The sequence below is a fragment of the Stenotrophomonas sp. YJH_SMC_8 genome, from assembly GCF_059371315.1.
The window spans coordinates 169,931-224,779 of sequence record NZ_JCAFUL010000003.1 but is presented as its reverse complement, the minus strand read 5'-3'; the positions used below and the strand labels follow the sequence as shown (position 1 = coordinate 224,779).

Annotated in this window: 56 protein-coding genes (2 of these 56 only partly in view); 26 read left to right on the top strand and 30 right to left on the bottom strand. The window is 67.1% G+C overall.

Annotated features, from left to right (window positions below):
• The 4 genes from AC5P88_RS04850 to AC5P88_RS04835 all read right to left on the bottom strand — a co-directional run.
• Window positions 1-2,266, bottom strand: partial view of a M1 family aminopeptidase gene (locus AC5P88_RS04850; protein WP_495224462.1) — the 5' portion only. It extends 1,319 nt beyond the left edge of the window; 2,266 of the gene's 3,585 nt are visible here — the first part of the coding sequence; it begins with the start codon at window positions 2,264-2,266; its stop codon lies off the left edge, out of view.
• A 12-nt stretch (window positions 2,267-2,278) separates the two neighbouring features.
• Window positions 2,279-3,181, bottom strand: coding sequence for an ABC transporter ATP-binding protein (locus AC5P88_RS04845; RefSeq protein ID WP_106549285.1), 903 nt, complete (start codon window positions 3,179-3,181; stop codon window positions 2,279-2,281).
• A gap of 144 nt (window positions 3,182-3,325) precedes the next feature.
• The gene (locus AC5P88_RS04840) at window positions 3,326-3,784 is read right to left on the bottom strand and encodes a GNAT family N-acetyltransferase (RefSeq protein ID WP_106549286.1); all 459 of its coding nucleotides are present in this window, start codon (window positions 3,782-3,784) and stop codon (window positions 3,326-3,328) included.
• 207 nt (window positions 3,785-3,991) lie between these two features.
• Complete coding sequence (locus tag AC5P88_RS04835) at window positions 3,992-5,020, bottom strand: LacI family DNA-binding transcriptional regulator (RefSeq protein ID WP_286075237.1); 1,029 nt, start codon at window positions 5,018-5,020, stop codon at window positions 3,992-3,994.
• Between the two features lie 293 nt (window positions 5,021-5,313).
• Here AC5P88_RS04835 and AC5P88_RS04830 point away from each other — a divergent pair, with 293 nt between their 5' ends.
• The 5 genes from AC5P88_RS04830 (at window position 5,314) to AC5P88_RS04810 (ending at window position 10,009) form a co-directional block, all read left to right on the top strand.
• Entirely contained in the window at window positions 5,314-5,856 is a 543-nt protein-coding gene (locus tag AC5P88_RS04830; protein ID WP_279914260.1) for a single-stranded DNA-binding protein, read from the top strand.
• A gap of 201 nt (window positions 5,857-6,057) precedes the next feature.
• Entirely contained in the window at window positions 6,058-6,963 is a 906-nt protein-coding gene (locus AC5P88_RS04825) for a hydroxypyruvate isomerase family protein (RefSeq protein ID WP_495224461.1), read from the top strand.
• Window positions 6,964-6,990: 27 nt separating this feature from the next.
• The gene (locus AC5P88_RS04820; protein ID WP_106549289.1) at window positions 6,991-8,676 is read left to right on the top strand and encodes a GMC oxidoreductase; all 1,686 of its coding nucleotides are present in this window, start codon (window positions 6,991-6,993) and stop codon (window positions 8,674-8,676) included.
• Window positions 8,676-9,251 carry a gluconate 2-dehydrogenase subunit 3 family protein gene (locus AC5P88_RS04815; protein ID WP_106549290.1) on the top strand — a complete coding sequence of 192 codons (576 nt, stop codon included), beginning with the start codon at window positions 8,676-8,678 and terminating at the stop codon, window positions 9,249-9,251. Before AC5P88_RS04820 ends, AC5P88_RS04815 begins: the two co-directional genes overlap by 1 nt.
• Window positions 9,252-9,265: 14 nt before the next feature.
• Window positions 9,266-10,009, top strand: coding sequence for a 3-keto-disaccharide hydrolase (locus tag AC5P88_RS04810; protein WP_428993028.1), 744 nt, complete (start codon window positions 9,266-9,268; stop codon window positions 10,007-10,009).
• 10 nt (window positions 10,010-10,019) lie between these two features.
• On the opposite strand, the gene AC5P88_RS04805 is transcribed toward AC5P88_RS04810, so the two are convergent.
• From AC5P88_RS04805 to AC5P88_RS04785, 5 genes are read right to left on the bottom strand one after another with little or no spacing between them, the layout of a single operon-like run.
• Entirely contained in the window at window positions 10,020-10,307 is a 288-nt protein-coding gene (locus tag AC5P88_RS04805; RefSeq protein ID WP_106549292.1) for a c-type cytochrome, read from the bottom strand.
• A 27-nt stretch (window positions 10,308-10,334) separates the two neighbouring features.
• Window positions 10,335-11,201 (bottom strand): sugar phosphate isomerase/epimerase family protein, encoded by an 867-nt coding sequence (locus tag AC5P88_RS04800; RefSeq protein WP_495224460.1) that lies wholly within the window; start codon window positions 11,199-11,201, stop codon window positions 10,335-10,337.
• A gap of 19 nt (window positions 11,202-11,220) precedes the next feature.
• On the bottom strand, window positions 11,221-12,345 hold the full coding sequence (locus AC5P88_RS04795) for a Gfo/Idh/MocA family protein (protein ID WP_495224459.1): 1,125 nt from the start codon (window positions 12,343-12,345) through the stop codon (window positions 11,221-11,223).
• The gene (locus AC5P88_RS04790) at window positions 12,346-13,584 is read right to left on the bottom strand and encodes a nucleoside permease (protein ID WP_495224458.1); all 1,239 of its coding nucleotides are present in this window, start codon (window positions 13,582-13,584) and stop codon (window positions 12,346-12,348) included.
• Between the two features lie 27 nt (window positions 13,585-13,611).
• Window positions 13,612-14,664: a sugar phosphate isomerase/epimerase family protein gene (locus AC5P88_RS04785; RefSeq protein ID WP_286075251.1), complete on the bottom strand. Its 1,053-nt coding sequence runs from the start codon at window positions 14,662-14,664 to the stop codon at window positions 13,612-13,614.
• A 95-nt stretch (window positions 14,665-14,759) separates the two neighbouring features.
• Between AC5P88_RS04785 and AC5P88_RS04780 the strand changes: the two genes are divergently transcribed.
• From AC5P88_RS04780 to AC5P88_RS04750, 7 genes are all read left to right on the top strand, one after another.
• Entirely contained in the window at window positions 14,760-15,767 is a 1,008-nt protein-coding gene (locus tag AC5P88_RS04780) for a LacI family DNA-binding transcriptional regulator (RefSeq protein ID WP_106549297.1), read from the top strand.
• A 119-nt stretch (window positions 15,768-15,886) separates the two neighbouring features.
• The gene (locus AC5P88_RS04775) at window positions 15,887-16,939 is read left to right on the top strand and encodes a sensor domain-containing diguanylate cyclase (RefSeq protein WP_111112745.1); all 1,053 of its coding nucleotides are present in this window, start codon (window positions 15,887-15,889) and stop codon (window positions 16,937-16,939) included.
• Between the two features lie 49 nt (window positions 16,940-16,988).
• A complete protein-coding gene (locus AC5P88_RS04770; protein ID WP_146146957.1) occupies window positions 16,989-17,333 on the top strand; it encodes a hypothetical protein in 345 nt (114 codons plus the stop codon).
• Window positions 17,334-17,464: 131 nt separating this feature from the next.
• Entirely contained in the window at window positions 17,465-18,490 is a 1,026-nt protein-coding gene (locus AC5P88_RS04765; protein ID WP_106549300.1) for an AI-2E family transporter, read from the top strand.
• Window positions 18,491-18,652: 162 nt separating this feature from the next.
• Window positions 18,653-20,395 (top strand): GGDEF domain-containing protein, encoded by a 1,743-nt coding sequence (locus tag AC5P88_RS04760; RefSeq protein ID WP_495224457.1) that lies wholly within the window; start codon window positions 18,653-18,655, stop codon window positions 20,393-20,395.
• A gap of 71 nt (window positions 20,396-20,466) precedes the next feature.
• Window positions 20,467-20,907, top strand: a complete 441-nt coding sequence (locus tag AC5P88_RS04755) for a hypothetical protein (RefSeq protein WP_495224456.1) — start codon at window positions 20,467-20,469, stop codon at window positions 20,905-20,907.
• A 14-nt stretch (window positions 20,908-20,921) separates the two neighbouring features.
• Window positions 20,922-21,425 (top strand): GNAT family N-acetyltransferase, encoded by a 504-nt coding sequence (locus tag AC5P88_RS04750; protein WP_495224455.1) that lies wholly within the window; start codon window positions 20,922-20,924, stop codon window positions 21,423-21,425.
• 22 nt (window positions 21,426-21,447) lie between these two features.
• On the opposite strand, the gene AC5P88_RS04745 is transcribed toward AC5P88_RS04750, so the two are convergent.
• Window positions 21,448-22,839 (bottom strand): DUF2867 domain-containing protein, encoded by a 1,392-nt coding sequence (locus tag AC5P88_RS04745; protein ID WP_495224454.1) that lies wholly within the window; start codon window positions 22,837-22,839, stop codon window positions 21,448-21,450.
• Between the two features lie 25 nt (window positions 22,840-22,864).
• On the bottom strand, window positions 22,865-23,176 hold the full coding sequence (locus AC5P88_RS04740; RefSeq protein ID WP_004147836.1) for a metalloregulator ArsR/SmtB family transcription factor: 312 nt from the start codon (window positions 23,174-23,176) through the stop codon (window positions 22,865-22,867).
• A gap of 129 nt (window positions 23,177-23,305) precedes the next feature.
• Between AC5P88_RS04740 and AC5P88_RS04735 the strand changes: the two genes are divergently transcribed.
• The 6 genes from AC5P88_RS04735 (at window position 23,306) to AC5P88_RS04710 (ending at window position 28,085) form a co-directional block, all read left to right on the top strand.
• Entirely contained in the window at window positions 23,306-23,887 is a 582-nt protein-coding gene (locus tag AC5P88_RS04735) for an NMCC_0638 family (lipo)protein (protein WP_495224453.1), read from the top strand.
• Window positions 23,888-24,071: 184 nt separating this feature from the next.
• Window positions 24,072-24,539, top strand: a complete 468-nt coding sequence (locus AC5P88_RS04730) for a DUF2975 domain-containing protein (RefSeq protein ID WP_495224540.1) — start codon at window positions 24,072-24,074, stop codon at window positions 24,537-24,539.
• The gene (locus tag AC5P88_RS04725; RefSeq protein WP_005408494.1) at window positions 24,539-24,763 is read left to right on the top strand and encodes a helix-turn-helix domain-containing protein; all 225 of its coding nucleotides are present in this window, start codon (window positions 24,539-24,541) and stop codon (window positions 24,761-24,763) included. The genes AC5P88_RS04730 and AC5P88_RS04725 overlap by 1 nt, the downstream gene beginning before the upstream one ends.
• 43 nt (window positions 24,764-24,806) lie before the next feature.
• Window positions 24,807-26,348, top strand: coding sequence for a TerC family protein (locus AC5P88_RS04720; RefSeq protein ID WP_495224452.1), 1,542 nt, complete (start codon window positions 24,807-24,809; stop codon window positions 26,346-26,348).
• 134 nt (window positions 26,349-26,482) lie between these two features.
• Window positions 26,483-27,619: a metallophosphoesterase gene (locus tag AC5P88_RS04715; RefSeq protein WP_495224451.1), complete on the top strand. Its 1,137-nt coding sequence runs from the start codon at window positions 26,483-26,485 to the stop codon at window positions 27,617-27,619.
• 178 nt (window positions 27,620-27,797) lie between these two features.
• Window positions 27,798-28,085 carry a hypothetical protein gene (locus tag AC5P88_RS04710; protein ID WP_495224450.1) on the top strand — a complete coding sequence of 96 codons (288 nt, stop codon included), beginning with the start codon at window positions 27,798-27,800 and terminating at the stop codon, window positions 28,083-28,085.
• A 61-nt stretch (window positions 28,086-28,146) separates the two neighbouring features.
• Here the strand turns inward: AC5P88_RS04710 and AC5P88_RS04705 are convergent, their stop codons facing one another.
• From AC5P88_RS04705 to AC5P88_RS04685, 5 genes are all read right to left on the bottom strand, one after another.
• On the bottom strand, window positions 28,147-28,785 hold the full coding sequence (locus tag AC5P88_RS04705) for a ferric reductase-like transmembrane domain-containing protein (protein WP_495224449.1): 639 nt from the start codon (window positions 28,783-28,785) through the stop codon (window positions 28,147-28,149).
• Between the two features lie 85 nt (window positions 28,786-28,870).
• Complete coding sequence (locus AC5P88_RS04700; RefSeq protein WP_495224448.1) at window positions 28,871-29,605, bottom strand: HvfC family RiPP maturation protein; 735 nt, start codon at window positions 29,603-29,605, stop codon at window positions 28,871-28,873.
• Window positions 29,598-30,443, bottom strand: coding sequence for an HvfB family MNIO-type RiPP peptide maturase (locus AC5P88_RS04695; protein WP_111204028.1), 846 nt, complete (start codon window positions 30,441-30,443; stop codon window positions 29,598-29,600). The genes AC5P88_RS04700 and AC5P88_RS04695 overlap by 8 nt, the downstream gene beginning before the upstream one ends.
• A 57-nt stretch (window positions 30,444-30,500) precedes the next feature.
• Window positions 30,501-30,977 (bottom strand): HvfA family oxazolone/thioamide-modified RiPP metallophore, encoded by a 477-nt coding sequence (locus tag AC5P88_RS04690; RefSeq protein WP_286075267.1) that lies wholly within the window; start codon window positions 30,975-30,977, stop codon window positions 30,501-30,503.
• A 100-nt stretch (window positions 30,978-31,077) separates the two neighbouring features.
• Window positions 31,078-31,722, bottom strand: coding sequence for an HvfX family Cu-binding RiPP maturation protein (locus tag AC5P88_RS04685; RefSeq protein ID WP_286075268.1), 645 nt, complete (start codon window positions 31,720-31,722; stop codon window positions 31,078-31,080).
• 368 nt (window positions 31,723-32,090) lie between these two features.
• On the opposite strand from AC5P88_RS04685, the gene AC5P88_RS04680 reads away from it, so the two are divergent.
• The 6 genes from AC5P88_RS04680 (at window position 32,091) to AC5P88_RS04655 (ending at window position 38,022) form a co-directional block, all read left to right on the top strand.
• Entirely contained in the window at window positions 32,091-32,885 is a 795-nt protein-coding gene (locus tag AC5P88_RS04680) for an alpha/beta fold hydrolase (protein ID WP_495224447.1), read from the top strand.
• A gap of 3 nt (window positions 32,886-32,888) precedes the next feature.
• Window positions 32,889-33,434, top strand: a complete 546-nt coding sequence (locus AC5P88_RS04675) for a redoxin family protein (protein WP_111204032.1) — start codon at window positions 32,889-32,891, stop codon at window positions 33,432-33,434.
• Window positions 33,435-33,491: 57 nt separating this feature from the next.
• Window positions 33,492-34,232: a response regulator gene (locus AC5P88_RS04670; protein ID WP_107230172.1), complete on the top strand. Its 741-nt coding sequence runs from the start codon at window positions 33,492-33,494 to the stop codon at window positions 34,230-34,232.
• The gene (locus tag AC5P88_RS04665; protein WP_495224446.1) at window positions 34,229-35,542 is read left to right on the top strand and encodes a sensor histidine kinase; all 1,314 of its coding nucleotides are present in this window, start codon (window positions 34,229-34,231) and stop codon (window positions 35,540-35,542) included. The genes AC5P88_RS04670 and AC5P88_RS04665 overlap by 4 nt, the downstream gene beginning before the upstream one ends.
• Before the next feature lie 128 nt (window positions 35,543-35,670).
• Window positions 35,671-36,684 (top strand): hypothetical protein, encoded by a 1,014-nt coding sequence (locus tag AC5P88_RS04660; protein WP_495224445.1) that lies wholly within the window; start codon window positions 35,671-35,673, stop codon window positions 36,682-36,684.
• Between the two features lie 78 nt (window positions 36,685-36,762).
• The gene (locus AC5P88_RS04655) at window positions 36,763-38,022 is read left to right on the top strand and encodes an MFS transporter (protein WP_495224444.1); all 1,260 of its coding nucleotides are present in this window, start codon (window positions 36,763-36,765) and stop codon (window positions 38,020-38,022) included.
• Window positions 38,023-38,026: 4 nt separating this feature from the next.
• On the opposite strand, the gene AC5P88_RS04650 is transcribed toward AC5P88_RS04655, so the two are convergent.
• Window positions 38,027-38,974: a nucleoside hydrolase gene (locus AC5P88_RS04650; protein ID WP_106549312.1), complete on the bottom strand. Its 948-nt coding sequence runs from the start codon at window positions 38,972-38,974 to the stop codon at window positions 38,027-38,029.
• Window positions 38,975-39,126: 152 nt separating this feature from the next.
• Here AC5P88_RS04650 and AC5P88_RS04645 point away from each other — a divergent pair, with 152 nt between their 5' ends.
• A complete protein-coding gene (locus AC5P88_RS04645; RefSeq protein WP_495224443.1) occupies window positions 39,127-39,447 on the top strand; it encodes a hypothetical protein in 321 nt (106 codons plus the stop codon).
• A gap of 97 nt (window positions 39,448-39,544) precedes the next feature.
• On the opposite strand, the gene AC5P88_RS04640 is transcribed toward AC5P88_RS04645, so the two are convergent.
• The 13 genes from AC5P88_RS04640 to AC5P88_RS04580 form a co-directional block, all read right to left on the bottom strand.
• Entirely contained in the window at window positions 39,545-40,264 is a 720-nt protein-coding gene (locus AC5P88_RS04640; protein ID WP_495224442.1) for a GntR family transcriptional regulator, read from the bottom strand.
• Between the two features lie 490 nt (window positions 40,265-40,754).
• Window positions 40,755-42,122 carry an SLC13 family permease gene (locus tag AC5P88_RS04635; protein WP_106549399.1) on the bottom strand — a complete coding sequence of 456 codons (1,368 nt, stop codon included), beginning with the start codon at window positions 42,120-42,122 and terminating at the stop codon, window positions 40,755-40,757.
• A 104-nt stretch (window positions 42,123-42,226) separates the two neighbouring features.
• Window positions 42,227-43,147, bottom strand: coding sequence for a malonate decarboxylase subunit epsilon (gene mdcH / locus AC5P88_RS04630; protein ID WP_495224441.1), 921 nt, complete (start codon window positions 43,145-43,147; stop codon window positions 42,227-42,229).
• Window positions 43,144-44,001 (bottom strand): triphosphoribosyl-dephospho-CoA synthase MdcB, encoded by an 858-nt coding sequence (gene mdcB, locus AC5P88_RS04625; protein WP_495224440.1) that lies wholly within the window; start codon window positions 43,999-44,001, stop codon window positions 43,144-43,146. The genes mdcH and mdcB overlap by 4 nt, the downstream gene beginning before the upstream one ends.
• Window positions 43,998-44,639: a malonate decarboxylase holo-[acyl-carrier-protein] synthase gene (gene mdcG / locus AC5P88_RS04620; RefSeq protein ID WP_495224439.1), complete on the bottom strand. Its 642-nt coding sequence runs from the start codon at window positions 44,637-44,639 to the stop codon at window positions 43,998-44,000. The genes mdcB and mdcG overlap by 4 nt, the downstream gene beginning before the upstream one ends.
• Complete coding sequence (gene mdcE, locus AC5P88_RS04615; protein WP_495224437.1) at window positions 44,632-45,342, bottom strand: biotin-independent malonate decarboxylase subunit gamma; 711 nt, start codon at window positions 45,340-45,342, stop codon at window positions 44,632-44,634. Before mdcE ends, mdcG begins: the two co-directional genes overlap by 8 nt.
• Window positions 45,339-46,247, bottom strand: coding sequence for a biotin-independent malonate decarboxylase subunit beta (locus AC5P88_RS04610; RefSeq protein WP_495224436.1), 909 nt, complete (start codon window positions 46,245-46,247; stop codon window positions 45,339-45,341). The genes mdcE and AC5P88_RS04610 overlap by 4 nt, the downstream gene beginning before the upstream one ends.
• A complete protein-coding gene (mdcC, locus tag AC5P88_RS04605; RefSeq protein WP_495224435.1) occupies window positions 46,244-46,564 on the bottom strand; it encodes a malonate decarboxylase acyl carrier protein in 321 nt (106 codons plus the stop codon). The genes AC5P88_RS04610 and mdcC overlap by 4 nt, the downstream gene beginning before the upstream one ends.
• Before the next feature lie 10 nt (window positions 46,565-46,574).
• Entirely contained in the window at window positions 46,575-48,218 is a 1,644-nt protein-coding gene (gene mdcA, locus AC5P88_RS04600) for a malonate decarboxylase subunit alpha (protein ID WP_495224434.1), read from the bottom strand.
• A gap of 193 nt (window positions 48,219-48,411) precedes the next feature.
• Window positions 48,412-50,604, bottom strand: a complete 2,193-nt coding sequence (locus AC5P88_RS04595) for a TonB-dependent siderophore receptor (RefSeq protein WP_495224433.1) — start codon at window positions 50,602-50,604, stop codon at window positions 48,412-48,414.
• A gap of 355 nt (window positions 50,605-50,959) precedes the next feature.
• Window positions 50,960-52,660, bottom strand: coding sequence for a malate dehydrogenase (quinone) (mqo, locus tag AC5P88_RS04590; RefSeq protein ID WP_495224432.1), 1,701 nt, complete (start codon window positions 52,658-52,660; stop codon window positions 50,960-50,962).
• A gap of 229 nt (window positions 52,661-52,889) precedes the next feature.
• Window positions 52,890-53,336 (bottom strand): GNAT family N-acetyltransferase, encoded by a 447-nt coding sequence (locus AC5P88_RS04585; protein ID WP_495224431.1) that lies wholly within the window; start codon window positions 53,334-53,336, stop codon window positions 52,890-52,892.
• A 169-nt stretch (window positions 53,337-53,505) separates the two neighbouring features.
• Window positions 53,506-54,411: a LysR family transcriptional regulator ArgP gene (locus AC5P88_RS04580; protein WP_049416399.1), complete on the bottom strand. Its 906-nt coding sequence runs from the start codon at window positions 54,409-54,411 to the stop codon at window positions 53,506-53,508.
• A gap of 138 nt (window positions 54,412-54,549) precedes the next feature.
• Between AC5P88_RS04580 and AC5P88_RS04575 the strand changes: the two genes are divergently transcribed.
• Window positions 54,550-54,849, top strand: partial view of a LysE/ArgO family amino acid transporter gene (locus tag AC5P88_RS04575; RefSeq protein WP_005408523.1) — the 5' portion only. 336 nt of this gene lie beyond the right edge of the window; only the first 300 of its 636 coding nucleotides appear in the window; the start codon lies at window positions 54,550-54,552; its stop codon lies beyond the right edge, outside the window.

The window sequence follows — 54,849 nt, the reverse complement described above, 5'->3', positions numbered from 1 at the left end:
GCCGCTCGTTGCGGTCGGTGATCTCCGCGCCTTCGTTGTAACCGAACGACGGCAGCACGCGGCTGTTGAAGAACGTGCCGTTGTCCACGATGTTGCTCGGCGCCTGGCCGGCGGTGATGCCGTTGGGCTTCTGCACTACCCGGAAATGCACGCTGCGGCTTTCGCCCGGTTGCAGCGGCGTGTCCAGCCGGTAGATGCGGTAGCCGAGATCCTTGTCGTGGAAGGTCAGCTTCTGTCCGCCAAGATCGGCCGCCACCAGCTGCTTGTCATCACCCATCGAGACATGCAGTTCCGGGATCGGCTGCGCGTGCAGGTTGCGGATCGTCCAGTTCGCATCGATCACCATCGACTGCGATTCGGGGAACAGGTCCACGCGGTTGTCCACCGCCACGATGCGCGGCTGCGGCAGGTTGCGATACTTCGACAGCTCACGCTCGTAGCGGGCCTGCAGGTCCAGCTGTTGATCCGGAGAAAGGAACTCGTTGCGGATGTTGGTGCTCCAGTACAGCCAGCCGCCGACGCCGACAAAGGCCAGGGCGGCCACTGCGGCAAAGGCACCGGTCGGCCCACGCAGGCGGCGGCCGGCCAGGGCGAGGCGCTGGCGCAGCCCCTGGCTGACACCGCGCACCCAGAAGGCGGAGGCCACGCACATCAACGCAAGCAGGAACAACGCCCAATAGCCCTGGAACGCCAGCTGTCCGGTGAGGAAGTGGCCGTAGCCGTTCATGTCCGAATAGGGAGCGATCGGCCAGCTGCCGAAGTTGTAGATGTTCTGCGTGTAGTCGAGCATGCCCAGCACGCCCTGGCCGATCATCACCACGATCAGCAGCGCGTAACCGACGAACTTGTTGTTGGTCAGCACCTGCAGTACCAGCGCCATGCCGCCCATCAGCACGTACACCACCGAATCCAGCGCCAGGCTGCGCAGGTACAGCAACGGCTCCAGGTGCGTGTAGCCCTTGGCCAGCTGCACGCTCATCGCTGCCAGCGCGCCGGCAGCCTGGAAACAGGCGATCACCGCCACCAGCGCGGTGAACTTGGCCAGCAGCGGCACCCAGTTCGGCACCGGCATGGCGTCGGTCACTTCATTGATGCGCGCGCCACGCTCCTTCCAGACCAGTTCGCCGGCGAAGAACAGCACGATGATGATCAGCAGCCAGCTGAAGGCGCCCTGCAGGCCCATGATCATCTGCGAGGTGACCGGCCAGATCGAGGTGCCGTACAGCGTCTGCCGGAACAGGGCGCTGGGCAGGAAGTTGGCCAGCCCCAGCACCAGCAGCACGATGAACGGGACGCTGCGCAGTACGCCGCCGGTGTCGAAACGCACCTGGCGAAGGAATTGCTGCCACGCCGTGCTGCCAGTGAACGCCGGTACCACGTGCGGCAGGGCTGCGCGGGCAGGGCGTACGGTCACCGCATCGGCGGCCGCCAGCGTCGGCTTGCGGCCCCAGCGCCGGCGGCCGCTGCCGCTGCGTTCGGTGCGGAACAGCGCGAACGTGGCAGCGAACAGCACCGCGGCCACGCCCAGCCACAGGGCGCGGTTGGCAAGCAGGTAGCCGGTCAGCGCCGGAATGCCGCTGTTGCGTTCGGCGGTGGACCAGTAGCGGATGGTGCGGCTCAGCGCACGCATGCCAAGCGGCTCACTCAGTACCGCGATCCAGGTGTTGTCGATGTCGCGCAGCAGGGCCGCGCTGGCACCGAACAGCACCAGGTAGGCAACCAGGCCGATGTAGACCCACAGGATCGAGCGGGTCACCGCGGCCAGCAGCGACAGCAACGCGGTGGTGAACAGCAGGTTGGGAATGACGATGACTGCAAAGGTCCATGCATAGCCCTGCCAACTGATCGGGCCCATGCGTTCGGGATCGACCCAGGGCATGAACGGCGCCAGCCACAGGCCGAACGCGATGAGCACGTAGACCAGCAGTCCGGACGCCAGTGCCGCAGCGATGCGCCCGGCCAGGTAATCGCGGCGCTTCACCGGGCTGGCGAAGATCAGCTCGGCGGTGCCCAGCTCAAAGTCACGCAGGAGTGCATTGCTGACGAACAGCGCGGTGACCAGCATGCCGAGCAGGGTGAAGATGCCCAGCATCTGCGCGATCACCGTCGGCGCATTGCTGTGCACGTTGCCGGTACCGCCACCGATCTGCACGGCGTCGCTGGAGGCCGCGGCGAAGGCGAGCAGGGCGAACAGCCCGGCCAGCAGCCACAGCAGCGGGGAACGCAGCTGCTCGCGCAGCTCGAAGCGGAAGAAGTTGAGGATCATGGCGTGCTCCGCTCAGGCTGCCGCGCGGCTACGGGCCTGCAGGCGCAGGCGCTGGAAGTACACGTCCTCAAGGTCGGGAGCCACGGCCGCGAAGCCATCGCCGGGGTCGTTGGCGCTGTGCACGTGGATCACCGGGCGGCCTCCCACCAGGCGGGTCGACAGCACCACGTAACGGGCTTCATGGTCGGCCAGTTCAGAAGGATCGACCTGCTTGCGCCAGACCTGCTGCTGCAGCGCGTCGATGGCGTCGGCCGGGCGCCCGGTCAGCAGTACCTGGCCTTTGTTCATGATCGCCATGGTCGGGCACAGGTCGGTCACGTCCTCGACGATGTGGGTGGACAGGATCACCGCCACGTTCTCGCCGATGGCCGCCAACAGGTTGAGGAAGCGGTTGCGTTCCTCAGGGTCGAGGCCGGCGGTGGGCTCATCGACGATCACCAGCCGCGGGTCGCCGAGCAGCGCCTGGGCAATGCCGAAGCGCTGGCGCATGCCTCCCGAGAAGGTGCCCAGCTTGCGCTTGCGCGCGTCCCACAGGTTCACCTGCTGCAGCAGGCCATCGACCACTTCGCGGCGCTGCGCGCGTTGGGTCAGGCCCTTCAGCACCGCGAAATGCTCAAGCAGGTCCAGCGCACTGACCTTGGGGTAGACGCCAAAATCCTGCGGCAGGTAGCCCAGCCGGCGGCGCACCGCATCCTTGTCGCGCAGTACGTCGATCGGAGTTTCGCCGGGGATGGTGAGCACGGCCGAGCCGCTGTCGGCTTCCTGCAGGGTGGCCAGGGTGCGCATCAACGAGGATTTGCCCGCGCCGTTCGGCCCGAGCAGGCCGAACATGCCGCGCGGGATATCCAGGCTGACGTTGTTGAGGGCATGCACGCCGTTGGCGTACGTCTTGGACAGCGAATCGATCTTCAGCATGCGACGTACACCTTTCCATGGGCGAATCTGCGCGTTATCCGCGCATCGGCCTCCTTGCGCATCCGCCGTTGGTCATGGGGGGAGGCGCCTGCGGTTGTGCGTTGGGAGGGGCGGTGGAGGCCACCGCCCGCTCCCGCAGCTGCGTCAGTCGTTGTTGACCGGCAGCTGCCAGCACACCACTGGGCCGTCTTCAGCGTCGATGCGCCGACCGGTGACCATGAAGCCGTTGCGGCGCAGTACCGCCTGCGAGCGTGCATTGCCCACAGCCGTTTCAGCGGTGAGACAGCACACGCGCGCATCGTGCCGCGCCCAGGCCACCAGTTCGGCCAGTGCCCGGCCCGCCAGGCCCCGTCCCTGATGTGCCGGGGCGATGCCATAGCCGATATCCAGCACGCCCTGCTCCGGCGGGCGGGTCAGTGAGAACAGGCCAACTGGCTGGCCGGCATCCACGACCTGCCAGGCCGCGGGCGCGAACAGCGTTTCGATGCGCTCGGCCAGGTCGGCCAGCATCGTCAGTACGGGCAGCGGAGCGATGGCATCGTCCGCGGAGCAGGGGCGTGACAACAGGGCGCGCAGATCAAGTGCGGAAACAGGTGAAAGCATGGGAACCTCGACAGGTGGAAGTGCCCGAAGCGGGCATGACCGGTACGAGGAGGGGCGCGGGCGTCAATCGTGACGCAGCATGCCGTTCGCCGCCGTTACCGGTGCGGGAAGTGGATGCTGACGGAGGACAAAGGCCTTCTCCCGAAGAGGGCGTGCGGTGCCGGGGCGCGCCCGGCGGTGGGATGCAGCATAGCCGAGGCAGCGGCCTCAGCGTAGTGACGATTCGCGCACCACCAGCTTCACCGGGATGCTCTGGCTGTCCACCGGCTGTCGGCCGATCAGCGCCAGCAGGCGCTCCACCAGCAGTTGCCCGGCCTGCTTGGTGTCCTGCTGCACAGTGGTCAGCGCAGGGGAAACGGAGGCTGCCAGCGGGATGTCGTCAAAGCCGGTGACCGCCACGTCCTGGGGCACCCGCAGGCCGGCTTCGCGCAGGGCGCGGATCGCGCCGATGGCGATCAGGTCGCTGGCCGCACAGATCGCATCGATCGGCTCGCCACGCGCCAGCAGCAGCTGGCAGGCCTCCTGGCCGGAGGCCTCGGTGGTGATCGCATCGTGCTGCAGTGCCGGTTCCGCAGCCAGGCCATGTTCCTGCAAGGCCGCGACGTGGCCGCGGTAGCGCTCCTGGAATTCGGGATAGTGGCTGGACGCATGGCCGAGGAAGGCGATGCGGCGGCAGCCCTGCTGCAGCAGGTGGGTGGTGATGTCGTGCCCACCCTGGAAGTTGTCGCTGCCGATCGACACGCCCGGCTGGCCGGGCAGGGCCGCGCCCCAGCGCACGAAATGCGTGCCCTGTTCGACCAGCCGCTGCAGGCGGTCGCGTGATTCGTGGTAGTCGCCGTAACCGAGCAGGATGATGCCGTCGGCCTTGTTGCTGTCCTCGTAATCGGCCTGCCAGTCGGTTGACAGCTGCTGGAACGAGACCAGCAGGTCCTGCCCGTGCAGGGCGCAGGCACGGGTGATCGAGCCCAGCATCGAATGGAAGAACGGGTTGATCAGCGAATCGTCGTTGGTCGGGTCTTCGAAGAACAGCAGGGCCAAGGTGCCGGCGTTGCGCAGGCGCAGGCTGGAGGCATTCTTGTCGACCTTGTAGTTCAGCTCGCGGGCGATGCGCAGGATGCGCTCGCGGGTCTCGGCATTGACCATCGGGCTGCCGCGCAGGGCCCGCGACACGGTTGGCTGGGAGACCCCGGCCAGGTGGGCGATGTCCAGGGAGGTGGCTTTGCCTTTGATGGTCATGTGCGGGTGGAAGGGGCCAGGTGGAAGGTGCCCGGGCATGATGCCATGGGCAGACGCGAATGCCCCCGCAGGGGTTCGTCGGGGGGAAGGTAAGTCATTGCCGGACAAGGAAATCAGCCTGATCCTTCGATGCGGTCGGGATCTCCTGACCGGGCGGATGGCGGCGGCAATGGTAAGATGCGTCGTTCTCGCATTCCCCCAAATTTCACCAGGGGCGGCCCAGCGTACTGCACCCCTGCCCGGGGCTGTGCTATCACTGGCGGTCTGCCCCTGGACAACGGACGAAGGTACCTATGGCGCGCGGCATCAACAAAGTCATCCTGGTCGGCAATCTCGGCAACGACCCGGACGTGAAGTACACCCAGAGCGGCATGGCGATCACCCGCATCAGCCTGGCCACCACCAGCGTCCGCAAGGACAAGGATGGCAACCAGCAGGAGCGCACCGAATGGCACCGCGTGGTGTTCTTCGGCAAGCTCGGCGAGATCGCCGGCGAATACCTGCGCAAGGGCAGCTCGGTCTACGTTGAAGGCAGCCTGCGTTACGACAAGTACACCGGCCAGGACGGCGTGGAGAAGTACTCCACCGATATCGTCGCCGACGAAATGCAGATGCTGGGCGGCCGCGGTGAAGGCGGTGGTGGTGGCGGTGGCGGCAACTACGGCGGCGATCGCCCGCAGCGCCAGCAGGCCCCGCGCCAGGAATACGGTGGCGGTGGCGGCGGCCAGCGTGGCGGCCAGGGCGGTGGTTATGGCAACCAGGGCGGCAACCAGCGCCCGCAGCCGCAGCAGGCGCCGCCGATGGACGACTTCGCTGACGACGATATTCCATTCTGATCGAACGTTCGTTCGCAGCAGAAAAGAAAGCCCCGCTCATGCGGGGCTTTTCTTTTCCCGCGATTCCTCCTGAGTTGTGCCCCGCAGCATCGATTTTCGTGCACCGCGACTTGCAAACAGACAATTTCCTCCCCTATGGTGCAATCGATTGCATTGCTGTGAATCGTTGCGTTTGATACCGGTTGGGAGGCCGGAAGGTGGATGTCCATCCATTCGATCAGACCGGCTCCTTCGAGGGGGCTCACGCGGCGCGATGCGCTGCGCATCGCAGTTGCCGGAAGCATTGGCCTGGGGGCCGCGACAACCGCGGGGACGTTGCCTGCATTCGCCGCCACTGCCCCACTCAAGGGCAACCTGAAGCACTCCGTGGCCCGCTGGACCTTCCCGCAGCTGTCGATTGCCCAGCTCTGCGCGACGGTGAAGGACATCGGCTTCGCCGCCATCGACCTGGTTGGCCCGGAAGACTGGCCGACATTGAAGGCCCACGGCGTGTACAGCTCGATGTGCAACGGCGCGGAGCTGGGCCTGACCAAGGGCTTCGCCGGCCGTGAGTTCCACGATGAACTGGTGGCTCGCTACACGCGGCACATCGACCTGGTCGCCGACGCAGGCTATCGCAACCTGATCTGCTTCTCGGGAAACCGCAACGGCATGGACCCGCAGGAAGGTATTGCCAATGCCGAGGCCGGTATCAAGCGCATCCTCGGGCACGCAGAGAAGCGTGGCGTTGTGCTGGTGATGGAGCTGCTGAACTCCAGGGTCGATCATCGCGACTACCTGTGCGACCACTCGGCCTGGGGCGTGGAGCTGTGCCAGCGGCTGGGCTCGGACAACTTCGGCCTGCTCTACGACATCTACCACATGCAGATCATGGAGGGCGACATCATCGCCACCATCGGCAGGCACCACGCGTTCTTCAAGCACTACCACACCGCCGGTGTGCCGGGCCGGCATGAGATCGGTGACCAGCAGGAACTCAACTATCCGGCCATCTGTCGCGCGATCCGCGACACCGGTTTCGATGGGTATCTGGCGCAGGAGTTCATGCCTGCGGCGCCCGATCCCGTTGGCTCATTGCGCGAGGCGATCCGCCTCTGCGACGTCTGAAACGATATCCACCCAGGTGAGAAACCCATGGCAGATAATCACTACGACGCCATTGTTGTTGGCTCGGGAATCAGTGGCGGTTGGGCGGCGAAGGAGCTGACCGAAAAGGGCCTGAAGGTCCTGATGCTGGAACGCGGTCGCAACATCGAGCACGTCAAGGACTACGTGAACGCGATGAAGGAGGCGTGGGATTTCCCGCACCGCAACCGTCCAACGCAGGCGATGAAGGCCGAGTTCCCGGTGCTGATGCGTGACTACGGCCTGGCCGAGAACCTGGAAGGGATGTGGGCCAATGAGCAGGAATCGCCCTACATCGAGACCAAGCGCTTCGACTGGTTCCGTGGTTACCACGTGGGTGGTCGCTCGCTGATGTGGGGCCGGCAGAGCTATCGTTTCTCCGATCTGGATTTCGAGGCGAACCTCAAGGACGGCATCGCCGCCGACTGGCCGATCCGATATGCCGATATCGCGCCGTGGTATGACCATGTCGAGAAGTTCGCCGGCATCGCCGGTACGCGCGAGGGACTTGATGTGCTGCCGGACGGCGAGTTCCTGCCGCCGATCCCGTTGAACATCGTCGAAAAGGATGTGGCCGCACGTATCAAGAAGGCCTTCGGCGGAACGCGGCACATGATCCACTCGCGCACCGCCAACATCACCAAGCCGATGCCCGAGCAGGGCCGCGTCAATTGCCAGTACCGCAACAAGTGCATCCTGGGCTGTCCCTTCGGTGCCTATTTCTCGACCCAGGCGGCGACACTGCCGGCGGCGATGAAGACCGGAAACCTGACGCTGCGTCCGTTCTCGATCGTCAAGGAAGTGCTGTACGACAAGGATCGCAAGCGTGCGCGCGGCGTGGAGGTCATCGACGCCGAAACCGGGCAGACCTACCAGTACACGGCCAAGGTGATCTTCCTCAACGCATCGTCCTTCAACTCGACGTGGCTGCTGATGAACTCGGCCACCGATATCTGGGACGGGGGGCTGGGTTCCTCGTCCGGCGAGCTCGGGCACAACGTGATGGACCACCACTTCGGTGCGGGTGCCTCGGGCCGGGTCGAGGGCTACGAAGACAAGTACTACTTCGGCCGCCGTCCCTGCGGTTTCTATATTCCGCGGTTCCGCAACGTCGCTGCCGACAAGCGCGCCTACCTGCGTGGGTTCGGCTACCAGGGCGGTGCCAGCCGCACCGGATGGTCGCGCGAGATTGCCGAGCTGAACATCGGTGCCGACCTGAAGGAGGCGCTGACCGTGCCGGGTGACTGGCGCATCGGCATGACCGGTTTCGGCGAGATGCTGCCGCACCACGACAACACCATCCGCCTCGACCGCGAGCGCAAGGACAAGTGGGGGTTGCCGGTGCTGGCGATGGACGTTGCGCTGCGCGCGAACGAACTGGCGATGCGCAAGGACATGGCCGCTGACGCGGCCGAGATGCTGGAAGCGGCCGGCGTCAAGGACGTGAAGATGCATGACAACGACTACGCCCCGGGCAAGGGCATCCATGAAATGGGAACGGCGCGGATGGGACGTGACCGCAGGAGCTCGGTATTGAACGCGCACAACCAGGTCTGGGATGCCCCCAACGTCTATGTGACCGACGGCGCCTGCATGACCTCCAGCGCCTGCGTGAATCCTTCGCTGACCTACATGGCGCTGACAGCGCGCGCTGCCGACCACGCCGTGCGCGAACTGAAAGCGGGGAACCTGTGATGGATCGTCGCGAACTGTTGAAGATGATCGTGGCCGCCACCGGTGCGGCGATGGTCGGGTTGCCGGCGCTGGTGCATGGCAAAGCGCCAGCGGCGGGCGCGATGGCCGCGTTCTCCGATGCCGAAATCGGCACGCTGGACGAGATCGCCGAGACCATCCTGCCGCGGACCAGGACACCCGGGGCGAAGGACGCGGGCGCCGGTGCGTTCATGGCGACGTTCGTCAGCGACTGCTACACCGCCCGGCAGCAGGCGACGTTCCGCGCCGGGCTGGCCGACATCGACAAGCGCGCGGGTGGCCGGTTCGTATCGCTCACGCCGGAAGCCCGTACCGAACTGCTGCGTGTTCTGGATGCGGAGGCTAAGGTACGCAAGGCCGATGTGACCGAGACCGGTACTCCTGAAGAGGGCGAGGCGATGCCGCACTACTTCACGATGCTCAAGCAGTTGGCCATCTTCGGCTTCTTCACTTCCAAAGTCGGTGCGACCGGGGTGCTGCAGTACGTCGCCGTGCCTGGGCGTTACGACGGCGACCTGGCCTATACCCCCGGCACACCTGCATGGGGGACCAGCTGATGGAGCGCAGCATGATGATCAAGCCGCTGCTGATCGCGGCCAGCCTGCTGGCCGCTGCACCAGCCCTCGCACAGGATGCTGCCGATCCTGCACGCGATCCGAAGAAGACCGAGGTATGGACCCCTGTGCCCGCAGTCGTGGCGACGCCCCCAGGCAAGGCGCCATCCGATGCGATCGTGCTGTTCGATGGCAGGGATGCCTCCGCATGGGAGGCAGAGCAGGGCGGTCGTGTGCCCTGGAAGATCGCCGACGGCGCGATGACCGTGGTGCCGGGCAGCAAGGGCATCCGCACCCGGCAACGCTTCTGCGATATCCAGCTGCATGTCGAATGGCGTACTCCCACCGGGACGAAGGGCTTCGACGGCCAGAACCGGGGCAACAGCGGCATCTTCCTGCAGGAACTTTACGAGCTGCAGGTGCTCGACAGCTACAACAACCCGACCTATGCCAACGGACAGGCCGGCTCGATCTACAAGCAGGCGATGCCACGGGTGAATGCCTCGCGCGCACCGGGCCAGTGGCAGGCCTACGACATCATCTGGAAGGCACCGCGCTTCTCGCCGGGTGGCGGGCTTGTCTCGCCTGCGCGCATCACGGTGCTGCACAACGGCGTGCTGGTGCAGGATGACACCGTGCTGGCGGGGAAGACCGAGTACATCGGCGCACCGTCGTACTCACCCCACGCCTGCGCGCCGATCTATCTGCAGGAGCACGATTCCAGGGTCAGCTACCGCAACATCTGGGTGCGGGAACTCTGATCCCACCTGACTACTTCGCCAGGTAACTGGCGATGTCGTCGATCTCCTGCTGCGAAAGCTGGGAAAAGGGCGGCATCAGTCCACCGCCCTTCCTGATCTTGTCCTTGATCTGCGCGGCATCCAACCGCTTGCTGACGTCCGTAAGCGCGGGGAACGCCCCCGGCATGCCGGCGCGATCGGCGCCATGGCAGGCCATGCAGTTCGCGCTGTAGAGCTTGGCGCCGGCGGCAGGATCGTCCTTGCACCAGGCAGTGGTGGCAAGCGTCGCGCCACACAGCATCACAGCCAGTTTCAGCATCGTCTTCAAGCGGGGCTCCTTCGCGGGCTAGCGTTGTGCGCTGGCGTGCGGGCTGACGGTCAGGTGTTCACGCAGGTAGTCCGCGCCGGTCTGGATCACCTTGGCCGGATCACGCGGTTCGTCGTGTTCGAGGATGTACCAGTGCACGCCGGCGGCGGCTGCGGCCGGCAGGATCGCGTCCCAGTCCAGCACGCCCTGGCCGACGGCGGCGAATCCACCTTCGTCCTCGGCCTGGCCCTTGGGCGCATTGTCCTTGGCGTGCACCGCGAACAGGCGGTCGCGGAACTTGCCCAGCATCACCACCGGGTCGTGTCCGGAGCGTGCCACCCAGGCCAGGTCCAGCTCGGTCTGCAGGTCGGGGCCGGCAGCAGCGAACAGCAGTTCCAGGCCGGTCCTTCCGTTGAAGTCGACCAGCTCGAAGTCGTGGTTGTGGTAGGCCAGGCGCATGCCCTTGGCCCGAACCTGTTTGGAAAGCCGGCCCAGCTCCTGGCCCAGTGCGGTCCAGCCTGCGGCATCGGTGGGCCGGTCCTTCGCATCCAGGTAGGGCACCACCAGCGTGGTGTTGCCGATCGATCGGTTGAAGGCCACCACGCCGTACAGATCTCTGCGCAGCTCGGCCAGCGCAACGTGCGAGGAGATCGCCCTGATCGAATACCTGTCCAGCAACTGTTTGAGTTCGCTGGCGCTGACGCCCTGGGTCCCCACCGTTTCCACCGCGCGCACGCCCGCGTCGTGAACGATCTTCAACTGCTGGTCGAGCGAGCCGGCACTGCGCAGTGAGTACATCTGCACTGCGATGGGCTTCTGCGCGGCGCCGGCTTCGCCGGCGAAGCCGGGCAGTGCCGTGAGCAGCAGGAGTGCGAGGGCTGCGGCTCTGCGGACAGGGGTTTTCATCAGGCGTTCCTCCCGGGATTCAATCGATGGTGGTCCAGGCACGCGTCCTGGCCGATGCGATGACGCGGTCGACGATCCGTGCCGAGCGCACGCCGTCGTTGAAAGTGGGCAGGCCCTCGGGCCGTTCGCCGTCGATGGCGCGATAGCTGTCGGCAATGAACGCCTCGAAGCACTGGTCGTAGCCCTGCGCGTGCCCGGCCGGCAGCACCGACAGCCGCCGTTGTTCGGCACTGCCTGCACCAGGACCGCGCACGAAGATCTCCTCGCGCTGGTCGGGTCTTCCGATCCACAGCCGCTCGGCATCCTCCTGGTTGAAGGCCACGCTGGCCCTGGCACCGTCGATCTCGAACCAGAGGCGATTGTGGCGTCCAGCCGAGACCTGGCTGACCGTCAACGACGCCAGCGTGCCAGCGCCGGTCCTGAACATCGCTGCGGCCACGTCTTCGCTGGTGACCGCCTGCATCGCGCCGCTGGCTGTGGGCGTGCTGAAGCTCTGGCCGGTGATGGCGCCGCGTTCGGCAATCACCGTCTCGAACGCCGCGCTGACCTCGGCGAAGCGCTCGCCGCTGATCCATTCCACCAGGTCGCACCAGTGCGAGCCGATGTCGGCGAACACGCGCGACGTACCGCCCAGTGCCGGATCCACGCGCCAGTTGTTGCTTTCTGGATCCAGCAGCCAGTCCTGCAGGTAGCTGCCGTGGATCAGGTGCAGCGGCCCCAGCTCGCCGTGTGCGATGCGTGCGCGCGCTTCGCGCACCACCGGGTGGTAGCGGTAGACGAAGGGTACCGTGGCCACAAGGCCGCGCGAGGCCGCCAGCGCAGCCAACGCCTGTGCATCTTCCAGCGAGGTGGCCAGAGGCTTCTCGCAGATCACGTGCTTGCCGGCTTCCAATGCGGCCTGTGCCATCGGCCGGTGCAGATGATTGGGCGTGCAGACATGCACGACCTGCACCTGCGGATCGGCGATGACCTCGTCGATGTCCCGATAGGCGCGCGCGACATTCCAGGACTGCGCCACTTCATGTGCACGCTGCGCGGACGAGGCGGCCACGCCGCGGATCTGCGCACCGGCCAACAGCGCCGCGCGACGATGCACGGCGCCAATCATGCCGGTGCCGATGATGGCGATTCCAAGCGTAGCCATCTACTGGACTCCTCGTGACGAAGACGGTGCGGCTGCGATCAGTGGCCGATCGCGGAACAGCAGCAGGAAGGCGATCAGCACGACCAGTGCAACACCGGCCGGGAACAGCCAGATCTGCTGCCAGTCGCGTCCGGCGGCAGTGGTGTAGTGCTCCACCACCGCACCGGACAGGAAGGTGCCGATCAGCATGCCCACGCCATAGGTCGCCAGGGTGATGAAGCCCTGTGCACTGCTGCGCGCGTCGGGGCCGGCATGCGCATCGGTGTAGATCTGTCCGGTGACGAAGAAGAAGTCGTAGCAGATGCCGTGCAGCACGATGCCGAGGACGATCAGGATGAAACCGCCGCCGGCATCGCCGATGTCGCCGAAGGCAAACATGACGTAGCGCACCACCCACGCGGCCATGCCCACCGCCAGCATCGTCTTCACCCCCAGCCGCACGAACAGGAACGGCATGGCCAGCATCAGCAGCACTTCGGACACCTGGCCCAGCGACTGCAGGCCCGCGGCGCCGCGCACGCCCAGGTCGTTGAGGTACGGGTTGGTGAAGTTGTAGTAGAACGACAGCGGGATGCAGATGGCGATGGAGGCCAGGAAGAACACCAGGTACGCGCGCGACTTCAGCAGCCGCAGCGAATCCAGCCCCAGGATCTGCCCGAGGCCGGCATCGCGCTGCTTCGCCAGCGGCGGCGTGTGCGGCAGGGTGAACGCGTACAGCCCCAGCGCCAGTGATGCCACCGCCGCCATCTGGAAGGTGAGTTCGAGCCGGTGTGCCTGTTCCCAGCCCAGCCAGCCGATCAGTACGCCGGCCACGATCCAGCCGACACTGCCGGCCACGCGCACCAGCGGGAACTGCTTTTCAGGCGATTGCATGTGCCGCATCGCCACGCTGTTGGCCAGCGCCAGCGTCGGCATGAACAGCAGCATGTAGCCCATCACGCAGGCGGAGAACGTGCTGAAGCTGTCCGCTGTGGAGGCCATCCAAAGCAGTACTGCGCCGGCCAGGTGCAGGACCGCAAGGATGCGCTGCGCGGCGAAGTAGCGATCGGCAATCAGGCCAACCAGGAAGGGTGCGACGATGGCGCCGATGGACTGGCTGAGGAAGGCCGTCGCCACCTGGCTGGCGCTGGCCTGCAGCGGGCCCTGTACCAGGTAGGTGCCCAGGGTCACGAACCACGCTCCCCAGATGAAGAACTGCAGAAACATCATCGCGCCCAAGCGCGACATGGCGTGCGTCATGGCTTGCCCTCCCGGGGCGGTATCGGCTCAGATTCCCAGCATGCGGTGCAGTGATGCGGCGTCGGTGCCGCTGTCGGCGAAATCGTCGAAGGCGCGTTCGGTCACGCGGATGATGTGGTCGCGGATGAAGGCCGCGCCCTCGCGTGCGCCGTCTTCCGGGTGTTTCAGGCAGCACTCCCATTCCAGCACCGCCCAGCCGGGGAAGTCGTACTGCGCGAACTTCGAGAAGATCGACTTGAAGTCGATCTGGCCGTCGCCGAGTGAGCGGAACCTGCCCGGGCGATCGATCCAGTCCTGGTAGCCGCCATACACGCCACTGCTGGCGCTGGCGCGGTACTCCGCGTCCTTGACGTGGAAGATGCCGATGCGCGCGTGGTAGCGATCGATGAACCCCAGATAGTCCATCTGCTGCAGCAGCAGGTGGCTGGGGTCGTACAGGATCTTCGCGCGCGGGTGGTGATCGACCACGTCGAGGAAGCGTTCGAAGGTCGCGCCGTCGTGCAGGTCCTCGCCGGGGTGGATCTCGAAGCACAGGTCCACGCCGCAGGCATCGAAGGCATCGAGGATCGGGCGCCAGCGCCGGCCGAGTTCGGCGAAGGCCTCTTCCACCAGGCCGGGCGGGCGCTGCGGCCAGGGATAGAAGTACGGCCAGGCCAGTGCGCCGGAGAAGGTGGCGTGTGCGGTCAGTCCCAGCCGCTGGCTGGCCTTGGCTGCCAGCAGCAGCTGCTCCACTGCCCAGGCCTGGCGCGCGGCCGGGTCGCCGCGCTTTTCCGGCGGTGCGAATCCGTCGAACAGGCTGTCATAGGCGGGATGGACGGCGACCAGCTGCCCCTGCAGGTGGGTGGACAGTTCGGTGATCTGTACGCCATGCCCGGCCAGCATGCCGGCAAGGTCGTCGCAGTACGCCTGGCTGCGCGCGGCCTCGGCCAGGTCGAACAGGTGGGGCGCGCTGGTCGGCACTTGTACGCCAGAATAGCCCAGGCCCGCGGCCCAGCCGGCCAGCGTGTCCAGCCGATCAAAAGGAGCTGTGTCGCCGATGAACTGCGCCAGGAACAGCGCTGGACCCTTGAGCGTCTTCAACGTGATTCGCCCTCGATGCAATCGATTGCATTATCCTAGCAGGGGCTCACGCAGGACCTGTTGTGCACTGCACAGCGGACAGGAGAACTAACGCCATGGCCACCATCTACGACATTGCAAAGCACGTCGGCGTCTCTGCCGGCACCGTGTCACGTGCACTTTCGCGGCCGGACAAGGTACTGCCGGCCACGCGCGCGCGCATCGAGCAGGCCGCTGCCGCGTTGGGCTACGTACCCAATACGGTCGCCCGCACGCTCAAGACCCAGCGCAGCGGCAAGATCCTGGTTACGGTGCCGGATATCGCCAACCCGTTCTTCGCGCAGATCCTGCAGGGGGCGGAAGACGCCGCGCAGGCCGTCGGCTATGCAGTGCTGCTGGGCGATACCCAGGACCAACCCGACCGCGAGGAGCGCTACGCGCAGATGCTCCGGCGCAACGAGGCCGACGGCATGATCGTGCTCGGCCATCGCCTGCCACCGACGGCGCGCGAGATTGTCCAGCAGAGGGGGGCTGCCGCGCCGGTGGTCAACGGATGCGAGTTCGACCCCGCGCTGGGCCTGCCCAGTGTGCACATCGACAATGTGGCCGCCGCACGCGCCGTCATGGAGCACTTGTACGCACTGGGCCATGAACGGATCGCCGTGGTCGGCGGGCCGCCGGACAATCCCCTGCACCAGCAACGCCTGGAAGGGGTGCGGGCCGCCGGCAAGGCGCGTGGCCGCCTGCGCCAGCTGAGCGTGGTGCCGGGCGATTTCTCGGTGGAATCCGGGCATGCCGCGGCCGTGGCGCTGCTGGCCGATGCGTCGGCGCCGACCGCAGTCTTCTGCTTCAGCGACCAGATGGCGCTGGGTGCGCTGGCGGCCTGCCGCGATCTGGGCATCCGCGTGCCGGACGAGTTGTCCATCGTCGGTTTCGATGACCTGGCGTCTTCGCGTTACCTCACGCCGCCGCTGACGACCATCCGGCAGCCGATGCGGGAGATCGGCGCGCGCGCGGTCAACCTGCTGCTCGCCATCATCGAACAGGTGGATGTTCCGCTTCAACAGACGCTGGATTTCAGCCTGATGGTGCGGGGGTCGACGGCGGCACCTGGGCCCAGGTGAGGCCAGGGACGCTGCAGGTTCGAGTCCTTGATCCCGAATTGACGTAAAGCTGTCAGACTCACGACAGGCAGCCCGGCAGGGGCCGGGGTGGAACGTGCGATCGCGCAAGGGGGTCGGCAATGCCGTTCTTGACTGACTCGACGGAGGTCGCGGTCGAAGGCGTCGGCGCGGCACGGCGCATCGGCTGGATGCGCTTCGTGGGCAATGGCCTGGGCGCGATCCCCATCGCCTCGATCATGCTGGAGCGCCAGGATGGCGCGCTGCCCTGGGTCCTGTTGCTGCTCAATGCGCTGGCATGGCCTGCGCTGGCGCTGGTGCTGACCCAACGCTCGCGCAAGCCGGCTGCGGTCCAGTTCCGTTGCATGGTGGCCGATTCCCTGTTCGGCGGCGGCTGGATCGCGTTCATGGCCCTGAGCGCCGTACCCAGCGCGTTGTTCGCCGCACTGCTGGTGGCCGACAAGATCGCGGCCGGCGGCGTGCGCCTGGCGATGCGGGCCACGCTGGCTCTGGTGGTGGGCTTCGCGCTCACCTGGTGGGCGCTCGGGTTTCCTTACCAACCGGTGTCGTCGCAACGCACGATCGTGCTCAGCGTGCCGTTCCTGTTCGTCTATGGCATCGGGCTCAGCATCCTCAGCTGGCAGCTGGCGCGTCGGGTGAAGTCGCAGAACCGCCAGCTGCAGCGCCTGAGCCGGATGGATCCGCTGGTCGAACTGGCCAATCGCGGCTTCCTGATCCTGCGTGCACAGCAGGCTCTGGACAAGGCGCAGGGGCAGGGCGGCTTTGCCTGCCTGTTGATGCTCGATGTGGATGACTTCAAGCACATCAATGATTCGCACGGGCACCGCGCCGGTGACGAAGTACTGCGGCACATCGCCTCGACCCTGCGCGCCTTCGCCCGGCCCGGTGATACACCGGCGCGCCTGGGCGGCGATGAGTTCGTCGTGCTGCTGCACGACTGCGCGCCGGTGGATGCGATGCATGTGGCCGAGCGGGTGCGCCTGCACCTGCTCGAAGCGGCGCGGCAGGCGACCCCAGGCGTTGAATTCAGTGTGAGCATCGGCATTGCTGCCACGCCGCGCGGCGGCAGCGTGGAGGACTGGCTGGCCTTGGCCGACCGTGCGCTCTACCACGCCAAGCGGCAGGGCAAGAACACCGCCAGCTATGGCGAATAAGCGTCGGCGAACGCTCAGCCACCCAATCCAATGGTTTCAGAGATGCGAGATGAGCAGTGATGATCTTGGGACTACCGCGATGCGACCGGGTGACGCATCGCCGGGTGGCGGCTATGTCGAGCTCGCAGTGATAAAGGTGGACGACGCGTTTCTGACGCGTCGTCTGGGGCAGTCGCTGTTGACGGGGAGTGAGCCCGGAATGGGAGCGTGGCGGTCGCTGGGAATGCGGTTGCCGTCAGGGGCCGTTGTTGAATTGATCGCATATGATGCTGAACCTGATGCGGGCTTCACCGTGAGGATCGACAATCAATCCGATCCACGCATCGCATTGCAGGAAATCATCTCCGCCCTCGGTCTTGGCGCGGAGCAGATCATATGGTCCAACATCAATTAGATGCAGTGTGCTGCAGGGTGTCGCCAGGGCACGCCAAGGTAAGGTCGATGACGATGCGGGCTGTCAAGGTAGTTTGATCCGTTGACACGGCCAATCCTCTACCATGGGCCACCCCGCCCGGACGTGCCCCCATGCAAGACGCCCTCGTTGCCCAGCCCAAGCCCCCCGTTGCGAGGATCGCGGCCTGGCTGATGATGCTGCTGGGCATGTGGCTGGCGCTGAAGCTCGGCCTGGTGGTGACCCTGCTGTCGGGCCTGCTGGTGTTCCAGCTGACCCATGTGCTGGCGTCGACCGTGGAAGGCAAGCTGCCGCCAGGACGGGCTCGGGCGATTGCGGTCATTGTGCTGTCCGCGGTCATCATCAGCGCGCTTGTGCTGGCCGGCATCGGCGTGGCCTCGTTCTTCCGCACCGAGACTGGTGGCCCGGATGCGCTGCTGGGCCATCTGATGGACATCCTCAACAGCTCGCGGCACCAGGTGCCGGCGCTGCTGCAGCCGTACATTCCCGAGGACATGCCAGCGTTGCGCGCGGCACTGAACGACTGGGCCGCCGAACACCAGCGACAGCTCGGGGTGGCCGGGACCTCGGCGGTGCAGATCGGCGTGCGGGTACTGATCGGCATGGTGCTGGGCGCGATGATCGCGCTGTATGACGAACTGCCGCTGCCGCAGATGGGACCGCTGGCGCAGGAGCTGATCGGCCGCACCAGCCGCCTGGCCACCGCGTTCCGCCAGGTGGTGTTCGCGCAGGTGAAGATCTCGCTGCTCAACACCGTGTTCACCGCCATCTTCCTGCTGGGCGTGCTGCCGCTGTTCGGCGTGCACCTGCCGCTGTCCAAGACGCTGGTGCTGATCACCTTCATCGCCGGCCTGCTGCCGGTGGTGGGCAACATCATCTCCAACACCATCATCACCATCGTCGCGCTGTCGGTCTCGTTCTACGTGGCCGTGGCCGCGCTGCTGTACCTGATCGTGATCCACAAGCTGGAATACTTCCTCAACGCACGCATCGTCGGTGGCGAGATCCAGGCCCGTGCCTGGGAGCTGCTGCTGGCCATGCTGGTGATGGAGGCGGCATTCGGCCTGCCCGGCCTGGTGGCGGCGCCGGTGTTCTATGCCTACGTGAAGCGCGAGCTGGTCGATCAGCGCTGGATCTGACCCGGCATGATGTGACATTCCCGCTGCGATGAGGCGGGCCTTCCCATCTTGGCGGCGTGTTCGCGGTCGCTGTGCCATACCTATCGCAACGGTTCGCATGGCGCTGGCTTGGCGCTGCCGGAACCGGTCGTTACAGTGAACCGCACGTCAGGGGAAATTTGCATGGCCGGCAAGGCGTCGCCCATCGGGTTGCGGACCTGGGTCTGGATCCTGACCGGGCTGTTCGTGGTCTGCACCCTGCCCTTGATGGCCATCGCCCTGGTACAGGGCACGCAGCGTTACGCCGGTGCCGAGGCCAACCTGTCCAGCCTGCGCCAGCTGCGGCAGTCCTTCGAGCTGGCCAACCTGGTTTCGGCCGAGCGCGGCCCGGCCAACAGCCTGCTCGGCGCCGATCCGAACGATGTTGCCGAGCAGGCGCGGCTCGCGGCCCAGCTGGCAGTGGCGCGCAAGCGCGTGGATACCGCGATGCTGCAGCTGGACACGGTGTTCAGGGCCGCCCCGGGCGTGGTCGACGAGCAGGGGTTGCTGGCCGACGCACGACGCCGGTTGCACTCGGCACGTGCCGCTGTCGACCGGGTTGTGGCACGGCCGCATGATGCGCGCCAGGTGGAAGAGGTGGAGCGTGCGATCAACAGCATGTTCGCCGTGGTCGATCGCCTGCATCGGCTCACCTCGGCGCAGATCAATGTGCTGGTCAGCGCCGATCGCGAAGCGGCGATTCCGGCGATGCAGGGCCAGGTGCTGATCGACCTGCGCGAACACGGTGGCCGCCTGGCCTCGAACGTGATGGCACCGGTTGCGGTTCCCGGGGCGTGGCGTGACGAGCAGGTGCGGGCCGCATCGCAGACGGAGGGACGCCTGCTGGAGCTGTGGCGCTTGGCGGGCAGCCATGAGTCGGTGTTCCGGAGTGACCCGGCGCTGTCCTGGCACTGGGACATGGCGCGCCGTCAGTTCTTCGGCGAATCGCTGCCGATGATCGAGCAGCTGATCGAAGACGGTCGCCGCGGCCTGCCGCCGCCGTGGACCGCCGCGGAGTTCACCCAGCGTTACGTGCCGACCCTGCAGTCGCTGGAAGCATTGCGCGACGGCTACCTGAGCGTGTCCATCGCCCGCTTCGAACGCACCCGCAACCGTGAAGCGACGCGCCTGGTGGTGCTGGTGGCGACAGTGCTGGGCACGCTGCTGGTGCTGGGCGTGGCCCTGCGCATTGCCCACCGGCAGATCCTGCGGCCGCTGCTGCAGGCGCAGAAGCAGGTCATCCAGATCGCCTCGGAGGCGCCGGGGCCAGAGCAGCATGTCACCCACCCGCTGGCCGAAATGCAGCGCCTGTTCGATGCGATCGAAGTCCTGCGCGAGAAGTCGCGCGAGCGCTCTGCACTGACCAGCGAACTGCGCCAGCTGGCAGGTACCGATGAATTGACCGGGCTGTTGAACCGGCGCGCGCTGGAAGAAAAGGTGCAGCAGCGCCATGCCGAAGGAGGCGCCGGCGCCGTGGTGATCCTGCTGGACGTGGACCGGTTCAAGGCGATCAACGACGGCCACGGTCACGATGCCGGTGACGAAGTGCTGGTGCAGGTGGCGCAGTTGCTGCAACGGCACCTGCGCCGCAGCGACAGCATCGCCCGCTATGGTGGTGAAGAGTTCCTGGTGCTGCTGGCCGACGGTGATCTGGCCGGCGGCCGCCAATTGGCCGAGTCCCTGCGCGTGGCCCTGCATCAGATGGACATCGTACTGGCCGATGGTGGTGTGCTCCAGGTCACCGCCAGCTTCGGCGTGGCCGAAGGGGGAATCGATGCGCTGGGCTGGCGCAGCCTGTTGCGCGCCGCCGACGCGGCCATGTACCAGGCCAAGGCGCAGGGCCGCGACCGGGTAAGGGTGGCGGGCGGCGGTCGCATCGCGCGTTGACCGGTGGCATTCATCACCGGCGCACGTCGCGCCGCCTAGACTGGTGGTCCCCATTCCTGCAGGAGCCCGGCATGATCATGCGTCCCATCACCCTTGCTGCGGCCGGCGTGCTGGCCGGCCTGCTTGCAGGATGTACCACGCCCGCGCAGCCCCTGGCCGACGAGCCACGCCATCCCTCCATCGCTGCCGACCTGAGCCCGGTGCCGGCCTTCACCGGTGGTGGTGAAGGCTGGAGCATCGAGATCGCCTCGACGGGCAAGGGCAACCACGATGCCAGCCTCAATGCCGATGGCCGTACCTGGAAGGGCGCGCTGCGCTATCGCGGCCAGCCGGCCGATGCGCCCAGCTCGCTGATCGTGCTCAACGGTGAACTGGGCAGGCAGCCGACCATCGTTGAGATCAAGCGCGAGTCGTGCCGTGATGCCGAAGGCAGGGATACCCAGGCCAGCGTGCAGGTCACGATGGAAGGACAGCCGCAGCGCCGCGGTTGCGGTCATCTGGCCGTGTATTGAGCCCGCGCGCCGCCATGCTTGAGATCCCGACCCTGCACACGGAACGTTTGCGGCTGCGCCCGCAGCGGCTGGATGACTTCAACGTCTACGCCGCGTTCCTTGCTTCGCCGCGAGCACAGGGCATGGGCGGCCCGTTTGGTGAAGTCGCGGCGTGGGGCCAGTTCTGCCACGACCTGGCCAGCTGGCACCTGTTCGGCCACGGCGCGCTGATGATCGAACGCATCGATACCGGTGCCTGCATCGGCCAGGTCGGGATCAACCACGGCCCGTTGTTTCCGGAAAAGGAACTGGGCTGGTTGCTGTACGAAGGCCACGAAGGGCAGGGCTTCGCAACGGAAGCGGCCGGTGCGCTGCGTGACTGGGCCTTCGTGGTGCCGCAGCTGCCGACCCTGGTCAGTTACATGGCCCCGGACAATCTAGCCTCACGGGCCGTCGCACGGCGTCTGGGCGGCGTGCTGGATGAAAAGGCCGCGCGCAGCGACGCGGATGATCTGGTGTACCGCTACAGCGCAGGGTAGTGGCGGCCGCAGGCCGGCATTATCAGTGCACCGGGCGCGCGGCCCACGCATCGAGATCAGCCAGTTCCGGCGCCAGTGCATGCTCCACCGCACGCCGCAGCAGTGCCGGCGCGACATAGTGCCGGTGTGCGGCATCGATCAGCGCCATGTAGATGCAGCCGAACGCATTGAGGGTCTGCACGCGTGAGCCAAGGCTGATCTCGATGTATCCATCGGCACGCCGCTGCACGCGCACGCTGCTGCGGAAGCGCAGGTGCCGATCGTCGGCGCCGAGCAGGACTTCGGCGCAGGTGTCTTGCGTGTCGATGTGCGAATCCAGCACCGGATAGCGACCGGCGAACAACCGGCTGCGATCGGTCGACAGCAGTGACGACACCGGGCATCCCAATGGCGACGTGCGCAACCGCAACGGCGTGACGAGGCGGTTGCGCAGCGCCATCAGATGGCCAACGCCGCTGGGTGGATTGCGCAGGAAGCCTTCCAGTACGTCGGCCAGCAGTGCCGAAGCGGAACGGTGCGCCACCTGCGAGGGTTCCAGGCGCAGCGTGGTCAGGTCCTGGTAGTGGCTGTGCGGCAGCGAGGTGGGCAGCAGGCCATCGGTGGCCGCGGGCCGCGAATGGATGGGATAGGACGGCGTCGCACGTTCGACGAACCCGCGCAGCGGCCGCAGCGGGATACGGCGCAGCGGGCCGAGCAGGGCGCGGGTGCGCGCGCACAGATGCGCGCACAGGCTGGGAGCTGCCGCCTGCAGCGACAGCTGCAGCAGCGGCGCCGCCGCCAGTGTGGTGGTCGAAGGCCAGTGCGATTCCGGCAGCACCTCGGTCAGGCTGGGGATGTCGGCGGCATTGCGCTCCACCTGTGCACGGGCCTGCTCGCTCATTCGGCCTGCCAGTTCATCGCTGTGGCAGGACAACGCGAACAGCGCAGGATGTGCAGGATGGTTTGACGCGAACTGGTGCCAGGTACCGCCGCCGAAGCGCACGGTGAACAGGCAATCCGGTGGTATGCAGATGCGTCGCAGGGTCCGCGCGAAGGCAGCGGGATCTGCTGCCAGCTGCGCATCGGAAGCGGTGGCGAAGCGCAGCTCGGCACCGGCGCTGCCAGCGATGGCGGTGAACATGCGCGGGCCGGCGTGGCGATGGAACGGATGGCCACCGGCGCCGACCATGAAGCTGTACAGCGAGGAGGCATCGCCGTGCTGCAGGTGCATGCCACCCAGCCGCGCCGAAGGCTCATCCAGCGCATCGATGAAGGCAGGGTGGTGGCGCTGGCGCTGGCCGGCGTCGCTCACCAGCGCGTCACCGGCACCGATGCCGAGCTGCGCGATCAGGGTGACTTCGGTCGGGCTGCCGCCATCCTGTGCCGGAAGCTGCACTGCTGGAAACGAACGGCGATCGCGGGTCGAACCAGGCATCGTCATGCTCCTTGGCGGGGGCGGATCAGCGGGCGGGGGACTTGCGGCGGGCGCGGGCTTCACGCTTGAGCGGGCCGCCGACCGGGCAGACTTCGGCGGCCCAGGAGAACAGCGTGTTGGCCAGGCGGTCGGGCACCTGGCGGAAGTACACGAACTGGCCGCGCTTCTCGCGCTCGATCAGTCCGGCCTCCTCGAGGATGCGCAGGTGGCTGGACAACGCCGGCTTGCTGAAGTCGAAGCGCTCGGCCAGCTCGCCCGCGCTGAGTTCGCCGGCGCTGAGATAGGCCAGGATCTGCCGGCGGGCGGTGGAGGCGAGGGCTTCGAAGATACGGTCCATGGCGAGCTAATTAACTAATTCGTTAACTAATCTTGCTCGCGCCGGGCGAGGCTGTCAAGCCATGACCCATTGCGCGGCGCGCCCGGGCTTTGCCATCCTCCCTGCTGTTTTCCGTAGCGTGGAATCCCGATGCGTCCTGCGTTCTGGCTGGCTTTGGCCCTGCTGCCCACCCTGGCGGTGGCGCAACCCGCGCGTACTCCCAAGGCCAAGGCCCCGGCGCAGGATCCCTTCAGCGAGCTGTTCGATACCGCCTGCATGCAGCACATCGGTGCCCCGGCACGGTTGCAGTCGCTGATGGAATCCAATGGGCTGTCGCCGCTGCCGCCTGCCGAGGCCACCACTTTGCTGCAGGGGCAATCGGGCGTGGCGTGGATGGTGCCGCTGGCCAGTGGCCGTTATGCGGTCAGTTGGGCCGATGATGGCACCTGCACGGTCTACGCCGAAAAGGCCGATGCGGCGGTGGTGCAGAAGGGCTTCGCGCGGCTGGTGCAGGCAGCGCCGAAGCCGTTGCAGGTGCGATCGCTGCCGGGACGTGGGCCGCTGTCGGCCGATCAGGTGGCCATCCAGTACGGCTGGGCCACGCCGGGGCAGGGCAAGCTGCAGGTGCGCTTCCGCCTGGTCACGCGGCAGGCCGCCGATGCGGGCGTGCAGGCGATGGCCTCGGCCACGCCTGGTGAAGCGATGCTGGAGCAGGGCGCGCCCGGGCCCTAACAGGAGTCGCGCCTGCGGTTCAGCCTTTCACGCGGCATGTGATATATCGTTTATCGATAAATCCACCCCGGGGCGGCGAGGCCACCCCAACACCGGAGGCCGCTTGACCGCTCGTCCCGCCCGCGCCAGATCCGCGCGAGGCTTGTTCACCCTGGCCCAGGTCGCCGTACAGGCCGTGCGGGCGATGTGCTGGCTGGGCATCCTGGCCGCACTGCTGGCGGTGCCGCTGGTCGCCCACGACCGTCGCTGGCTGCTCGACAGCGTGCATGACGCTGCGGCCGCCGCCGCGCATGGCAATGATCTGTTCCTGCACTTCTGCCTGGGACTGGGGGCGATCATCGCGCTGCTGGTGCTGTGCCTGCTGTTCCTGCGCCATCTGCTGAGGCTGCTGAAGTCGGCGGCGCGCGAGCGTCCGTTCACCCACGCCAATGCACGGCGCCTGCAGCGCATGGCCTGGTTGATGCTGTCGATGGAACTGCTGTCGATCCTGATCGGTGCCTATGCGGCCTGGATGGGGCCGGACTTCACCTGGATGGAGGTGGGCGGCGGCATGTCGATCACCGGCCTGGTCGCGGTGCTGATGCTGTTCGTGCTGGCACGCGTGTTCGCCGTGGGCGCAGAGATGCGCGATGACCTCGATGGTGTCATCTGATGGCGATTGTCATCACCCTGGACCGCATGCTGCAGGAACGGGGCATGACCCTGTCCGAGCTGGCCGGGCGCATCGACATCACCCTGGCCAACCTGTCGATCCTGAAGACCGGCAAGGCGCGCGCCATCCGCTTTTCCACCCTGGATGCGATCTGCCGCGAGCTGCAGTGCACGCCCGGCGACCTGCTCGGGCATGACCCGGCGCAGGCACAGGACGCTGACTGAGTGGTCGCTTTTTTCCCTTACCTACTGACGAAACGGACCTGAAATGGAATGGTTGGCTGACCCCTCGATATGGATGGGCCTTGCAACCCTGGTCGTGCTGGAGATCGTTCTCGGCATCGACAACCTGGTGTTCATCGCGATCCTTGCCGACAAGCTTCCGCCGCACCAGCGCGACCGCGCGCGCGTGATCGGCCTGGCGCTGGCCCTGCTGATGCGGCTGGTGCTGCTGGCGGCGCTGGCGTGGATCATGAAGCTGACCGAGCCACTGCTGACGCTGTTCGACCACAGTTTCTCCGGGCGTGACCTGATCCTGCTGGGCGGCGGCCTGTTCCTGCTGTTCAAGGGCACCATGGAGCTGCACGAGCGGCTGGAAGGCCGCCAGCATGAGGACAATGGCAAGAAGGTCTACGCCAGCTTCGCGATGGTCGTGGCACAGATCGTGGTACTCGATGCGGTGTTCTCGCTGGACTCGGTGATCACTGCGGTCGGCATGGTCGACAACCTGGGCGTGATGTACGCCGCGGTGACCATCGCGATGGCATTGATGCTGGTGGCCAGCAAGCCGCTGACCCGCTTCGTCAACAAGCATCCCACGGTGGTGGTGCTGTGCCTGGGCTTCCTGCTGATGATCGGTTTCAGCCTGGTGGCCGAGGGCCTGGGCTACAAGATTCCGAAGGGCTACCTGTACGCGGCCATCGCCTTCTCGATCCTGGTCGAAGCGTTCAACCAGTGGGTACGCTTCAACCGCGAGCGCAACGAGCGCCGCCAGCCGTTCCGCCAGCGCACTGCGGATGCGGTGCTGCGCATGCTCGGCGCGCGTCCGGCCAATGGCCACGATGAGGATGGCGCGGATGAACCTGTGGATGCCGGGGAACGCCTGCAGCCGGCCGAGCACGAGATGATCCGCAGCGTGCTCGGCCTGGCCGATCGCCCGGTATCGAGCGTGATGACCGTGCGCGCCGACGTACAGTGGATCGACCTGGCGCGTGGACAGGACGATGTGGTGGCACGCCTGGTGGCGTCGCCGCACACCCGCCTGCTGGTCGGCGATGGTGATCTGGACAGCCTGCGCGGCGTGGTGCAGAGCCGCGATCTGCTGGCCGACCTGCTGCAGGGCAGGCCGCTGCAGCTGGAAGGCAACCTGCGCGAGCCGCAGTACGTGCTGTCCAGCGCCAGTGCGCTGCAGGCCCTGGAACTGATCCGCCAGCATCCGGTGCCGTTGGCGGTGGCGGTGGACGAGTACGGCAGCGTGGAAGGCCTGGTGACGGCCAATGACCTGCTGGCGGCGATTGCTGGTGATCTGGTCGATACCCAGGACGAACGCTATGGCGTGGTCGCGCAGGGGGAAGGCCAATGGGAGGCCGATGGTGCCTTGACCCTGGACGACCTGCAGCGCCTGGCCGGCGTCTCGCTGCCGCGCAGTACCGACTACATGACCATCTCCGGCCTGGTGCTGGAGCAGTTGGGTCGCCTGCCGGACATCGGTGATGCGGTGGACGTGGCCGGCGTGCGCATCACCGTGCTGGCGATGGAGAAGCGCCGCATTGCCCGCTTGCGGGTGGAGCGCCTCGACCCGCCGTTGTAGAGCCGAGCCCATGCTCGGCTTCGCGGATGCAGCCGAGCATGGCTCGGCTCTACATTCAAAGCAGCGCAGCATGGCCCGGCTCTACACAACGCGGCCCGCAGCCGTCACCATGGCGGGCCCGCTTTCTGTCATGGATGGTTGCAGTGCTGAGTACGATCGGTTTGTTGATGGGCCTGTATGTGGCCTGGCGCCTGTTCTGGCCGCTGCGCATGCCCATCGGGTTGAAGGTCGTGCTGTCGCTGCTGGTGGTGGCCGTGGCCGTGCAGCTTCGCATCGTGGCCACCTTCTGGGGCTCGATGGCGTCGCCGGAAATCCCGAAGATGGCCATCGCCGTGCTGGCTACCGGCTCCACTGCGGTGCTGCTGCTGGCATTGGTGATGCTGGTACTGGATGCCGGCCTGCTGCTTTCGCGCCTGCTCCGTTGGCCGCGCATGGTAGCGGCCCTGCGCGCACCGCAGCTGCGGCCGTTGGCCGGCCTGCTGGCCCTGCTTGTGAGTGGCTATGGCATCAGCCAGGGCATGGCCGTGCCCCAGCCTCGGCAGATCGACGTGGCGATCAAGGATCTGCCGGTCGCGTTCGATGGTTATCGCGTGCTGCAGCTGACCGACATCCACGCCAGCCGCCTGCTGACCGGCGACTGGGTACGCAGCGTGGTGGACGAGAGCAACGCGCTGAAGCCGGACCTGATCGTGATCACCGGCGATCTGATCGACGGCAGTGTCGAGGCCCGTCGCGACGACGCGCGTCCGTTGGCCGATCTGCAGGCGCCGGATGGCGTCATTGCCATCACCGGCAACCACGAGTACTACGCGCAGTACCAGGACTGGATGCAGGCGTTCCGCGCGCTGAACATGCAGGTGCTGGAGAACAGTCACCTGCAGGTACGACGCGGTGATGCGGCGCTGACCATCGCCGGTGTCACCGACCCGGTGGCGGCACGCTACGGCCTGCCGTTGCCGGATCTCCAGGCCGCGCTGGCGGGGGCCGATCCGTCCGCACCTGTGATCCTGCTCGATCATCGCCCACGCAATGCGCGTGAGGCCGCCGCGCGCGGTGTGAAGCTGCAGTTGTCCGGGCATACCCACGGTGGGCAGATCATCGGCATGGACCAGCTGGTGAAGCGGGCCAACGGCGGCTACGTCTCCGGCCGCTACGAGGTGGACGGGATGACCCTGTACGTGAGCAATGGCGCTGGCCTGTGGGCCGGATTCCCGGCACGCATCGGCGTGCCTTCGGAAATCACCCTGATCACCCTGCGCCGCGCCCCGTGACCTGAAGTGGGGCCAGATCCCTTTCCCTGCCGGAAAGGGATCTGACCCCTGGCAAACCACATGGAAGGACCCATGTCCATACCCGCGCGCCCATGGAACGCCTGATCCGCGCCAATGCGGACGAGATCAACCGGCTGCGCCAAGCCATCCGCGAAGCCGCTGGCGTGGTCCGGAAGAAATGCAGCGGCATGCGGCAGCCTGCGCGGAATACAACCAACGCTATGAACAGCTTGCGTTCCCGGGTGGCTACGCCAACGCACTGAAGCAACTGGCTGAGCACGATCCGAATACGGTGGATGTCGTGCTGACCTTCCTCGAGGTGCGGCCATACTTCTTCCGCTCCGGATACATGTGGAAGACGCTGTTGAAGCGCGTGCAGCGGGTGCCGATGGGCGCGAAGCAGCAGGCCCGGATGCAGAAGATCCTCGATGCCTACGCGGCCTATTGCGTCACACGTGACGGCTGATTGGGATGGCCTGGTGGGGTCGGATCCCTTTGCCAACGGCAAAGGAATCCGACCCCGCCCGTCAGGCCGCCCGCAGCGGCGGCCGCGCATGCGCATTGCGCCGCAGCGACTGCGCCCGCTTGGCGATCGCACGCACCACGACGGCGGTGAAGAGCAACGCGGAGGGCACTGCGTACCAGAAGTTGCCGGGCACGCGCTTGAAGTACGAATAGGTGAACACTGCGGCGATGATCCACATGCCGGTCACGTGCAGGCGACGCCACGCGGTGGGGCCCATGCGGCGGGCGATGCCACGATGCGAGGTGATGGCCAGGGCGAGGATGGCTACATAGCCGATCGTGCCCGGCAGGTTGGCCAGGGCCGAGCGCGCCGGCCAGAACGCGGGGTTGAGGATGCCGAAGGCGGTGATCGCCACCGCATGCAGCAGGTGCGAGAACGCGAACGACAGGCCGACGATGCGACGCTCGCGCAACAGGAAGCGGGTGAACGGGCCGGGCAGCAGGCTGGCGAACGAGGATGCGGTGAAGGCGGCCAGGAACAGCAGGAACGATGTTCGTGCCGTCACCCGGATCGCCGCGCGGCTGCCCTCGACCACGTCGGGCTGCAGGGTGAACGCCGCCAGTGCGAAGGCGATCAGGACCACGGCGATGGCCACGAACAGGCGCCAGCCGTGCAGGAAGGAGGTATTGGAAGCAGCCATGATCAGACCTCGAAGAATGGAGAGGGGACAGTGCCGGCCGCTGGCCGGTCAAGGAATGGGGAGTGCCGGGCGCTGACCGGCACCCTCAACGGTCGTTCGTCACAACCAGCACGCCGGCCGCGCACAGCTCGCCCAGCAGCGGAATGCAGGCTGTGCGCAGTTCGTCGGCGGCCACGCCATGCAGGTCGGCCAGTACCTGCAGCGCGTCTTCCGCACGGCCGCCGTCATCGCCGAACGCCGACAGCAGCGCATATGCCAGCGGTGCAAGTTCCTGTACCTGCAGGCTGAAGTCATCCAGGCGTCGCAGCAGCAGCAACGTCGGCATCGTGGCCGGCGCACCGCTCAGCCCGACATCCTCATGCACAGACCACCGGTAGCCCACCACCCGCACCAGCGGAGACAGCGCAAGCACGCTGCCTGCCTGTGGCGCATGCAATGGCTGCTGGCCGGCGTCCCGCGCTTCAATGTGCAGTGCCTGCTGCGTGCTTTCGTAATGCGCCAGTTCCGCCACCCAGCCCGGCAGCGTGAGGTCTGCCTGCACGCCCAGCCACGCGGCGAATTCGCCGGCGATCTGCGGGAACAGCGGGGTATGGCAGGCGTGCCGCGCATAGTAGTGCTCCACGGCGTCGCGCCAGCAGGCATCACCCAGCTGCGCCTGCAGGCGCGGCAGGCTGCCTGCCAGCAGGCTGTCCAGGCTGTCGATGCAGAGGCGGCGGTAGACTGCCATCCGCCGTGCATCGACGCCCTCAGGCGCGGGCATCGATGGGTCGCGTACATGGTCGGCCCAGCGCTGCTGCAGGGTGGCCAGCGGCTCAGCCATGGGCCACCTCGGGCAGCAGCACATCGGCCTGCGCGTGGCGGATCTGCTCGACCTCGGCCAGCAGCTCGGCCAAAGGCGGGAAGTTGAAATCGCGCTCCAGCAGGGTGGGGCGTACGCCGACACGCGCATAGGCCTCATGCAGCAGCGCCCAGACCACGCCCTTCACCGGCGCACCGTGGGTGTCGATCTTGAAGCCATCGTCCTCGTCGAAGTGGCCGGCCACGTGCAGCGAGGCGACGCGATGCGCCGGCACGCGTGTCAGGAAATCGAAGGCGTCGTAGCCGTTGTTGCAGGCGTTGACGAAGACATTGTTGACGTCCAGCAGCAGGTCGCAGTCGGCCTCGGCCAGCACTGCAGTGATGAAGTCGATCTCGCTCATGTCCGCACCCGGCACAGCGTAGTAGGAGATGTTCTCCACGGCGATGCGCCGGCCCAGTGTGTCCTGCACCTGGCGGATGCGACCGGCAACGTGGCGCACGGCCTCGGCGGTGAACGGTAATGGCAGCAGATCGTAGACATGGCCACCGGCGGCGCAGTAGCTCAGGTGTTCGCTGTACAGCTGCACCTGGTGCAGATCGAGGAAGGCGCGCGTCTGTCCCAGCAGCGTGCGATCCAGCGGGTCCGGACCACCCAGCGACAGCGACAGGCCGTGGCAGGTCAGGTGATGGCGCTCACTCAACTGGCGCAGCGCCGCGCCGTGGGCACCGCCAACCCCGATCCAGTTGTCCGGCGACACTTCGAGGAAGTCGATGGCATTGGCCGGCATCGCCAGCAGTTCATCGATCAGGCCACGGCGCAGGCCGAGACCGGCGCTGGCGGAAGGCAGGGGCAAGTGCATGCGACGGTACTCCAGGGCAGTGGCGCCGCCGTAAGGGCGGCGCCGGGTGGGGAACGATCAGTCGTTGACGCGGGAGAACAGGCCCTTCGGCATCGGCTTGCCGTTGGCGGTGTAGACGCTGCGCAGGTAGTCGTGCGCTTCCTGCTCGCTGATGTAGCCGTCGTGGTCGGTGTCGATGCGGTCGAATTCGGCGGCGCGCGTGGCCGCCACCGCATTGAACTCGGCGCGCGAGACGCGGCCGTCGTGGTCACGGTCGGTGCGGGCAAACGAGGCGTCGCCGCACTTGCCTTCGCCACACTGGCCTTCGGCCACCTTGGCCTTGCCGGCAGGCTTGCCGGTGGCGGCCTTGTTGGCGCCGCACTTGCCTTCACCGCACTTGCCTTCGGCGGCGGCGCTCATCGCCGCGGCACCGATGGCCAGTGGCTGGATCGCGGCGGCCTGGCCAGCCAGCAGCAGGCCACCGGCCAGGGCGATGCCGATGGCGCCGATGCGCGGCAGACGGGAAGCAGCGGTGTTCTTGGTCGAGACGGACATGATGATGACTCCTTGGGATTGGCACGCAGGGCGTGCGGGATGGACGCCGCTTGAAGGCGACGGAAACGAAGGGAATAAGCGCGGGAAGGGGCGATGCGGATCAGGCGTTGCGGCGACGGCGCAGTACGTAGCCCAGCAGCAGGGCGCCGCCGAGCAGCGCGCCACCGAAGCCGACGCCGGGCAGCAGCGCGGCGACCGGCAGCAGCAGGGCGATCAGGCTCACGCCCCAGCCGAGGCCGTCGTTGCCCGCCGTGGCGCGCTGCGGGCCGGCCAGCAGGCGGTCCAGGCTGAGCGCACCGCCGCCGTTGAGGATCAGTGGGAGCAGCATGGCCAGGAAGAGCAGCGGCAGCTTGAAGTTGCCGTAGCCCTGGTCGGTGATCGCATAGCCCTGCCAGAGTTCGCCCAGGCCGTTCCACTGGTCGGGCCAGTGCACGGCGGCGATGGCAACAAGGGTCAGCACCCAGAAGATGTAGGCCACCGAGCGCGTGGCCAGGCCCAGCAGCAGCATCACAGCGCCCACCAGTTCCAGCCAGGTGGCCAGCTGCCAGTTGAGTGACGCGGGCAGGGTGGAGAACGGGAAAGGGAAACGCCCTTCCAGGTCGGCGAACCAGTTCTGGCCGGCCAGCTTCTCGCGGCCGGATTCAAAGAACTCCCAGGCCAGCAGGGTGCGCAGCGCCAATGGCGAGAGCCAGCGGCCGACGGCGTCCAGGCGGGGCGTGTACACGGAAGAGGCGGTGCTGATCATGGTGGTGTCCTGCGGGCCAGTGGTCGATGGAGGCCATTTCAGGCGGCGCAGGTATCGGCAACGTGTGCTGTTGCCTGGGGTTTTGTCAGCGACTGTGGCTGTGTCAGGGGTTTCGTACAGTCAGATACAAAGGCGCCGGGTCGGGCGTCCGCCGGGCATGGCCTGGCGCTACCGGGTGGAGAAGGTTCCCCGCATGTACGCGTGAGGACACCCGGCTGCGGTTGTGCCGGGCCATGCCCGGCGGCCGAATGTATCCAACTGTAGGAACCCGCCGCCGCCCTACAGTCCGGTACAACTCTGCCTCGCAGCGAAACAGCGCCGATACATCCCCAGGCGGAAATGGCCACTCCCAACACCGGAGTACCCCCATGATCCGCATCACCCTGCTCGCCGCTGCCCTCGCCCTTGCCGGCGTCGCGACGCCTGCGTTCGCCGCCGAGGCCGATGCCGGCGCCCCGCCTACCGTCATCCTGGTACACGGCGCCTTCGCCGATGGCTCCAGCTGGAACAAGGTCATCACCACGTTGCACGATTGGAAGCTGCGGGCGGTGGCGGTGCAGAACCCGCTCACCTCGCTGGCCGACGATGTGGCCGCCAACCGTCGCGCGATTGCCGCCGCACCGGGCAAGGTCGTGCTGGTCGGCCACAGCTGGGGCGGAACGGTCATCACCGAAGCGGGCAACGATCCCAAGGTGCAGGCGCTGGTGTACGTGGCCGCATTCGCACCGGATGCCGGGCAGTCATCGGCACAGCAGGGCGAGGGCTATCCGGTCGGCCCGGGCCTGACGCGCCTGCAGGAGAAGGACGGCTACCTGACCCTGCCAGCCGACGCCATCGCCCAGGACTTCGCACCGGATGTGATGAAGAAGACCGCCGCACTGTTGTACAGCACGCAGGTGCCATTGAAGGCCAGCGCTCTGGGTGAGCCCGTCACCGTGGCCGCATGGCGCAGCAAGCCGAGCTGGTACGTGCTCAGCCGTGACGACCGCATGTTGTCGCCGCAGCTGCAGGCGGCTACCGCAAAGCGCATTGGCGCGCAGCTGCAATCGATCGGCAGCAGCCATGTGTCGCTGCTCTCGCACCCGGCCCAGGTGGCTGACGGCATCCTGGAAGCCGCAGGCGTGAAGCCGGCCGAACTGCCGCTGGCCGAGCAGGGGGGCTGAACGATGGCCGGGCTGCGTGTGTATGTACTGCCGTTGCTGCTGGGCCTGCTGGGTGGGGCGGCGCTGCTGATGGCCTGGCCCAGCCCGGAGGCCGATGCGCATCCGGTGCAGGCCGCTCCTGCTGCCGGGTTCGATGGCGGCGGGCCCTGGCACAACAGCCCACCGCTCGCGTTGAACCAGCTGCGAGGGCAGGTGGTGCTGGTCGAGTTCTGGACCTATGCCTGCAGCAACTGCCTCAACGTGGCACCTCATGTGCACCAGTGGCATGCGCGTTACGCGCGGCAGGGCCTGCAGGTGATCGGCGTGCATACACCGGAGTTCGCCTACGAAGGCCTGCCCGGCAATGTGCGCAAGGCCATCGCGCGGCTGGATATCACCTGGCCGGTGGTGCAGGACAACCAGTACCGGATCTGGAACGCCTGGGGCAACCGCTTCTGGCCGGCGCTTTACCTGGTCGACCGGCAGGGCAGGGTGGTCTACCGCCACTACGGTGAAGGCGACTACGCGCGTACCGAAAGCGAGATCCAGCGCCTGCTGGCCAGCCCCTGAGCCGCGCTACCATGGCCGCGCCGCGCGGCCTTGACCTCCGTCTTCATCGAGAACGCAATGAACCACGTACCGCACATCCTTGTCGTCGACGATGACAGCGAGATCCGCCAGATGCTGGCCGACTACCTGCAGCGCAACGGCCTGCGCGTCAGCCAGGCCGATGGCGGCCGTGCGATGCGCGCGCTGATGGATACCCACGCGGTGGACCTGGTGGTGCTGGATGTGATGATGCCCGGCGAGGACGGGCTGAGCCTGTGCCGCAACCTGCGTGCCGGCAAGCATCGCGCGGTGCCGGTGGTGCTGCTGACCGCCCGCGACGATGAAACCGACCGCATCATCGGCCTTGAAATGGGCGCCGATGACTACGTGACCAAGCCGTTCTCCTCACGCGAACTGCTGGCGCGCATCAATGCGGTGATCCGACGCACGCAGATGCTGCCGCCGAACCTGCAGGTGAGCGAAGCCGGCCGCCAGTTGGCCTTCGGCGACTGGCGCCTGGATACCACTGCCCGCCATCTGCTGGATGCGCAGGACACCGCCTATCCGCTCAGCGGTGCGGAATTCCGCCTGTTGCGCGTGTTTCTCGACCACGCCAACCGCGTGCTCAGCCGCGACCAGCTGCTCAGCCTTACCCAGGGCCGTGATGCAGAACTGTTCGATCGTTCCATCGATCTCCTGGTCAGCCGCGTGCGCCAGCGCCTGGGCGATGACGCGCGTGAGCCCACCTACATCAAGACCGTGCGCAGCGAAGGCTACGTGTTCAGCGTGCCGGTGCAGCTGCTGGGGCCGCAGGAATGAACGCCCGCGCGCGCCGCCTGCCGTGGCCGCGCACGCTGTCGGCGCGCCTGCTGCTGGTGCTGCTGGGCGGGTTGATCCTGGCCCATGCGCTGTCCTTCGGTCTGTTGTTCTACGAACGCTACCAGTCCACCCGCAGCATGATGCTGCGCAACCTGGACGAGGATGTAGCAGTGAGCGTGGCCCTGCTGGAACACCTGCCGGCCGACCAGCGCCAGGCCTGGGTGCCGCGGTTGGAGCGGCGTACGTACCGCTACCTGTTGCGCCCGGCAGAGGCCGGCCCGGCGTTGGAAACCGATCGTGCGCGCCAGGTCACCGCCATCATCGATGACAGCCTGGAACACCGCTATCCGCTGCAGGCGCGGCAGGTGGCACGCCTGCCGGAACGTTTCGAAGTGGAGCTGCGCCTGCACGACGGTTCACCGTTGACCATCGAAGTCACACCGTCGGGCCTGCCGCTGGCGCGCTGGCTGCCGGCCGTACTGCTGGTGCAGCTGGCCCTGCTGCTGGTATGCGCGTGGCTGGCGGTGCGGCTGGCATTGCGCCCGCTGCGGCAGCTCTCGCACGCCGTCGAGCAACTGCAGCCTGGCAAGGACGCACCGATGCTGCCCGAAGACGGCCCCGCCGAAGTGGGCACGGCCGCAGCCGCGCTCAATGCACTGCAGGCGCGCATCCGTGGCCATGTCAGCGAGCGGCTGCAGATTCTGGCGGCCATCTCGCACGATCTGCAGACGCCGATCACGCGCATGAAGCTGCGCGTGGAAACCCTGCCCGAAGATGCCACCCAGCAGCGCCTGCTGGATGACCTGGACCACCTGGGGCAACTGGTGCGCGAAGGCGTGGCCTATGCGCGCAGCAGCCACGTGGCCAGTGGCGCGCCGGTGGCGATGGATCTTGGCGCGTTCCTGGCCAGCGTGGTGGGCGACTATGAAGACATGGGCAAGGCGGTCAGTGGTGGCGCGCCCACAGGCCTGACCGTGCAGACCTGGCCGCAGCCGCTGCGGCGGGTGGTCGGCAATTTGGTCGACAACGCGTTGCGCTACGCCGGTAGTGCCGAGATCGAGGCGGGGCGCGATGCAGCAGGCCGGCCGTGGATCAGCGTGTCCGACCGCGGCCCCGGCATCCCGGAGGACCAGCTGCAGGCCGTGCTGGCACCGTTCCATCGGCTGGAAAGCTCACGCAACCGCGATACCGGCGGCACCGGGCTGGGCCTGGCCATCGCCGTGCAGCTGGCGCAGTCGCTGGGCGGCTCGCTGCGGCTGCACAACCGTGAGGGCGGTGGCCTGCGGGCCGAATTGCAGCTGCCGGGGTAGCTGGCGGGGGCGGACCCCTTTGCGGGAGCAAAGGGCTCTGACCCCGATGTGGGATCTGCGACGTTCCTGCATGGCACCGGGATCAGCGATCATCTGCAGCGAGTGTTGAAACCAGGGAGCACCACGCAATGCAGGGACGCCATCCTTCAATCGGGCACGCACACAGTGTCGCGCTGCTGATCAGCGCAGGGTTGCTGCTGGCCTGCCAGCGCTCGCCGGAGGTACCGGCCGAACACACGCCTGCAGCCCCACCGGCGGGGATGCCGACCGCCAGCGCCGACCTCTCCCCGCTGTTGGATGCGCTGCCGACCTGTGCGCTGGACGGTTGGTACATCGACCTTCAGACCGATCGCCCTGCCCATCCCTGGCTGGCCGTGAACGTGCCGAAACCCTGCAGGGTGGACGAAGAGAACGAGATCGCCACGTTCTGCGTGCAGGGGCAATGGAAAGGACTGCCGGTGGAGGAGGTGATCCTGCCGACGATGACGTTCGTTTCGTTCCGTGGGGCGAAGATCGGCCTGCCGCTGGAGAAGGCACGTCCCATCGTCCGCCAGCACTTCGGGCAGGAGTTTCCGGATGGTGCGGCATACGAGGCGGGCCGCGAGCCGAAGCTGATGGCCGATCCCGAGGATGCGCAGCGCTCGTGGCTGCTGTGCAGCACACCGGAACCGGGAGACGACCTGGGCAGCCAGGCAGGCGTGAGCTATTCCGGCATGAACCTGCCCTACGACCACGACGGATGCAGCTATCGCTACAGCCCGGTCGATTTCTGCGATGCGCAGCACGTGGCGCGCATCGAAGAAGCCCTCAGCAACGAGATGCCGAACTTCAACCAGCACTACCTGCTGGTGCAGGTCGATGATCGTCCTGAGTTCTTCCAGCGTTCGGTGGTGCTGGTCGACACCCGCACCGGACGCGCCACGCCATTGCCGATCGATGCCTTCACCGGGCCAGCGGAGAAGGGCGGAGACGCCAGCCGCTACGGAACCCTGGAAACGGGCGTGGACCAGCAGCAGTTCTGCCTGGATGGCGCGCTGCTGGTGTATCGCGCGTTCGAGGAGGGGCGGTTCTGCTTTGGCTTTGACGGTGAGCGGTTCACCGGGCATGAAACCCAGTACATGCAGCCGATGGATGGCCGATGACCGGCATTTCACCCGGGTCGTGACACCCTGCCCGGAACCTGCACCCACGGGAACGAGGCTGTTGAAGGCGAACACGCAATGACCGCGGCGCGGCAGCGCTCGATGTGGGTGGCCGGCCTGTCCACAGTAGTGGAGTGGTACGACTTCACCCTGTACCTGTACTTCGCCACGGTGCTGTCACGGGTGTTCTTCGGCGGTGGCGAGCAGGCGCTGCTGGTGACACTGGCCGGCTTTGCGGTGTCCTACCTGATGCGCCCGCTGGGCGCGCTGTGTTTTGGCCACCTGGGCGATCGGCTCGGCCGGCGCTGGATGCTGTTGGCGTCGATGGCCTTGATGGCAGCGGCGATGCTGGCCACTGCGCTGTTGCCGACCGCGGCCACCGCAGGCGCCATCGCTGGCGTGCTGCTGCTGGTGCTGCGCTGCGTGATGGCATTCTCGGTGGGGGGCGAATACACCGGCGTAGTGGCCTACCTGCTGGAAAGCGCGCCGGAGAGACGACGCGGGCTGGTCACCTCGCTGGCGTCGGCAGCCAGTGAAGTGGGCGCGCTGCTGGCGGTGGCGATTTCCGCGCTCACTGTCGCGCTGCTGCCCACCGCGCAGCTGGACAGCTGGGGGTGGCGCATTCCGTTCTTCGTTGGTGCCGCGCTGGCGCTGGTGATCCTGGTCGCGCGCTCTGGCATGCACGAATCGCCCGAGTTCGAGCGCCAACGGCGCGAGGGCAGCATTCCCGCCACGCCGCTGCGGCATGTGCTGCGCAATCATCCTGCTGCGGTGGCGCGCACCTTCGCGATCTCGGCGCTGGGCTCAATCACCTATTACGTGGGCATCACCTATGTGCCGGCATTCCTGCACGCGCAGGGCCACGACGAGGGCGATGCGCTGTGGTTGTCGACGATCGCGGCGGTGGCGGTGATTGTGATCACCCCGCTGTGCGGCGCCTTGTCCGACCGCATCGGGCGGCGGCCGATGCTGCTGGGCCTGACGTTGCTGGCGGCGCTGCTGCCGCTGTCGCTGTTCGCATGGATGGCGCAGGCCCCGGTGTGGGGCATCGCGCTGGCCGCGGTGCTGCTGGCCTGCGTGGCCGGTGGCGTGAGCGCGGTCGCGGCCCCGGCCACGGCTGAGCAGTTCCCGGGCGAAGGCCGGGTCAGCGGACTGGCATTGGGCGTGACCATGGCCACCGCGGTGTTCGGCGGCGCGACGCCGTGGCTGGCGCAATGGTGGGTGGAACGCAGCGGCTGGGCGGCGGCGCCGGGCGCGATGATCGCGCTGGTGGCGGTACTGGTGCTGCCGGTGCTGTGGACCCTGCCCGAGACCGTCCCGGGCAGGGCCAGACGCTAGCCGATCAGACCTTCAGGGTCTGCTCGATGTCGGCCAGTACCGCGGCCGCATCCACGCCGATGGCGACGGACTGCAGCACGTGGCCATCCCACACGCTGGGGCCGAAGCCCATGCCTTCCGGCTTCGGAATGGTCATGCCACGGGCGACACCGTCGGTGGCCACGCGCACGCTGGCGCGCTCGAACTGGAACAGCTCCGGACGGGTCAGCGCGATGCAGGCACAGCAGTCGTGCACGACCATGCCCTTGTGGCCGGCCTGCAGGTAGAAGTCCACGTAGTCCTGCGACAGTGCACGGACCAGCTCGGCGTCGGCACCGCCGAGGGCGGCCAGTTTGTCCAGGCCGTCACGGTCCATTTCCACGCGGGTGGTCACGTCCAGGCCGATCGCGGTGACCGGCCAATCGGTGGTGAACACCACGTCGGCCGCTTCGGCATCGCCCCAGATGTTGGCCTCTGCGGCCGGGGTGATGTTGCCGTTGACGTGGAAGGCGCCGCCCATGAGCACCACGCCGCGCACCAGGCCGGCGATGTCCGGGGCCTGCTGCAGGGCCAGGGCCAGGTTGGTCATGCGGCCCACGGCGACCAGGGTCACTTCGCCCGGATGAGCGCGGACCAGGTCGATGATCAGCTGCGCGGCCGAGCGCGTGTCAGCGGCCACGTCCAGGCTGGCCGGCACCGGGTGGTTGCCCAGGCCGTTGTGGCCGTGGATGTGCACCGGCCAGGCTTCCGGCGTGGCTTCCGGCTGCAGCGGGCCTGCGGCGCCGCGCGCGACCGGGGCGGCAAAGCCCCAGGCCTGCTTCAGGTACAGCGCGTTGTGCGTGGTCGACTCCACCGAGGCGTTGCCGAAGGTGGTGGTGACGCCGATCAGGTCGATCTGCGGGTGCTTGTGCAGGTACAGCAGCGCCAGGGCGTCGTCGACGCCCGGGTCGGTATCGAAAATGACTTTCAGCATGTTGTTGTTCTTCTTCTTCCGTGTGGTGCGGGGGGCGCCGGCGGCCCGGAGACAGGCCGGCGCGCCCTACATTGTCCCATCTTCATGACAGGCAGGGCCAATGCCGGCGTGGCGGGCCATAATGCCCCCACGTCCAGGCACGGAACTGCCGCATGCTGATCGTCGCCCTTCTGCTGGTCCTGCTGGTGCTGGGCCTGAACCTGGTGGCCACCGTGGTCATCATCAGGCGCGACGAGCTTTCGGCGGGCGGCCGGACGGTGCAGCTGTTGCTGGTCTGGCTGTTGCCGCTGGTGGGTGCGATCCTGTGCATGGCGGTAGCCACCGCCGATGGCTCGGGAAGCCGCGGGGAGGGGGGCGCAAGCTACGACAGCTCCGGTGGGTATTCCGGCGACAGCCACAGCCATCACAGCCACAGCAGCTCCGACTGCAGCAGTGATGGGGGGAGTAGTGACAGCGGCAGCTGCGGCGATTGAAGCCCGGCGCCCGGCTGTAGCGCCGAGCCATGCTCGGCGGCTTCCACCGCTCGCGTCGGGTGCCAGCCGAGCATGGCTCGGCTCTACATAAGCCCGCTCAGCCGCCGCCTTCGGTCGGTAGCGGTGCCGGTACGTTCAGCAGCCCGCCTGCCGCCACATAGGCGGCCAGCGCCCGGCCCTGGCTGAGCAGGTGGCGCTCCATGGTGCGTTCGGCGGCAGCGGCATCACGCCTGCGGAAGCACTCCATCAGTTCACGGTGCTCGGCCAGCGACTGCGCGGTACGGCCCGGGGTCAGCAACTGGCGGCCACGGTGCATCTTCAGGATGCGGTGCAGGTCGTGGGTGATGCGGATCAGCCACGGGTTGCCGGCATAGTGCTGCACGGTTTCGTGGATGAGGTAGTTGTTGCGGTAGTACTCGGCGATGTTGCCCTCGGCCGCAGCCGTTTCCATCGCCGCATGCAGGTCTTCCAGCCGCTGTACCCCAGCATCATCGATATGCTTGACCGCTTCATGCGCGCAGCGGCCTTCCAGCATTGCCATCACCGGGAACAGCTGGTTGAGATCTTCCAGCGTAAGCCGGGTGACCCGCGCACCACGACCGGCATCGATCTGCACCAGGCCTTCGGCGGCCAGCAGCTTCAGCGCTTCGCGCAGCGGCGTGCGGCTGATGCCCAGTTCTTCGCACAGCGCAGGCTCGTCGATCCACTCGCCCGGCGGCAGCCGGTAATCGTAGATGCGCCCGCGCACGTGTTCGGCCACCTCTTCATACAGAGGGGCGCGCTTCTTCGGTGAACGCGGGGCGGGAGCGATGGCCATGGCGGAAAGTGTACTGCCTCCATGCGTGGGACCTGCAATGCGGGCGGAAACCGAGGGGGAAACGGGTTGGGGAAAACGGGTTGGGGAAACGGCTGGGGGAAACGGCTGGGGGAAACGGCTGGGTAGAGTCGACTGTTAGTCGACTATCGCGCGCAGCGCGGGAGTTTTCGCCGTCGGAACGAAGAGCAGTCGACTACCAGTCGACTCTACCCAGCCGACTATCGCGCGCAGCGCGGGGTTTTCGCCGTCGGAACGAAGGGCAGTCGACTAACAGTCGACTCTACCCAGCCGACTATCGCGCGCAGCGCGGGGGGGCGCCGTCGGAACGAAGGGCAGTCGACTACCAGTCGACTCTACCCAGCCGACTATCGCGCGCAGCGCGGGGTTTTCGCCGTCGGAACGAAGGGCAGTCGACCAACAGTCGACTCTACCCAGCCGACGCTAACCCGCTCGCAGGGCGCCGGAATGGTCCGGCGCCCCACGAACCTGCTTACATCCATCCCGGTACCACGAACACCAGCCAGGCCAGCAGCGGCCCCAGCGCGACCACCAGCCCGCTGTAGACCAGGAAGCGGCGGAACAGCGTTTCGCGCTCTTCCTTCGCAGCCGATGCCACCACCAGGGCGCCATTGGTCGAGAACGGGCTGACATCGACGATGGTGGACGACACTGCCAGTGCACAGATCACGCCGGCCGCGCTGAGGTGGCCCTGCATCAGGAACGGCACGGCCAGTGGAATCGTTGCGCCCAGCACCGCGGCCGACGAGGCGAATGCCGAGACGATGCCGCCGACATAGCAGACCAGAAGCGCACCGAGCAGCGGGATGCCGATGTCGGAGACGCCGTTGCCGATGAAGTCCACCGCGCCGGCATGTTCCAGTACGCCGATGTAGGTCACCACGCCACAGATCAACAGAACTGTGGACCAGCTGATGCCATCGACTGCGCCCTTCTGGCTCTGCGGCGACAGCAGCGCCAGCGCCACCGCGACGGTGATCGAGACCAGGCCGACGTTGAGGTTGTAGATCAGCGCGGCAACACCCAGGCCCAGCAGGCCGATCAGGGTGAACAGCCGCTCGCGGGTCAGGTTCACCGCATCCAGCGCCGCCGGATCATTGGAGAGGGTGCCCCCGCCAGCGGCAACCAGCGCGCCGTGGCCTTCGATGGCGAACTGGCGTGACGATGCCTGCGGGCCACCGGCCATCGCCAGTTCGGCATTGCCGATCGTTCCGGCCGCGGTGATCGAGCCACGCCGCAGCAGGGCGATGCCGCCGAAGGCGAAGAAGCAGATCGTGGCCATCATGAAGTTGAAGCCCAGGCTGGTCAGGAACACCGCCATTTCAGTCACTTCCAGCCCGGCCTTCTGCACCACGCCGTTGGTGATGCTGCCGTACACGCTGATCGGCGAGAAACCGCCCGCTTGTGCACCGTGGATCACCAGCAGGCCCATCATCAGCGGGTTGATGTTGTATTGCTTGGCAAAGCGCAGCGCGACCGGCCCGATGATCGCCACCGCGGCGGGGCCGAGTGCACCGAAGGCGGTGAGGACCGCGGTGATGACGAACATCACCCACGGAATGGCCACGATATGCCCGCGCACCGCTTTCACTGCCCAGTGCACCAGCAGGTCGATGGTGCCGTTCTTCTGCGCGATGGCGAACAGGTAGGTGATGCCGACCAGGGTCAGGAACAGATCGCCGGGGAATCCGGCCAGGACCTCCTTGCCCCCCATGTCGACCCACAGCCCGCCGATGATGAAGGCCAGCGCGAAGGCGACAGCCCCCATGTTGATCGGCATCGCCGTGGCGACGATGAACATGATCACCAGTCCGATGATCGTTGCGATTTGTGGACTCATGCGCCCTCCCAGACACGTGACTCACGTACAGCGCGGATGGAGACCCGCCATCCCGGGGTAAGGCGACGTACTGCGTGTTACGTGATACGTACTGCTCGAACCCGTTACTGCAGCCGTTCCAGCGCGCTGCGGACCCATGCCGCGGCGCCGTCCAGGCTCTGGAACTCTTCCACCGCGCGCACTTCGCAGCACGGGTAGGACGGCGCGACCATGCGCGCCAAGGCATTGCCCGGGCCCAGCTGCAGGAACACCCGCGCACCGCGCTCGTAGGCCTGGCGCATCACCTGCGACCATTCGATGGTCTGTGCCAGCTGCGCCGACAGGGTGTGCACTGCTGCCGCGCGATCACGTACCGGCTGTGCATCGATACCGGCCAGCAGCGGCAGGCGCGGGGCCTGCAGTGCAGAGGTATCGAGGGCCGTAGCGAACGGTGCGACTGCCGCTGCCAGCAGCGGTGTGTGCGCCGGAACGTGCACCGGCAGCGGGCGGATGTCCGCACCCTGCGCACGCGCTGCATCGGCAAGGCCCTGCAACGAGGCGAGCCTGCCGCCGACGATGAAATGATCCTGTCCATTGGCGATGGCCACGTACGCGCCCTGTGCATCGCACAGCGACTGCAGGCTGCGGCGGTCCAGCCCGAGCACCGCCTGCAGGCCTGCATCGGCTGGGCTGGCGCCGTCCATCAACTGCGCGCGCCGAGTCGCGAGGGCCAGGCAGGTGGCGGCATCAACGCTGCCGGCGATCGCATGCGCGGCCAGTTCACCGATGCTGTAGCCGGCAACCAACAGCGGTGTCGGCAGCGCGTCGCGCAGGCCCTGCCAGTGCGCCAGCGTTGCGGCACACAACAGCGGCTGCGCCAGTGCGTTGTCGAAGCGTGCTTGGTCGGCGGCGGCCGCGAACACATCACGGCCGAGCACGGCGCTGGCCGACGCCAGCACGTCGCGGGCCGCCGGCAGATCGCGCACCCGGTCGAACATCGCCGCATGCTGCGCGCCTTGCCCGGGGCAGAGCAGGGCGAGGCTCATGCACCCTCCTGCTGCAGCAGGAACCAGCTGCAGGCGAGCAGATCAGCACTGCCACCGGGGCTCAGGCGGCGTGCGACGAAGCGCTTGCCGACATCGCGCAGCCGCGCCTGCCAGCCGGGTGCGAAGGTGCCGCCGCTCGCGAGGAATGCGTGCGCCTGCTGCTGTGCCCAGTGCAGCCCATCGGCACCGCCACGGTGCAGCAGGTTGAGATCGTCCACCTGCGCGACCAGCTGCATCAGGGTCTGGCACAGTGCCGCATCGTGCGTCAGGCCTTCCTCCAGTGCATGACGCAGCGTGGGCATCGCCAGCTCGCGCAGCACCGGGTAGCCGGCCGCCGCCTGCTCGCGTACGCCCGGCACGCCATGGCGCACGCGTGCACGCTGGCCAGGGCTGCTGGCATCCAGTGGCGCGCTGGCGAAGTCGGCTGCCCAGTGCGGCACGGCCAGGCACACCTGTGCAGCCGAACCCGCATGGCCGTGCAGTTGGCGGTAGCGTGCCGATGCAGCGACCAGCAGGCCGAGGCTGAAGATTGCACCACGATGGGTATTGATGCCGCCGGTGGCCCGCAGCATCGCGGCCTCGGCGGCCAGCCCATGCATGCGCAGGACCGCGAAGGGCGCATCGTCGGCGCCAGCATGGGCGATCGCGGTGAAGTAGTGGCGCAGGGCAAACAGGCTGCGCAGGAAGGTGCCAGCATCCATGTCGCGATGGCTGCCGGTATCGAAGGGGGTGACCAGCCCCGGCTTGGGTGTGCAGGCCAGTTCGGCATGCAGGCTGGCGATGGCCAGGCGGCCCAGTCGCGCGCTGTCCACGCGGGGGCGACAGGGTCGCTCGGCGTGGACGACGGTGTTCACGCGGCCACCCCGTTGGCGATGAACAAGCGATCGCGGGCTTCCAGCGCCGCACCATCCACACGCTTGACCAGTACCTCGCGGCTGCAACCGGCGTACTCGCGCCAGTTCACCGCGCCACCGTCGGCCAGGCACAGCTCGCCATCGACGCGGCGCGCGTGCGTGCGTTCCCAGTCCTGCAGGCGCTCGACCAGGGCATCGGCCTGGCCTGCGGCCCTTATCTGCCACAACAGATCGATGTCCGAGCGCGGATGCACATACGGCAAACCGCTCAGATGCCGCCAGGCGAACGCACCGAACACGCGTGCCGGTGCCAGCCGCTGCATCGCCTGCAGTGCGCTTCGCCAGTCGTCGGGCACGCCGCTGGCAACGACCTCTTCCAGCGCGGGCGGTGGCTGCAGTCGACGTACCTCGTGCGAAGCCACGCGCAGCGCCAGCCGTAGCTTGCCCTCGCTCGGCGGCAGCGGCACCCCCAGGCGCAGGCGCGGGTCGGGATCATCCACGGCGCGGCGCGCCACCATTGCAGGCAGGCCCCGCGCGAACCACGCTGCCAGGCGGGGTTCCTGCGCAGCCACGTCGGCGCGCCAGCCGGCGTGGGCCGACAGCCAGGCCAGCGTGTGGCGGGCGGGCCGCTCAGGCATCGCCCTGGCTCACGGCAGCAGCCACGCGTGCGGCCAGCATGCGCCCGCCACGTTCGGCTCCGCGCACAGCGCGGCGGTCGCCATCGGCGGGCGTGCGCAGTGCCTGCAGCAGGTGGGCGGCCAGGTTGCCGTTCCAGATCGAGTCCACCGCACCCATCGCTACGTAGTTTTCCACGCCCGGTGCGAACACCGGTGAGCTCTGGCTGAGCGCCTGCAGCTTTTCCAATGGTTGCTTGGTCACCCGCGCCATCGCACGCAGGTCCATCACGCGTACCTGTGCATCGGGCAGGGCATGGATGTGGTCGGCCATCAGGCCGAAGGACAGGAAGCCGCCACTGACCGATTCGCCGTAGACCAGAGTGACCAGGCGCGCGCCACGGCGGCGGGCCAGATCGAGGGTCTGCGCGAGGTGCGCGAAGCAGCCATTGATGCCCAGCAGCTCATCGCGGCGCGCCAGGCGCTGGCCGGCAGTGTCGGCCAGCATCACGATCGGCCGCTGCGGGTGCGCGGCGGTGCTGGCAAGCACGGTTCCGGCCAGCGCCAATGCGTGGTCGACGCCAACCTCGATGCGGTCGGTGGTGCCGATCACGGTCACCTCGCCATCGTCGGTGGTTGCGCTCCCGGTCAGCACAGAATCCCGGATGTCGATGCGATGGCCGCGCGGGAACAGGGCGTCGAGCAGGGGCTGCAGCGGGGCGGTCATGGCAGCCTCCGGTCGGCGGTGGTGGCAAGGAAGGCGTCGGTGTCCAGCAGCGGCAGTCGTTCGGGTTCGGCGATGCCCTGGCGGGCCCAGATTTCCAGCCCATCGCGGCAATCGCCCCAGGCCTGCACACGGGCTTTCAATGACGCATGGCGTTCCTGCAGCGCGCCCAGTGCCGCATCGGTATCGGTGCTGGCGCCATCGGGTTGCAGCGCATCGCTTGCGGCCTGCGCGAAGGCTTCGATGGCGTCAGGCACCAGCACCTGTGCCTGGTCGATCAGGTAGCGGTGCTTGCCACCGGTCACGCGCCAGACCAGCGCACGGTCGCGTGAGTCGAACTCTTCCACACCGCGTACCGTCTCGATCACTTCCGGGCCGGACAGCGAGAGCCGGCCTTCCTCGGACATGATCACCGTGGTGCAGCAGCGGGCGACGATGCCCATGCCGCCGAACGCACCGTTGCCGCTGCCGATCAGCGCGATGACCGGCACGCCAGCTGCACGCGCGCCCAGGGTGGCGCGCATGATTTCCGAAATCGCGATCAGGCCTGCATTCGCTTCGTGCAGTCGCACGCCGCCGGTGTCCAGCAGCAGAAGCACGCCGTCTGGACGCGTTTCGGCTGCGCGGCGCAGCAATCCGGTCAGCTTGGCTCCGTGCACTTCACCAACGCCACCACCCATGAACTGCCCCTGCTGCGCGGCCAGCAGTACGTGCTTGCCGCGCAGCGTGGCTTGGCCGACGACGATGCCATCGTCGAAGGCAGCCGGCTGGTCCAGCTGGGCCAGGTGCGGGCTCATCATCCGCCGCGCCGGGCCAAGGAATTCGTGGAACGAACCGGCATCGACCAGCCCGGCAACGCGCTCGCGCGCATCGGCTTCGTAGTAACTGTGGCGACGTGCGTGGCTCATGGCGTGCCTCCGGCCAGCAGGGTTTCCACGGCCTGGTCCAGGCGCAGGCTGACCACGGCCGGGGTCGCGCCGGCGTCGTTGATCGACACGCGCACGTCGCGCAGCGGATGGCGCTGGGCGAAATCGGCGATCACCGCCTGCCAGATGCTGCCGAAGCCCTGTGCGGCGGTGATGATACGCACGGTCATTGCGCCGTCCAGATCAGCCGGTTCCAGCAGGATTTCCAGGTTGCCCGAGGCCAGCACGCCCACCAGCACCGCGTCGCGCGGGAACTGCACGGCGGTGCGGCCTTCGAATCGATAGTCGAGGGTTTCCATGCTCAGCCCCTTACCAGTTGCGGAAGCGCTTGGGCGGGTCGTACAGCCCACCGGACCAGCGCACCAGATCCTTCACCGAACGCGCGGCCAGCAGATCGCGGCTGGCATCGCGCACCCGGATGCCGAGGTCCTCCGGTCGGCGGATCACACCGCGGTCGCGCAGGTTTTCCACCATCGCGCGGTCGCGGCCAAGGCCGACGGCGGTGTAGCCGGATACGCCGCGGATCGCCTGTTCGCGTTCCTCCGGCGTGCGGCACAGCAGCAGGTTGGCGATGCCTTCCTCGGTCAGCACATGGCTGACGTCATCGCCGTAGATCATCACCGGCGGCAGCGGCATCTGTGCGCGCTCGGCCAGGTCCCAGGCGTCGAGGCGATCGACGAAGGCCGGTGCCATGTGCTCGCGGAAGGTCTCCACCATCTGCACGACCAGCTTGCGGCCGCGTGGTATTTCACCAGGGCGAGCGGCCTGTTGGCCGGCCTTGATCCAGGCGTCGCTGGCATGGCGGCGGCCGCGTGCATCCGAGCCCATGTTCGGCGCACCGCCGAAGCCGGCGATGCGGTCGCGGGTGGCGGTGGAGCTGTTGCCCTGCAGGTCGATCTGCAGCGTCGAGCCGATGAACATGTCACAGGCATACAGGCCCGCGGTCTGCGAGAACGCGCGATTCGAGCGCATCGAGCCATCGGCACCGGTGAAGAACACATCGCCACGGGCGGCGATGTATTTCTCCATGCCCAGTTCCGAACCGAACGAGTGCACCGACTTCACGAAGCCCGATTCAATGGCAGGAATCAGTGCCGGGTGCGGGTTCAGTGCCCAGTGCTGGCAGATCTTTCCCTTCAGCCCCAGCGATTCGGCATAGGTGGGCAGCAGCAGTTCGATGGCTGCCGTATCGAAGCCGATGCCATGGTTGAGGCGGTTCACGCCGTACTCGGCGTAGATGCCCTTGATGGCCATCATCGCCATCAACACCTGGATCTCGGAGATCTGCGCCGGGTCGCGTGTGAACAGCGGTTCGATGTGGTTCGGCTTCGGCGCCTGCACCACGAAATTGACCCAGTCGGCCGGGATATCGACGCGGGGCAGGGTGTCGACGATCTCGTTGACCTGGGCGATGACGATGCCGCCGCGGAAGGCCGTGGCCTCCACGATCACCGGGGTGTCCTCGGTGTTCGGGCCGGTGTAGAGGTTGCCGTGGCGATCGGCAGCCTGCGCGGCGACCAGCGCCACGCGTGGGGTCAGGTCGATGAAGTAGCGGCCGAAGAGTTCCAGATAGGTGTGGATGGCACCGATCTGGATGCGGCCTTCGGCCACCAGGTTGGCCAGCCGCACCGACTGCGGGCCGGAGAAGGAGAAGTCGAGCCGGGAGGCGATGCCGCGCTCGAACACATCCAGATGCGAGGGCAGTGACAGCACCGATTGCACCATGTGCAGGTCGTGCACCCGCGCCGGGTCGAGATCGGCCAGCACCTGGGCCAGGAAGTCGGCCTGCTTCTGGTTGTTGCCCTCCAGGCAGACCTTGTCACCCGGCTCCAGCAGCGCGTGCAGCAGTTCACCCACGTCCTCGGCGGCGACCTGATGGCCGCGCGCCCACGGCGCGGCGCGCTCCAGGCGCGCCCGGCGACTGCGCTCCAACGTATCCCAGCTCGGGTTCATCGACCGGCTTCCGATTGGCGTTGAGATAATTACGGCATAATTATGACGTGGTGTGCAACCCGCAGTGCAGCAAAAGGAAGGGCCCGCGCGGAGGCGGGCCCATTGATCCGGGTAGTGCCGGCCGCTGGCCGGCTCCACGCGATGAAGGGTAATGGGAAGCCGGCCAGCGGCCGGCACTACCGGTTCCAGTCGCTCAGAACTTCCAGCGCAGGCTGGCCGACACGAAGCGCGGTTCGCCGTAGTTGTTGTAGTCCAGGTTCGCCCAGTAGCTCTTGTCCAGTGCGTTGCGCACGCTCAGCGTGGCCGTCCAGTTGTCGCTGATGCGGTAGTTGGCGTTGAACTGCACCAGCGAGTACGCCGGCTGCTTCACCGTTACCGTGCCACCCAGCGGGTAGGCGATGTTGTAGCCCTGCACCTTGCTCTGCCACTGCACGCCGCCGCCGATGCTCAGGCGTTCGAGTGCGCCGCGCAGCTGCAGCTGGGTATTGAGCTGCAGCAGGTCTTCGGGCGGGTTGGCGTACAGCAGGTCGGTGGCGGCACGGGTGACCTTGACGTGGGTGTAGCCGGCGTTGATCGTCCAGCCCGGCAGGATCTCGCCGTTGACGTCCACTTCCCAGCCGCGCGCCTTGGTGCCGTTGATGCCGATGTAGGCCGAGCTGCCATCGCTCAACGTGCCTTCCGGCACGCTCATGTCACGCACCGCGTAGTTGTCCTGCTTGGCCTCGAACACGGCGGCATTGGCGGTCAGGCGGCCATCGAACCACTGCGTCTTGACGCCCGCTTCCAGGTTGGAGCCCTGCACCGGTGCCAGCAGGTTGTCATTGCGGTCGCGGTAGTTCTGCGGATTGAAGATCTCGGTGTAGCTGGCGTAGGCCGACACGTTCGGGGTGATGTCGTAGACCAGGCCCACATACGGGGTGACTTCGTCGCTGACCTTGTAGGCGCCGCTGGTGCCGGTATAGGCGCCGGCCGCGTTGTAGGAGCGGCTCAGCGTCTGCCAGCGGCTCAGGCGTGCACCGGCAATCAGCGAGAGCGGATCGGCCAGGTGCAGGCGGGTGGCCAGGTAGACGCCACTCTGCGTGGTCTTGGCCACGCGGCGCGCGCCGGTGCGGGTGTAGGTCACCTCGGAGATATCGCCATCCCAGCTGAAAACGTTGGGGATGTAGTAGCAGCGCTCGCGACCGCAGGTGGCCCAGTCGCGCGGGTAGTTCAGCGTCAGCGTATTGGTGGTGCCTTCCAGGTCCGACCACTGCGCACCGACGGTCAGGTCATGGTCGCGGCCGAACAGCGGGAACGTGCCGGTCAGGTAGGCGTCGACGTTGCGGCGGGTGTCCTTGGAATCACCGGCGGCGGCGCGCAGGTAGATGCCCGAGCCGCTCACCGGGTCCGGGTTGCCGGTGCCATACAGGCGCACGTTCTGCACGTTGCCACGGGTATAGGCCGTGTTGATCTTCAGCAGCCAGTCGTCGCCGAAGCGCTGTTCCAGGTTGGCGAACGCGGTGTTGCTCTCGCGCTTCCAGTAGCTCCACTTCGGCGACAGGTTGGTCGAGCGCGCCAGGTGGGCGAAGTTGCCCTGGTTGTCGAAGAACGCAACGGTGCCCCAGGTGGATCCGGTCGGGTTGTTGTCCTGGCTCTGGTAACCGAGGGTGATGGTGGTGCTGTCGGTGACGTCGCCTTCCAGCACTGCCATGCCGGCCATCTTGTTCTCGTCGTAGCGGTCGTAGTACAGGCCACGATCGGTATAGGCGGCGACCACGCGGCTGCGGAAGCGGCCGTCATCGGTCAGCGGCGCGGTCACATCGGCCTCCATGCGCCGATAGTCCCAGCTGCCCGCGCTGACCGCGAACGAGGCATCGAACTCCTTGCCCGGGCGCTTGCGCAGCAGGTTGACCGTGGCCGACGGCACACCGGCGCCACTGAGAAGGCCGTTGGCACCGCGGATCACTTCGATGCGGTCGTAGAAGGCGGTGTCGTATTCCTGGTTGGTCGAACCGCTGTAGGTCGGGATGCCGTCGACCTGGAAGTCGGTGATGGCGAAGCCGCGTGCGTAGTAGAGCGGGCGCTGGGTGTCGTAGAAGGACACGCTGACGCCGGTCACGGTGCGCATCACGTCGTTGATGCTGAACAGCGATTCGTCCTGCAGGCGCTTCAGGCTGATCGCGGTGGCGGACTGCGGAGTTTCCTGCAGCGTGATCGGCAGGCGCGTGGTGCTCGACGGCGGTGCGGACTGTTCGGCGCGAACGCTGACCCGGTCCAGGGTCTTGGCATCGGCGGCGCCATCGGCCGCAGCGAACGCACTGGGTGAGGCCAGCAGGGACAGCGACGAAAGCAGGGCAGCCGGCAGCAGCGCGCGGCGGGGCAGGCGGTTACGCAGGGTCAGGGACATGAGGGGCTCGAGGCTTGGAAGCGGGGAAGGGCGGCAACAGTCGTCCAGCACCCGGGGCGGCGGCTTCGGGCACATCAGGTCCATCTGGGAGGGGCGCGGTCACTGCGCAGGACGCAAATGTAAATAATTCTTAACAACATTACAATTCGTGTCATTGTGCATTGACTTTCCGGCACCAGGCAGTGGCGGGCCGGGGTCGGATCCCGTTGCCACGGCAACGGGCTCTGACCCCATCATCGGCGCTCAAACGCAGGTCAGAGCCCTCCCATGCGGGAGGGATCCGACCCGCCGCCGTACAAAAACGAACGGCCACCCGAAGGTGGCCGTCCGTCTGCATCGAAAGGAAGGCGCGGGCTTACAGCGCCTGCAGTTCCTCGTTGGCGTTGCGCTTTTCCTTGGCCGGCGCCGGAACCGCAGCCGGAACCGCGGTGGGAGCCGGCGCTGCTGCATTGGCGTCCACCGGCACTTCCAGGTACGGCAGGTGCAGGGTCTGGCTGGTCAGCGTACGGATCTCGTTGGTCAGCGCGGCGCTGTCGTTGAGCTTGCGCCCGTACGACGGCACGATTTGGCGCAGGCGCGCTTCCCAGCCGGCCTTCATCTGGTCCGGGAAGGCCTTGGCCATCAGGTCCAGCATGATCGGCGGCGAGGTCGACGCGCCCGGCGAAGCGCCAAGCAGGGCCGCGAGGGTGTGGTCCTTGTCGGTCACGATCTCGGTACCGAACTGCAGCACCGGGCCCTTCAGCGGATCACGCTTGATGATCTGCACGCGCTGACCGGCGGTGACCAGCTTCCAGTCGCCCGGCTTGGCGTTGGGGAAGTACTTGACCAGTTCGGCCTGGCGGTCGGCATCGTTCAGGCGCGCCTGGCCCATCAGGTACTGCACCAAGTCCAGGTTGTCCTTGCCCACTTCCAGCATCGGGCCGACGTTGTTGTGGGTGACCGAGGAATACAGGTCCCACCACGAGCCGTGCTTGAGGAACTTGGTGCTGTACAGCGCGAACGGCCCGAACAGGACCACCGGCTTGCCATCCAGCTTGCGCGCATCCAGGTGCGGCACCGACATCGGCGGCGACCCGGTTTCGGCCATGCCGTAGGCCTTCACACCGTGGCGCGAAGTCACGTCCTGGCCCTGGAAGGCGAGGAACTGGCCACCGACCGGGAAGCCGGCGTAGTCCTTCGATTCCGGGATGCCCGACATCTGCAGCAGTTTCAGCGCGGCGCCACCGGCACCGATGAACACGAAGCGGGCGTGGGTCGTGGACTCGGTGCCGGCCTTGAGGTCCTTCACCGTCACGTTCCAGCTCTTGTCGGCGTTCTGCCGCAGCGCGCTCACTTCATGGTTCAGGTGCAGGCTGAAGTTCGGGCTGCGCTGCAGGCCGGTGGTCAGCTGGCGGGTGATCACGCCGAAGTTGACGTCGGTACCGAGCGGCATCCAGGTCGCGGCCACCTTCTGCTTCGGGTCACGGCCTTCCATCAGCAGCGGTGCCCACTGCTTGATCTGCGCCGGATCTTCCGAGTACTGCATGCCGTAGAACAGCGGGTTCTTCACCAGGGCCTGCTGGCGCTTGTGCAGGTAGGCGATGTTGTCATCGCCCCAGACGAAGCTCATGTGCGGGGTCGGGTTGATGAAGTCGCTGGGCTGGCTCAGCCGGCCTTCCTTCACCTGGTGCGACCAGAACTGGCGCGAGACCTCGAACGATTCGGCGATGCCGACCGCGCGCTTGGTCTCGATGCTGCCGTCGGGCAGTTCCGGGGTGTAGTTCAGTTCGGCGAACGCCGAGTGGCCGGTGCCGGCGTTGTTCCAGCCGTCGGAGCTTTCACCGGCGACGCCGTCGAGGCGCTCGTAGACCTGGATGTTCCAGTCCGGCTGCAGTTCCTGCAGGTAGGTGGCCAGGGTGATGCTCATGATGCCGGCGCCGACCAGCACAACGTCGACGGGCTTGTCGTTGCTGGCGGCGGGCACCGAGCGCTGGGTCAGCGGCCAGTACAGGAACAGCGCGGCGGCCAGCAACAGCAGCACGAGCAGGGCGAGCAGGGCCTTGCCAAATTTCTTCATGGGGGCGGGATCGTTGGCGGAGGGGAGGAGTTCAGGATGCGCATGAAGCAGGGAAAGGGCGTGAAGAAACAACGCCTTGCAGCATCCGCCTGCGATTCTAACCGGAACCGGTCCTTTTTTGATGCAACGCAGCATCCGGCGCTTCGCGCCATCCTCACCCGGCAGCGCCGGGCGATGCCCGGCAAACGAAGCCCTGGTAGCGCCAGGCCATGCCTGGCGACAGCTTCAATCAGACCAGCTCAAGAATCTCGTCGCCAGCCTCATCGACCTCCCCGGTCGGGCGCCAGCCCAGGCGCCGGTAGAAGCCGTGCGAGCGCGAGCGTGGGTCGGCCGAACAGGCCAGGAACAGCCGCAGGTGGCCGGCATCGCGGGTCAGGCTGACCACCTCCTGCAAGAGCTGGCGACCGATGCCGCGGCCTTCATACTCCGGCAGCAGGGCCAGCACCAATACCTCGCCACTGTCGCGGTCGGCGAAGCAGTAGCCGGCCATGCGTTCGCCCTCCCAGGCGATTCGGCCGATGAAATCGCCACCGGAGATGCCTTCGGCCCACGTCTGCGCGGTGATGCCCAGCGCGGCCAGTTGCACGGCACTGAAGGCGTTTTCGCGAGTACGCCCGCGCAGGTCGATGCAGACGGCAGCGTCTTCAGGGCGCGCATCGCGGACGAATACAGGCATGCAGGCATCCTTGCAGTGATCGGCCGGCCAGTATCCGCATCACGCATGGACCCGGTGTGTAGGGCGCATGGAGATTGGATGGAGAAAAAGGGGACGGAGGGGATTAAGTCGTCTTTGCCCTGTACGACGTTTGGGCCTCAAACGACTTAATCCCCTCCGTCCCATTTTTTCAGCGCTTGCGCCGGATCAGTGCCGAGGAGGCGTCCAGCACCGCGCGGGTCAGCAGGGCCATGGTCTGCACGTCGCCTTTCCAGTGCTGCCAGTACAGCGGTACGTCTTCCCACGCGCGCTGGCGCACGTAGACCAGGCGTCCGGCATCCAGGTGCCGCTTGACCAGCGGCAGGGGGTTCATGGTCCAGCCCATGCCGCCCAGGTTCGCCTGCACGAAGGCGCGGGTGGACGGAATCCACCAGGTCGGCGCGGTGCTGGGCAGGTCATCACCGGCCATGCGCCGGGCAAAGCGCGACTGCATTTCATCCTTGCGGTTGAACACCAGCACCGGGGCCTGCGCCAGCGCCTGCGCGGTCACGCCCTTGGCAAAATGGCGCTCGCGGAACTCGGGGGTACAGGTGGCGGCGTAGCGGATGCTGCCCAGCGCGTGGATCTGGCAACCCTGCACCGGCTCGTCCAGGGTGGTCACTGCGCCCAGCACCGTGCCCTGGCGCAGCAGCTCCACGGTGTGGTCCTGGTCCTCAACGCGCAGGTCCAGCGTGGTGCCGGTGGTCTGTGCGAACTGGTAGGCGGCCTGGGGGAACCAGGTTTCTAGGCTGTCGTGGTTCACCGCCACCGGGATGCTGGCCTGTGGCAGATCCTCGTCGGCCAGGCCCATCCGGTGCAGCGCATCGTGTTCGAGCAGGGCCGTCTGCTCGGCCAGCTGCACCAGCAGCTGCCCCTCGGCGGTGGCGGTGGCCGGGGTGCCGCGCTTGACCAGCAGCCGGCCGATCCGATCTTCCAGCGCCTTGACCCGCTGCGAGATGGCGGACGGGGTGACATTCAGCGACTGCGCGGCGCGGTCGAAGCTGCCTTCGCGGATCACTGCGGCGAGGGCGCGCAGCTGGGCATGGTCGATACGCATCGAATTAAGTTCCGCTAATGTTGGTTTAGGAAGTTTAGCTCGTCTTTTTCATGTTGCGGCGCGACAATGGCGCCCGTTCCGGTGCTGTCCGCCTTCGCGAGGCACCGTCCCCCCAAGCAAGTAAAGGCAGTGAATCCCATGTTCTCGGTCATCTCCGCCAGCACCGGCCTCGGTGCCTGGTTCTCTGGTGCAGCTACCGGCATCGGCCTGTTCGCCGTGGTCGGCGCCCAGAGCGCCTTCATCCTGCGCCAGGGCATCCTGCGCAAGCACATCGTGCCGGTGGTCGCCACCTGTGCGGCCATCGATGCGATCTTCATCTTTGCCAGCGTGGCCGGCCTGCGCACGCTCACTTCGGCGCTGCCGTGGCTGACCACTGCCGTGCTGTGGACCGGTGTGGCGTTCCTGGCCTGGTACGCAATGAAGTCGGCTCGCCGTGCG

Bases quoted from the DNA above. Each gene is read 5' to 3' on its own strand.
- AC5P88_RS04845 (WP_106549285.1), bottom strand. From the start codon at position 3,181: ATGCTGAAGATCGATTCGCTGTCCAAGACGTACGCCAACGGCGTGCAT.
- AC5P88_RS04840 (WP_106549286.1), bottom strand. From the start codon at position 3,784: ATGCTTTCACCTGTTTCCGCACTTGATCTGCGCGCCCTGTTGTCACGC.
- AC5P88_RS04835 (WP_286075237.1), bottom strand. From the start codon at position 5,020: ATGACCATCAAAGGCAAAGCCACCTCCCTGGACATCGCCCACCTGGCC.
- AC5P88_RS04830 (WP_279914260.1), top strand. From the start codon at position 5,314: ATGGCGCGCGGCATCAACAAAGTCATCCTGGTCGGCAATCTCGGCAAC.
- AC5P88_RS04825 (WP_495224461.1), top strand. From the start codon at position 6,058: ATGTCCATCCATTCGATCAGACCGGCTCCTTCGAGGGGGCTCACGCGG.
- AC5P88_RS04820 (WP_106549289.1), top strand. From the start codon at position 6,991: ATGGCAGATAATCACTACGACGCCATTGTTGTTGGCTCGGGAATCAGT.
- AC5P88_RS04815 (WP_106549290.1), top strand. From the start codon at position 8,676: ATGGATCGTCGCGAACTGTTGAAGATGATCGTGGCCGCCACCGGTGCG.
- AC5P88_RS04810 (WP_428993028.1), top strand. From the start codon at position 9,266: ATGATCAAGCCGCTGCTGATCGCGGCCAGCCTGCTGGCCGCTGCACCA.
- AC5P88_RS04805 (WP_106549292.1), bottom strand. From the start codon at position 10,307: ATGCTGAAACTGGCTGTGATGCTGTGTGGCGCGACGCTTGCCACCACT.
- AC5P88_RS04800 (WP_495224460.1), bottom strand. From the start codon at position 11,201: ATGAAAACCCCTGTCCGCAGAGCCGCAGCCCTCGCACTCCTGCTGCTC.
- AC5P88_RS04795 (WP_495224459.1), bottom strand. From the start codon at position 12,345: ATGGCTACGCTTGGAATCGCCATCATCGGCACCGGCATGATTGGCGCC.
- AC5P88_RS04790 (WP_495224458.1), bottom strand. From the start codon at position 13,584: ATGACGCACGCCATGTCGCGCTTGGGCGCGATGATGTTTCTGCAGTTC.
- AC5P88_RS04780 (WP_106549297.1), top strand. From the start codon at position 14,760: ATGGCCACCATCTACGACATTGCAAAGCACGTCGGCGTCTCTGCCGGC.
- AC5P88_RS04775 (WP_111112745.1), top strand. From the start codon at position 15,887: ATGCCGTTCTTGACTGACTCGACGGAGGTCGCGGTCGAAGGCGTCGGC.
- AC5P88_RS04770 (WP_146146957.1), top strand. From the start codon at position 16,989: ATGAGCAGTGATGATCTTGGGACTACCGCGATGCGACCGGGTGACGCA.
- AC5P88_RS04765 (WP_106549300.1), top strand. From the start codon at position 17,465: ATGCAAGACGCCCTCGTTGCCCAGCCCAAGCCCCCCGTTGCGAGGATC.
- AC5P88_RS04760 (WP_495224457.1), top strand. From the start codon at position 18,653: ATGGCCGGCAAGGCGTCGCCCATCGGGTTGCGGACCTGGGTCTGGATC.
- AC5P88_RS04755 (WP_495224456.1), top strand. From the start codon at position 20,467: ATGATCATGCGTCCCATCACCCTTGCTGCGGCCGGCGTGCTGGCCGGC.
- AC5P88_RS04750 (WP_495224455.1), top strand. From the start codon at position 20,922: ATGCTTGAGATCCCGACCCTGCACACGGAACGTTTGCGGCTGCGCCCG.
- AC5P88_RS04745 (WP_495224454.1), bottom strand. From the start codon at position 22,839: ATGCCTGGTTCGACCCGCGATCGCCGTTCGTTTCCAGCAGTGCAGCTT.
- AC5P88_RS04740 (WP_004147836.1), bottom strand. From the start codon at position 23,176: ATGGACCGTATCTTCGAAGCCCTCGCCTCCACCGCCCGCCGGCAGATC.
- AC5P88_RS04735 (WP_495224453.1), top strand. From the start codon at position 23,306: ATGCGTCCTGCGTTCTGGCTGGCTTTGGCCCTGCTGCCCACCCTGGCG.
- AC5P88_RS04730 (WP_495224540.1), top strand. From the start codon at position 24,072: ATGTGCTGGCTGGGCATCCTGGCCGCACTGCTGGCGGTGCCGCTGGTC.
- AC5P88_RS04725 (WP_005408494.1), top strand. From the start codon at position 24,539: ATGGCGATTGTCATCACCCTGGACCGCATGCTGCAGGAACGGGGCATG.
- AC5P88_RS04720 (WP_495224452.1), top strand. From the start codon at position 24,807: ATGGAATGGTTGGCTGACCCCTCGATATGGATGGGCCTTGCAACCCTG.
- AC5P88_RS04715 (WP_495224451.1), top strand. From the start codon at position 26,483: ATGGTTGCAGTGCTGAGTACGATCGGTTTGTTGATGGGCCTGTATGTG.
- AC5P88_RS04710 (WP_495224450.1), top strand. From the start codon at position 27,798: ATGCAGCGGCATGCGGCAGCCTGCGCGGAATACAACCAACGCTATGAA.
- AC5P88_RS04705 (WP_495224449.1), bottom strand. From the start codon at position 28,785: ATGGCTGCTTCCAATACCTCCTTCCTGCACGGCTGGCGCCTGTTCGTG.
- AC5P88_RS04700 (WP_495224448.1), bottom strand. From the start codon at position 29,605: ATGGCTGAGCCGCTGGCCACCCTGCAGCAGCGCTGGGCCGACCATGTA.
- AC5P88_RS04695 (WP_111204028.1), bottom strand. From the start codon at position 30,443: ATGCACTTGCCCCTGCCTTCCGCCAGCGCCGGTCTCGGCCTGCGCCGT.
- AC5P88_RS04690 (WP_286075267.1), bottom strand. From the start codon at position 30,977: ATGTCCGTCTCGACCAAGAACACCGCTGCTTCCCGTCTGCCGCGCATC.
- AC5P88_RS04685 (WP_286075268.1), bottom strand. From the start codon at position 31,722: ATGATCAGCACCGCCTCTTCCGTGTACACGCCCCGCCTGGACGCCGTC.
- AC5P88_RS04680 (WP_495224447.1), top strand. From the start codon at position 32,091: ATGATCCGCATCACCCTGCTCGCCGCTGCCCTCGCCCTTGCCGGCGTC.
- AC5P88_RS04675 (WP_111204032.1), top strand. From the start codon at position 32,889: ATGGCCGGGCTGCGTGTGTATGTACTGCCGTTGCTGCTGGGCCTGCTG.
- AC5P88_RS04670 (WP_107230172.1), top strand. From the start codon at position 33,492: ATGAACCACGTACCGCACATCCTTGTCGTCGACGATGACAGCGAGATC.
- AC5P88_RS04665 (WP_495224446.1), top strand. From the start codon at position 34,229: ATGAACGCCCGCGCGCGCCGCCTGCCGTGGCCGCGCACGCTGTCGGCG.
- AC5P88_RS04660 (WP_495224445.1), top strand. From the start codon at position 35,671: ATGCAGGGACGCCATCCTTCAATCGGGCACGCACACAGTGTCGCGCTG.
- AC5P88_RS04655 (WP_495224444.1), top strand. From the start codon at position 36,763: ATGACCGCGGCGCGGCAGCGCTCGATGTGGGTGGCCGGCCTGTCCACA.
- AC5P88_RS04650 (WP_106549312.1), bottom strand. From the start codon at position 38,974: ATGCTGAAAGTCATTTTCGATACCGACCCGGGCGTCGACGACGCCCTG.
- AC5P88_RS04645 (WP_495224443.1), top strand. From the start codon at position 39,127: ATGCTGATCGTCGCCCTTCTGCTGGTCCTGCTGGTGCTGGGCCTGAAC.
- AC5P88_RS04640 (WP_495224442.1), bottom strand. From the start codon at position 40,264: ATGGCCATCGCTCCCGCCCCGCGTTCACCGAAGAAGCGCGCCCCTCTG.
- AC5P88_RS04635 (WP_106549399.1), bottom strand. From the start codon at position 42,122: ATGAGTCCACAAATCGCAACGATCATCGGACTGGTGATCATGTTCATC.
- mdcH (WP_495224441.1), bottom strand. From the start codon at position 43,147: ATGAGCCTCGCCCTGCTCTGCCCCGGGCAAGGCGCGCAGCATGCGGCG.
- mdcG (WP_495224439.1), bottom strand. From the start codon at position 44,639: ATGCCTGAGCGGCCCGCCCGCCACACGCTGGCCTGGCTGTCGGCCCAC.
- mdcE (WP_495224437.1), bottom strand. From the start codon at position 45,342: ATGACCGCCCCGCTGCAGCCCCTGCTCGACGCCCTGTTCCCGCGCGGC.
- AC5P88_RS04610 (WP_495224436.1), bottom strand. From the start codon at position 46,247: ATGAGCCACGCACGTCGCCACAGTTACTACGAAGCCGATGCGCGCGAG.
- mdcC (WP_495224435.1), bottom strand. From the start codon at position 46,564: ATGGAAACCCTCGACTATCGATTCGAAGGCCGCACCGCCGTGCAGTTC.
- mdcA (WP_495224434.1), bottom strand. From the start codon at position 48,218: ATGAACCCGAGCTGGGATACGTTGGAGCGCAGTCGCCGGGCGCGCCTG.
- AC5P88_RS04595 (WP_495224433.1), bottom strand. From the start codon at position 50,604: ATGTCCCTGACCCTGCGTAACCGCCTGCCCCGCCGCGCGCTGCTGCCG.
- mqo (WP_495224432.1), bottom strand. From the start codon at position 52,660: ATGAAGAAATTTGGCAAGGCCCTGCTCGCCCTGCTCGTGCTGCTGTTG.
- AC5P88_RS04585 (WP_495224431.1), bottom strand. From the start codon at position 53,336: ATGCCTGTATTCGTCCGCGATGCGCGCCCTGAAGACGCTGCCGTCTGC.
- AC5P88_RS04580 (WP_049416399.1), bottom strand. From the start codon at position 54,411: ATGCGTATCGACCATGCCCAGCTGCGCGCCCTCGCCGCAGTGATCCGC.